The sequence below is a fragment of the Actinomadura nitritigenes genome (genome assembly GCF_017573545.1).
In the GTDB taxonomy this organism is placed as follows: domain Bacteria; phylum Actinomycetota; class Actinomycetes; order Streptosporangiales; family Streptosporangiaceae; genus Spirillospora; species Spirillospora nitritigenes.
Genome location: NZ_JAGEOK010000016.1, coordinates 1 through 57,671, shown reverse-complemented (window position 1 = coordinate 57,671; position 57,671 = coordinate 1). Strand labels below are relative to the sequence as shown.

Annotated in this window: 49 protein-coding genes and 1 pseudogene (1 of these 50 running past the window's edge); 23 read left to right on the top strand and 27 right to left on the bottom strand. The window is 74.0% G+C overall.

Annotated elements, in window-relative coordinates:
* The 10 genes from J4557_RS24990 to J4557_RS24945 all read left to right on the top strand — a co-directional run.
* Window positions 1–585: the 3' portion of a DUF3616 domain-containing protein gene (locus tag J4557_RS24990; RefSeq protein WP_208269170.1), read on the top strand. Its footprint begins 495 nt before the window's first position; the window shows 585 of its 1,080 coding nt (coding positions 496–1,080); its start codon lies off the left edge, out of view; it ends in the stop codon at window positions 583–585.
* 68 nt (window positions 586–653) lie between these two features.
* A complete protein-coding gene (locus J4557_RS24985) occupies window positions 654–1,874 on the top strand; it encodes an acyl-CoA dehydrogenase family protein (RefSeq protein ID WP_208269169.1) in 1,221 nt (406 codons plus the stop codon).
* 175 nt (window positions 1,875–2,049) lie between these two features.
* Window positions 2,050–2,589, top strand: a complete 540-nt coding sequence (locus J4557_RS24980; protein ID WP_190864413.1) for an FHA domain-containing protein — start codon at window positions 2,050–2,052, stop codon at window positions 2,587–2,589.
* A 206-nt stretch (window positions 2,590–2,795) separates the two neighbouring features.
* The gene (locus J4557_RS24975; protein WP_208269168.1) at window positions 2,796–4,034 is read left to right on the top strand and encodes an ROK family transcriptional regulator; all 1,239 of its coding nucleotides are present in this window, start codon (window positions 2,796–2,798) and stop codon (window positions 4,032–4,034) included.
* A 75-nt stretch (window positions 4,035–4,109) separates the two neighbouring features.
* A complete protein-coding gene (locus J4557_RS24970; protein WP_208269167.1) occupies window positions 4,110–5,435 on the top strand; it encodes an ABC transporter substrate-binding protein in 1,326 nt (441 codons plus the stop codon).
* A 4-nt stretch (window positions 5,436–5,439) separates the two neighbouring features.
* Window positions 5,440–6,414 carry a carbohydrate ABC transporter permease gene (locus J4557_RS24965; protein ID WP_307800188.1) on the top strand — a complete coding sequence of 325 codons (975 nt, stop codon included), beginning with the start codon at window positions 5,440–5,442 and terminating at the stop codon, window positions 6,412–6,414.
* Window positions 6,411–7,265 carry a carbohydrate ABC transporter permease gene (locus J4557_RS24960; protein ID WP_307800187.1) on the top strand — a complete coding sequence of 285 codons (855 nt, stop codon included), beginning with the start codon at window positions 6,411–6,413 and terminating at the stop codon, window positions 7,263–7,265. The genes J4557_RS24965 and J4557_RS24960 overlap by 4 nt, the downstream gene beginning before the upstream one ends.
* Entirely contained in the window at window positions 7,262–8,518 is a 1,257-nt protein-coding gene (locus tag J4557_RS24955; RefSeq protein WP_208269166.1) for a 6-phospho-beta-glucosidase, read from the top strand. Before J4557_RS24960 ends, J4557_RS24955 begins: the two co-directional genes overlap by 4 nt.
* A complete protein-coding gene (locus tag J4557_RS24950) occupies window positions 8,518–9,525 on the top strand; it encodes an N-acetylglucosamine kinase (RefSeq protein ID WP_208269318.1) in 1,008 nt (335 codons plus the stop codon). Before J4557_RS24955 ends, J4557_RS24950 begins: the two co-directional genes overlap by 1 nt.
* Before the next feature lie 78 nt (window positions 9,526–9,603).
* Complete coding sequence (locus J4557_RS24945; protein ID WP_208269165.1) at window positions 9,604–10,533, top strand: TIGR03619 family F420-dependent LLM class oxidoreductase; 930 nt, start codon at window positions 9,604–9,606, stop codon at window positions 10,531–10,533.
* A 39-nt stretch (window positions 10,534–10,572) separates the two neighbouring features.
* Here J4557_RS24945 and J4557_RS51725 read toward each other — a convergent pair whose 3' ends face one another.
* Both J4557_RS51725 and J4557_RS24935 read right to left on the bottom strand, forming a co-directional pair.
* Window positions 10,573–11,013 (bottom strand): Lrp/AsnC family transcriptional regulator, encoded by a 441-nt coding sequence (locus J4557_RS51725; protein ID WP_208269164.1) that lies wholly within the window; start codon window positions 11,011–11,013, stop codon window positions 10,573–10,575.
* A gap of 100 nt (window positions 11,014–11,113) precedes the next feature.
* Window positions 11,114–12,136, bottom strand: coding sequence for a LacI family DNA-binding transcriptional regulator (locus J4557_RS24935; protein ID WP_307800186.1), 1,023 nt, complete (start codon window positions 12,134–12,136; stop codon window positions 11,114–11,116).
* Between the two features lie 148 nt (window positions 12,137–12,284).
* On the opposite strand from J4557_RS24935, the gene J4557_RS24930 reads away from it, so the two are divergent.
* Entirely contained in the window at window positions 12,285–13,532 is a 1,248-nt protein-coding gene (locus J4557_RS24930) for an ABC transporter ATP-binding protein (protein WP_208269162.1), read from the top strand.
* 128 nt (window positions 13,533–13,660) lie between these two features.
* Here the strand turns inward: J4557_RS24930 and J4557_RS24925 are convergent, their stop codons facing one another.
* The 5 genes from J4557_RS24925 to J4557_RS24905 all read right to left on the bottom strand — a co-directional run bounded on the left by J4557_RS24925 (window position 13,661) and on the right by J4557_RS24905 (window position 19,993).
* The gene (locus J4557_RS24925; protein WP_208269161.1) at window positions 13,661–14,683 is read right to left on the bottom strand and encodes a carbohydrate ABC transporter permease; all 1,023 of its coding nucleotides are present in this window, start codon (window positions 14,681–14,683) and stop codon (window positions 13,661–13,663) included.
* Entirely contained in the window at window positions 14,680–16,065 is a 1,386-nt protein-coding gene (locus tag J4557_RS24920) for a carbohydrate ABC transporter permease (protein ID WP_208269160.1), read from the bottom strand. The genes J4557_RS24925 and J4557_RS24920 overlap by 4 nt, the downstream gene beginning before the upstream one ends.
* 18 nt (window positions 16,066–16,083) lie before the next feature.
* Entirely contained in the window at window positions 16,084–17,424 is a 1,341-nt protein-coding gene (locus J4557_RS24915; RefSeq protein WP_208269159.1) for an ABC transporter substrate-binding protein, read from the bottom strand.
* The gene (locus J4557_RS24910) at window positions 17,421–18,650 is read right to left on the bottom strand and encodes an ABC transporter ATP-binding protein (RefSeq protein ID WP_208269158.1); all 1,230 of its coding nucleotides are present in this window, start codon (window positions 18,648–18,650) and stop codon (window positions 17,421–17,423) included. Before J4557_RS24910 ends, J4557_RS24915 begins: the two co-directional genes overlap by 4 nt.
* A gap of 233 nt (window positions 18,651–18,883) precedes the next feature.
* The gene (locus J4557_RS24905; protein ID WP_307800184.1) at window positions 18,884–19,993 is read right to left on the bottom strand and encodes a M24 family metallopeptidase; all 1,110 of its coding nucleotides are present in this window, start codon (window positions 19,991–19,993) and stop codon (window positions 18,884–18,886) included.
* 217 nt (window positions 19,994–20,210) lie between these two features.
* Between J4557_RS24905 and J4557_RS24900 the strand changes: the two genes are divergently transcribed.
* The 3 genes from J4557_RS24900 (at window position 20,211) to J4557_RS24890 (ending at window position 23,848) form a co-directional block, all read left to right on the top strand.
* Window positions 20,211–21,728 (top strand): SpoIIE family protein phosphatase, encoded by a 1,518-nt coding sequence (locus tag J4557_RS24900; protein WP_208269156.1) that lies wholly within the window; start codon window positions 20,211–20,213, stop codon window positions 21,726–21,728.
* 88 nt (window positions 21,729–21,816) lie between these two features.
* Complete coding sequence (locus J4557_RS24895) at window positions 21,817–22,737, top strand: 5'-3' exonuclease (protein WP_208269155.1); 921 nt, start codon at window positions 21,817–21,819, stop codon at window positions 22,735–22,737.
* A gap of 376 nt (window positions 22,738–23,113) precedes the next feature.
* Window positions 23,114–23,848, top strand: a complete 735-nt coding sequence (locus J4557_RS24890) for a Crp/Fnr family transcriptional regulator (RefSeq protein WP_208269154.1) — start codon at window positions 23,114–23,116, stop codon at window positions 23,846–23,848.
* An 84-nt stretch (window positions 23,849–23,932) separates the two neighbouring features.
* Here the strand turns inward: J4557_RS24890 and J4557_RS24885 are convergent, their stop codons facing one another.
* From J4557_RS24885 to nirB, 7 genes are all read right to left on the bottom strand, one after another.
* A complete protein-coding gene (locus tag J4557_RS24885) occupies window positions 23,933–24,118 on the bottom strand; it encodes a hypothetical protein (protein WP_208269153.1) in 186 nt (61 codons plus the stop codon).
* A 106-nt stretch (window positions 24,119–24,224) separates the two neighbouring features.
* Complete coding sequence (locus tag J4557_RS24880; protein WP_208269152.1) at window positions 24,225–25,133, bottom strand: amidohydrolase family protein; 909 nt, start codon at window positions 25,131–25,133, stop codon at window positions 24,225–24,227.
* A gap of 16 nt (window positions 25,134–25,149) precedes the next feature.
* The gene (locus J4557_RS24875) at window positions 25,150–25,671 is read right to left on the bottom strand and encodes a gamma carbonic anhydrase family protein (protein ID WP_208269151.1); all 522 of its coding nucleotides are present in this window, start codon (window positions 25,669–25,671) and stop codon (window positions 25,150–25,152) included.
* Window positions 25,672–25,681: 10 nt separating this feature from the next.
* Entirely contained in the window at window positions 25,682–26,278 is a 597-nt protein-coding gene (locus tag J4557_RS24870; protein WP_208269150.1) for a TetR/AcrR family transcriptional regulator, read from the bottom strand.
* A gap of 19 nt (window positions 26,279–26,297) precedes the next feature.
* Window positions 26,298–27,731, bottom strand: coding sequence for an MFS transporter (locus J4557_RS24865; protein ID WP_243776305.1), 1,434 nt, complete (start codon window positions 27,729–27,731; stop codon window positions 26,298–26,300).
* An 87-nt stretch (window positions 27,732–27,818) separates the two neighbouring features.
* On the bottom strand, window positions 27,819–29,291 hold the full coding sequence (locus J4557_RS24860) for an FAD-dependent oxidoreductase (RefSeq protein WP_307800183.1): 1,473 nt from the start codon (window positions 29,289–29,291) through the stop codon (window positions 27,819–27,821).
* A complete protein-coding gene (gene nirB / locus J4557_RS24855) occupies window positions 29,288–31,792 on the bottom strand; it encodes a nitrite reductase large subunit NirB (RefSeq protein WP_279576171.1) in 2,505 nt (834 codons plus the stop codon). The genes J4557_RS24860 and nirB overlap by 4 nt, the downstream gene beginning before the upstream one ends.
* Before the next feature lie 283 nt (window positions 31,793–32,075).
* On the opposite strand from nirB, the gene pgfA reads away from it, so the two are divergent.
* The 3 genes from pgfA (at window position 32,076) to J4557_RS24840 (ending at window position 34,133) form a co-directional block, all read left to right on the top strand.
* Window positions 32,076–33,050 (top strand): cell envelope lipid trafficking protein PgfA, encoded by a 975-nt coding sequence (pgfA, locus tag J4557_RS24850; protein WP_208269149.1) that lies wholly within the window; start codon window positions 32,076–32,078, stop codon window positions 33,048–33,050.
* A gap of 77 nt (window positions 33,051–33,127) precedes the next feature.
* Window positions 33,128–33,373 (top strand): hypothetical protein, encoded by a 246-nt coding sequence (locus J4557_RS24845; RefSeq protein WP_208269148.1) that lies wholly within the window; start codon window positions 33,128–33,130, stop codon window positions 33,371–33,373.
* A gap of 133 nt (window positions 33,374–33,506) precedes the next feature.
* Window positions 33,507–34,133, top strand: a complete 627-nt coding sequence (locus J4557_RS24840) for a DUF4232 domain-containing protein (RefSeq protein ID WP_208269147.1) — start codon at window positions 33,507–33,509, stop codon at window positions 34,131–34,133.
* A 28-nt stretch (window positions 34,134–34,161) separates the two neighbouring features.
* Here the strand turns inward: J4557_RS24840 and J4557_RS24835 are convergent, their stop codons facing one another.
* The 5 genes from J4557_RS24835 to J4557_RS24815 all read right to left on the bottom strand — a co-directional run bounded on the left by J4557_RS24835 (window position 34,162) and on the right by J4557_RS24815 (window position 39,375).
* Window positions 34,162–35,424 carry a beta-ketoacyl-[acyl-carrier-protein] synthase family protein gene (locus J4557_RS24835; protein WP_208269146.1) on the bottom strand — a complete coding sequence of 421 codons (1,263 nt, stop codon included), beginning with the start codon at window positions 35,422–35,424 and terminating at the stop codon, window positions 34,162–34,164.
* Window positions 35,425–35,628: 204 nt separating this feature from the next.
* A complete protein-coding gene (gene iolB / locus J4557_RS24830; protein WP_208269145.1) occupies window positions 35,629–36,483 on the bottom strand; it encodes a 5-deoxy-glucuronate isomerase in 855 nt (284 codons plus the stop codon).
* Complete coding sequence (locus J4557_RS24825) at window positions 36,480–37,394, bottom strand: Cgl0159 family (beta/alpha)8-fold protein (protein WP_208269144.1); 915 nt, start codon at window positions 37,392–37,394, stop codon at window positions 36,480–36,482. The genes iolB and J4557_RS24825 overlap by 4 nt, the downstream gene beginning before the upstream one ends.
* A complete protein-coding gene (gene iolC, locus J4557_RS24820) occupies window positions 37,391–38,380 on the bottom strand; it encodes a 5-dehydro-2-deoxygluconokinase (protein ID WP_208269143.1) in 990 nt (329 codons plus the stop codon). Before iolC ends, J4557_RS24825 begins: the two co-directional genes overlap by 4 nt.
* Window positions 38,377–39,375, bottom strand: a complete 999-nt coding sequence (locus tag J4557_RS24815; RefSeq protein ID WP_208269142.1) for a Gfo/Idh/MocA family protein — start codon at window positions 39,373–39,375, stop codon at window positions 38,377–38,379. Before J4557_RS24815 ends, iolC begins: the two co-directional genes overlap by 4 nt.
* A 143-nt stretch (window positions 39,376–39,518) precedes the next feature.
* Between J4557_RS24815 and J4557_RS24810 the strand changes: the two genes are divergently transcribed.
* Entirely contained in the window at window positions 39,519–40,256 is a 738-nt protein-coding gene (locus J4557_RS24810; RefSeq protein WP_208269141.1) for a GntR family transcriptional regulator, read from the top strand.
* Window positions 40,257–40,342: 86 nt separating this feature from the next.
* Here the strand turns inward: J4557_RS24810 and J4557_RS24805 are convergent, their stop codons facing one another.
* The 7 genes from J4557_RS24805 to J4557_RS24775 form a co-directional block, all read right to left on the bottom strand.
* Complete coding sequence (locus J4557_RS24805; protein ID WP_208269140.1) at window positions 40,343–43,021, bottom strand: sugar-binding protein; 2,679 nt, start codon at window positions 43,019–43,021, stop codon at window positions 40,343–40,345.
* Window positions 43,022–43,070: 49 nt separating this feature from the next.
* On the bottom strand, window positions 43,071–43,865 hold the full coding sequence (locus J4557_RS24800; RefSeq protein ID WP_208269139.1) for a carbohydrate ABC transporter permease: 795 nt from the start codon (window positions 43,863–43,865) through the stop codon (window positions 43,071–43,073).
* A complete protein-coding gene (locus J4557_RS24795) occupies window positions 43,862–44,836 on the bottom strand; it encodes a carbohydrate ABC transporter permease (protein ID WP_208269138.1) in 975 nt (324 codons plus the stop codon). Before J4557_RS24795 ends, J4557_RS24800 begins: the two co-directional genes overlap by 4 nt.
* A gap of 135 nt (window positions 44,837–44,971) precedes the next feature.
* A complete protein-coding gene (locus J4557_RS24790; RefSeq protein ID WP_208269137.1) occupies window positions 44,972–46,327 on the bottom strand; it encodes an extracellular solute-binding protein in 1,356 nt (451 codons plus the stop codon).
* Between the two features lie 89 nt (window positions 46,328–46,416).
* Window positions 46,417–47,661 carry a carbohydrate kinase family protein gene (locus J4557_RS24785; RefSeq protein WP_208269136.1) on the bottom strand — a complete coding sequence of 415 codons (1,245 nt, stop codon included), beginning with the start codon at window positions 47,659–47,661 and terminating at the stop codon, window positions 46,417–46,419.
* Between the two features lie 115 nt (window positions 47,662–47,776).
* Window positions 47,777–49,153, bottom strand: coding sequence for a 6-phospho-beta-glucosidase (locus J4557_RS24780; protein ID WP_208269135.1), 1,377 nt, complete (start codon window positions 49,151–49,153; stop codon window positions 47,777–47,779).
* The gene (locus J4557_RS24775; protein WP_307800182.1) at window positions 49,150–49,911 is read right to left on the bottom strand and encodes a DeoR/GlpR family DNA-binding transcription regulator; all 762 of its coding nucleotides are present in this window, start codon (window positions 49,909–49,911) and stop codon (window positions 49,150–49,152) included. The genes J4557_RS24780 and J4557_RS24775 overlap by 4 nt, the downstream gene beginning before the upstream one ends.
* A 212-nt stretch (window positions 49,912–50,123) precedes the next feature.
* Between J4557_RS24775 and J4557_RS24770 the strand changes: the two genes are divergently transcribed.
* The gene (locus J4557_RS24770) at window positions 50,124–50,975 is read left to right on the top strand and encodes an NAD-dependent protein deacetylase (RefSeq protein ID WP_307800181.1); all 852 of its coding nucleotides are present in this window, start codon (window positions 50,124–50,126) and stop codon (window positions 50,973–50,975) included.
* A gap of 74 nt (window positions 50,976–51,049) precedes the next feature.
* On the top strand, window positions 51,050–51,727 hold the full coding sequence (locus tag J4557_RS24765; protein ID WP_208269132.1) for a hypothetical protein: 678 nt from the start codon (window positions 51,050–51,052) through the stop codon (window positions 51,725–51,727).
* A 138-nt stretch (window positions 51,728–51,865) separates the two neighbouring features.
* On the opposite strand, the gene J4557_RS24760 is transcribed toward J4557_RS24765, so the two are convergent.
* Entirely contained in the window at window positions 51,866–54,913 is a 3,048-nt protein-coding gene (locus J4557_RS24760) for an FAD-binding and (Fe-S)-binding domain-containing protein (RefSeq protein ID WP_307800180.1), read from the bottom strand.
* A gap of 190 nt (window positions 54,914–55,103) precedes the next feature.
* Between J4557_RS24760 and J4557_RS24755 the strand changes: the two genes are divergently transcribed.
* The 3 genes and pseudogenes from J4557_RS24755 to J4557_RS24745 form a co-directional block, all read left to right on the top strand.
* Window positions 55,104–56,630, top strand: a complete 1,527-nt coding sequence (locus tag J4557_RS24755) for a hypothetical protein (protein WP_208269130.1) — start codon at window positions 55,104–55,106, stop codon at window positions 56,628–56,630.
* A gap of 71 nt (window positions 56,631–56,701) precedes the next feature.
* Complete coding sequence (locus J4557_RS24750) at window positions 56,702–57,142, top strand: hypothetical protein (protein ID WP_208269129.1); 441 nt, start codon at window positions 56,702–56,704, stop codon at window positions 57,140–57,142.
* Window positions 57,139–57,671, top strand: a pseudogene (locus J4557_RS24745) (hypothetical protein); the annotation flags it as partial. The gene J4557_RS24750 and the pseudogene J4557_RS24745, both read left to right, overlap by 4 nt.

The following is a 57,671-nucleotide window of genomic DNA, read 5'->3' as shown; positions in this document are numbered from 1 at the left end:
GTCACCGACCTGCTCGCGGACGACCCGCACCTCGCGCCGTTCCTGTCGATCCCGAGCAAGGACAACGGCATCGACATCGAGGGGATCGCCGCGCACCGCGACCGGCTCTACATCGGCCTGCGCGGGCCGGTGCTGCGCGGCTGGGCCGTGCTGGTGGAGATCCGGCCGGGCACCGATCCGGACGACCCGCGCCGGCTGCGGCCGCTGCCGGTCGGCGACGGCAAGGCCCTCTACCGCACGCACTTCCTGGACCTCGGCGGGCTCGGCATCCGCGACCTGTGCCCGCAGGGCGACGACCTGCTGATCCTCACCGGCCCGAGCATGGACCTGGACGGCCCGGTGCGGGTGCACCGCTGGCCGGGGATCGCCGAGGCCGACGCGCCCGAGGTCGTCCCCGCCGAGCGGCTGCCCCGGCTCGGTGACCTGCCCTACGGCGACGGGGACGACCACCCCGAGGGCCTCGCCGTCCTGGACGGCCTGCACGGGGAGGGCACCAGGCTGATGGTCGTGTACGACAGCCCGTCGTCCAAGCGGCTCACCGCGGACGGCGGCGTGCTTGCCGACGTCATCCGCATCCCCGAATAAGCGCTCGCTTTCCCGATCTGCTTGGATGGTGCCCGCAACCTGCGGGAACCGGAAGGGCGAGGCTGAGCATGATCGAGTGGTCCGAGGAAGACCTGATGATCCGGGACGCCGTGCGCGGCTGGATCGACGCGGAGGTCCGGCCGAACCTGGACGCGCTGGACTCCGGCGAGCTGCCGCCCTACGACCTGCTCCGGAGCCTGTACAAGACGTTCGGGATGGACGAGATGGCGCGCTCGTCCTTCCAGGCCCGGATCGCCAAGGAGCGCGAGGCGGGCGGGAGCGGGGGCGCGCCGAAGAAGGACGCCGACGCCCCGGGCGGCGGCAACGCGGCGATGACGATGCTGCCGGTCATCGAGCTGTGCAAGGTCGCCCCCGGCATGGTCTCGGCGATGGGCGTCGGCCTCGGCCTCGCCGCCGGGACGATCATGAAGCGGGGCACGCCCGACCAGAAGGAGCGCTGGGCGCTGCCCCTGCTCACCATGGAGAAGGTCGGCGCCTGGGCCATCACCGAGCCGAACTCCGGCTCCGACGCGTTCGGCGGCATGCAGGCCACCGCGAAGAAGGTCGGCGACGAGTACGTCATCAACGGCAGCAAGACCTTCATCACCAACGGCCCCTACGCCGACACGATCGTCTTCTACTGCAAGCTCGACGACGGCCGCGAGCCCCGCGACCGCGAGATCCTCACGTTCGTCCTCGACCGCGGCATGGAGGGCCTGGAGCAGAGCAGGCCGCTGCGCAAGATGGGCCTGCACTCCTCCCCCACCGGCGAGCTGTTCCTCAACGACGTGCGCGCCGGCGCCGACCGGCTCCTGTCGTCCGGCTCGCAGGGCGGCAAGGAGTCGGCGAAGCAGAACTTCGTCACCGAGCGCGCCGGCGTCGCCGCGATGGCCCTCGGGGTCATCGAGGAGTGCCTGAAGCTGTCGGTCGAGTACGCCAGGACCCGCGAGCTGTGGGGGCAGCGGATCGGCGACTTCCAGCTCATCCAGCTGAAGCTCGCCAAGATGGAGGTCGCCCGCCTCAACGTGCAGAACCTGGTGTTCCGGCACATCGAGATGCAGCGCTCCGGCCGCACCCCGACGCTCGCCGAGGCGTCGGCGATGAAGCTGTACGCCGCGCAGGCCGCCAGCGAGGTCGCGCAGGAGGCGGTGCAGCTGTTCGGCGGCAACGGCTACATGAGCGAGTACCGGGTCGAGCAGCTGGCCCGCGACGCCAAGTCGTTCCAGATCTACGCCGGCACCGACGAGATCCAGGTGACCCACATCGCGCGGGACCTGCTCTCCCGCTGACCCGGCACGGCACCGGAGTTCCCGCGGCGGGCGCCGCGGGAACTCCGCGGAACGTTCCCGAACTTCCGGCGGCCTCGAGGCATCGAAAAGGTGGAGGGCGGGTGAGGGCGATCGCCCGCCCTCCACCTGACGGCCTTTCTGGACAGCCGACGACGGGGACTGGATACTCACAGCCATGGACGGTCAGCCCTCTTACCCGGTGCGAGCGTCCGACACCGAGCGGGACCGGGTGCTGCGCGTCCTCAGCGAGCGCGTGTCCGAGGGCCGGATGTCGCACGAGACGTTCGAACGCCGCGTCGACCAGGTGCTGCAGGCGCGCAGCCGCGCCGAGCTCGACGACATCGTGCACGACCTGCCGCCCACCAGCCGCGTCGTCGGCCGGCTGACCGGCCTGGTGGCGACCGTCTCGCAGGTGACCGCGCGGATCGAGGCGGCCTGGCGCGGCCCCCGGCTCCCGCGCTTCGTGCTGCCGCCCGCCGGGTCGTCCCGGATCGTGGTCGGCCGCGCCCCCGCCTGCCAGTTCGTGCTGACGGACCTGACCGTCTCCCGCTTCCACGCCGAGCTGTACCAGGCCGAGGAGGGCTGGATGGTCTCCGACCTGGGGTCGATGAACGGCACCCGGGTGAACGGCTGGCGGCTCACCGGCCCGGCCCGCGTCCGGCCCGGCGACGAGATCGGGTTCGGCAACGTCGGCTTCATCGTCGCCGCCCCCTGACGCCCCCTCGACCGCCCGCCCTGACTCCCCGGCGCCCTCCCGGCTCCCCCTCGCGGCCTCCTCGGCGGCCTCCTCCCCGGCTTCCTTCGCGGCCTCTTCCGTGACCGCCCGCCCGGAACCGGCCGCCCCAGGGTCTTGACGTGTTCGTTAAGACTCCTTACTTTCTCCTCCAAGTTAGGAAACCTTCTTAACTCCGAGGAGCCGCCGTGACCGCGCCCGTCCCCGGGACCCCGAGCCTGCTGCGCGCCATCAACGACCGCGCCGCGCTGGAGGCGCTGCTCGCCCGCGGCCCGCTCACCCGCCCGCAGATCTCCGACCTCACCGGCATCTCCAAGCCGACCGCCTCGCAGCTGCTCGCCCGGCTCGAGGAGGCCGGCCTCGTCGTGCGGGACGGCCTGCGCGAGGGGCTCCCCGGACGGACCGCCGAGCTGTACCGCGTCAACGGGGCCGCCGCCCACGTGGCCGGCGCCGACGTCACCCCCGCCCGCATCAGGGTGAGCGTCGCCGACCTGACCGGGGCGGTCGTCGGCGAGCACACCCTCCCCACGCCCGCCCGCACCGGCGTGGACGCCGTCGCCCGGATGGCGGAGGCCCTCGACGGGGCCGCCGCCGCGGCCGGGCTCGCCCGCACCGCGCTGAACCGGGCCGTCATCGGCATCCAGGGCGCGATCGACCCGTCCACCGGACGGCTCGGCTACGCCGCGCACATCCCCGGCTGGCACATCCCCGACCTCGTCGGCACCCTCGCCGGCGGCCTCGGCGTCCGGATCGCCATCGAGAACGACGTCAACCTCGCCGCGCTCGCCGAGCGCGCCGGCGGGCAGGCCGCCGGGACCCGCGACTTCGTGCTGCTGTGGGTCGCCGACGGCGTCGGCATGGCCGTCGTGCTGGACGGCGCGCCGCACCGCGGCGCGACCGGCGGCGCCGGCGAGATCGGCTACGCGCCCGCGGTCGGCGCCCCGCTGATGCGCGACGTGCGCCGCACCCACACCGGCGGCGTGCACAGCCTCACCGGTGGCGCCGCCGTGCTGAAGCTGATGCGCGAGCACGGGTTCCGCGGCCGGGACGCGGCCACCGCGCTCGGCCGCGCCGCCGCCGAGGTCGGCGCCGGCCGCGCGGGGACCCGCACCGCCGCCGACGCGGGGGCCCGCGCCGAACGCGCGCTGACCGAGCTGGCGACCCGGCTCGGCGCCACCCTCGCCACCGTCGTCGCGGTCCTCGACCCGGCCCTGGTCGTGCTCACCGGCGACGTCCTGCGCGCCGGCGGCGAGCCGCTGCGCGCCCGCGTCCAGCAGCACCTGCACAGCCTGACGATCCCGCGCCCCGAGGTCCGGCTCAGCTCCCTGCGGGGCAACCCGGTCCTCGCCGGCGCGCTGCAGCAGGCACTCCAGGAGACCCGCGACGAGGTGTTCTCCACCACCGTCCCCGACACGCCCCGTTCCTGAACCGCGCCCATCCCACCCCCGCTCCCCCACAGCGGACGGCGGCACCGGCCGTCCCTCCCCCGAAGGAGAACCGGAGTGCGCACATCGACAACGCGCCGGCTCGCCGCGGCCCTGGCCGCCGCCGGGCTCGGCCTCACGGCCTGCACGGCCGGCGGAAGCGGCGGCGGGTCCGGCGGCCCGAAGGCCGGGGAGAGGCAGACCATCGAGGTCTGGCACGGCTGGAGCGCCCCGCACGAGGTGAAGGCGTTCGAGGACGCCGCCGCAGGCTTCCACAAGCTGCACCCCAACATCACCGTCAAGCTGGTCAAGGACCAGACCGACGACCGCATCACCAACGCCATCCGGGGCGGCAACCCGCCCGACGTCGTGTCGTCGTTCACCACCGACAGCGTCGGGCAATGGTGCCAGAGCGGAGCCTGGCAGGACCTGTCCGGCGACATCGCCGGGTCCAGGCTCGACATGAACCAGTTCCCCAAGCCGGTTCAGCAGTACACCCGCTACAAGGGCCGCCGGTGCGCGATGCCGCTGCTCGCCGACGCCTACGGGCTCTACTACAACAAGGCCCTGATGAAGGGCGAGCAGCCGCCCCGCACGTTCTCCGAGCTGACCGCGCTGGCCAAGAAGCTCACCGTCCGCGATCCCGACGGGACCATCAAGGTCGCCGGGTTCATGCCGTCCGCGCAGTACTACGAGCACCAGGTGCAGCACCTCGCCACCCAGTTCGGCGCGAGGTGGCTCACCCCCGACGGGCACGCGGACTTCGCCGCCGACCCCGCCGTCAAGGCGTACCTGCAGTGGGACAAGAGCCTCATCGACTGGTACGGCTACGACAACGTCAAGAAGTTCCTGCACTCGATGGGCCAGGAGTTCGAGTCGTCCAACCCCTTCGAGAAGGGCAAGGTCGCCATGGCCGTCGACGGCGAGTGGCGCACCAAGTTCATGCAGGAGGAGGCGCCGAAGGTCGACTACGGGACCGCGCCCGCGCCCGTCCCCGACGGGCAGGACGCCCGCTACGGCAGCGGCTTCGTCACCGGCACCGTCATCGGCATCCCGCGCGGCGCGAGGCACCGCGCCGCCGCGTGGGAGTTCATCAGGTACCTGACGACCGACACCGGCGCGCTCGTCACCTTCGCCAACGCGCTCGGCAACGTCCCCACCACGATCGCCTCGCTGTCCTCGCCGGACCTGAGACTGCCGCCGCAGTTCAGGACGTTCCTCGACGTCTTCAAGAACCCGGCGAGCGCCACGACGCCGCCCACCCCGAACGGCAACGACTACGTCGTGAAGTTCCAGCAGTTCGTCCAGGACCAGTGGGAGCCCGGGAAGGCCGGTGACCTCGGCAAGGCGCTCGACGACCTCGACGGGAAGGTCGACGCGTCGCTGAAGCTGGCCGGGGGCTGACGCCGTGGCCTCCGGCTCGCTGCGCCTGCCCCTGCGGCGCGACCGGCTCGGGACGGCGTCCCGGGCCGGCCGCCGCCGGCGGCTGCGGGTGCTGGCGTTCCTGTCGCCCTGGCTGGCCGGGGTCGGCCTGTTCTTCGCCTACCCGCTCGCCGCGACCGTCTACTTCTCCTTCACGCGCTACAACCTGTTCACCCTGAAGTACGCCGGGCTGGACAACTACCGCTACCTGCTTCACGACGGCGACGCCTGGACGGCGATGCGCAACACCCTGTGGCTGGTGGCGGTGCTCGTCCCGCTGCGGGTGCTGTTCGGCCTCGGCGTCGCGCAGCTGCTCACCCGGATCAGGCGCGGAGGCAACCTGCTGCGGGCCGTGTTCTACGTCCCGTACCTCATCCCGCCGGTGTCGGCGACCGTGGCCTTCGTGTTCGTGCTGAACCCCGGCACCGGCCCGTTCCCGGTGATCGCCCGCCACCTCGGGTTCTCGCTGCCGGACTTCTTCAACGACTCCGCGTGGGCCAAGCCCGGCCTGTCGCTGCTCGGGCTGTGGGCGGTCGGCGACGTCATGATCATCCTGCTGGCGGCGCTGCTGAACGTGCCCCGGTCGCTGTACGAGGCCGCCGCCATCGACGGCGCCGGCGCCTGGGCGCGGTTCCGGCACATCACGCTGCCGACCGTCTCGCCCGTCCTGGCGTTCGCCGCCCTCACCGGCGTGATCGAGACGCTGCAGTACTTCACGCAGGCCATGGTCGCCGGGAAGGTCGCCGCCGGGCAGGCCGACCTGCCCGGCACCCAGTTCGCGCCCGGCTACCCCGGCGGGTCGACGCTGACCTTCCCGCAGTGGCTCTACGACGAGGGGTTCCGGCAGTTCAACATGGGCTACGCGTGCGTGCTCGCGCTGGTCATGTTCGTCATCGCGATGGCGTTCACGCTCCTGCTGCTGCGCCGGTTCCGCGCGTTCGCCGGAGAGGAGGCGCAGTGACCGCCCCGTCGGGAACGGCCATGGCCTACGGCGGACGGTCCCGCCGCACGCTGATGTGGATCGCCACGCACGCCGCCGTGATCGTCCTCGCGGTGATGTTCCTGGCGCCGCTGGCGTTCATGTTCCTCACGGCCGTGATGAGCGACTCGCAGGCGCTCAGCACCTCGCTCTGGCCGAAGGAGTGGCACTTCGAGAACTTCCGCCGCGCCTTCAGCGGCGACATGGTGCGGTGGACGGTCGACAGCACCGTGTACGCGGCGCTGTCGACCGCGCTGATGCTGGTGTCCAGCGTGCCGGTCGCCTACGCGCTGGCCCGCTTCCGGTTCCGCGGCCGCAACCTCGCGCTCGTCGTGGTCATCTCGGCGATGATGCTGCCGCCGCAGGTGACGATGGTGCCGCTGTACATCGTGTGGTCCCGCTTCCACCTCACCGGGACGCTCTGGCCGCTGATCATCCCGCAGGCGTTCGGCGACGCGTTCTCCATCTTCCTGCTGCGCCAGTTCCTCGTGACGATCCCGCGCGAGTACGCCGACGCGGCGCGGGTCGACGGCTGCGGAGAGCTGCGCACCATGCTGCGGGTCGTGCTGCCCATGGCCAAGCCCGCGCTGGCGGCCGTCGCGCTGTTCCAGTTCTTCTACTGCTGGAACGACTACTACGGGCCGCTGGTGTACGCCAAGCCGGAGAACTGGACCCTCGCGATAGGGGTGGCGACGTTCCGCGCCGCGCACCACGTCGAGTGGAACCTCACGATGGCGGCGACGCTGCTGACCATCATGCCGGTGCTGGTGGTGTTCTTCCTCGCCCAGCGCGTGTTCATCCAGGGTGTGACGTTGACGGGAGTGAAGGGTTGAAGCTGACGGTCATCGGGGGCGGGTCCACCTACACCCCGGAGCTGGTCGACGGGATCGCGCGGGAGCGGGCGGCGCTGCCGGTGTCGGAGCTGGTCCTCGCCGACCCCGACGCGCGGCGGCTGGAGCTCGTGGGCGGGCTCGCCGCGCGGATGCTGGCCCGCGCCGGCCACCCCGCGAAGGTCGTGGCGACCGGAGACCTCGACGAGGCCGTGGACGGGGCCGCCGTCGTGCTGGTCCAGCTGCGGGTCGGCGGGCAGGCGGCCCGGAGGGTCGACGAGACGCTGCCGCTGGAGTGCGGCTGCGTCGGGCAGGAGACCACCGGGGCGGGCGGGCTCGCCAAGGCGCTGCGCACCGTCCCGGTCGTGCTGGACATCGCCGAGCGCGTCGCCGCCCGCGCCCCGGACGCGTGGATCATCGACTTCACCAACCCGGTCGGCATCGTCACCCGCGCGCTGCTGGACGCCGGGCACCGCGCCGTCGGCCTGTGCAACGTGGCCATCGGCGTGCAGCGCCGCGCCGCCGCCCTGCTGGACGCGGCGCCCGAGCGGATCGCGCTCGGGCACGCCGGCCTCAACCACCTGACCTGGGTGCGCTCGATCGCGCTGGACGGGCGCGACGTCCTGCCGGAACTGCTGGACGGCCGCGCCGCGGACCTGGCCGCGATGTCCGGGCTGCCCGCGCCGTTCGTGCGCCGGCTCGGCGCCGTCCCGTCCTACTACCTGCGCTACTTCTACGAGCACGACCGCGTCGTGCGCGAGCAGCGCGGCGCGCCGACGCGCGCGGAGGAGGTCGCCGCGCTGGAGCGCGACCTGCTCGCCCTGTACGCCGATCCCGCCCTGGACACCAAGCCCGCGCGGCTGGAGGAGCGCGGCGGCGCCTACTACTCCGAGGCCGCCGTGCAGCTCGCCGTGTCGCTGCTCACCGGACGCGGCGACGCGCAGGTCGTCAACGTCCGCAACAACGGCACGCTCCCGTTCCTGGACGACCGGGCCGTGATCGAGGTGCCCGCGCGGATCACCGCGTCCGGGCCGGTCCCGCTGCCCGTCCCACCGCTCGAGCCGCTGTTCTCCGGGCTGGTCGCGCACGTGTCCGGCTACGAGGAGCTGGCGCTGGACGCGGCGCTGCGCGGCGGCGTCGACCGGGTCGCGGACGCGCTGCTCGCACACCCGCTGGTCGGGCAGCTCGAGTTCGCCGACCGGCTCGCCCGCGACCTGGTCGCCGCGAACCGCGCCCACCTGCCGTGGGCCGCGTGATGGCCGCGGCGCCGCCGCGCCGCCGGGACGGGGTGCTCGTCGCGGTGGACGGCGGCAACAGCAAGATCGACGCGGCCGTGGCGGGGACCGGCGGGGAGCTGCTGGCGACCGCGCGCGGCGCCGGGTTCCGGCCGCAGGCCACCGGGCTCGACGGCGCCGTGGACGCGCTCGCCGCGGTCATCGGCGCCGCGCTCGCCGAGGCCGGCGTCCCGCCCGGCGACGTCGTCCACCTCGCCGCCTCCATGGCCAACGTCGACCTGCCGGGCGAGGAGGAGCGGCTGGAAGGGCTGCTGCTGGACCGGGGGCTCGCGCCCACCGCGGTGGTCGGCAACGACACGTTCGCGCTGCTGCGCAGCGCGGTCACCGAGGGCTGGGGCGTCGCGGTCGTCTGCGGCGCCGGCATCAACTGCGCCGGCGTCGCCCCCGACGGCCGCACCGCCCGCTTCCCCTCGCTCGGCGAGCACACCGGCGACTGGGGCGGCGGGGGCGCGCTCGGCCGCGCCGCGCTGTGGCACGCCGTCCGCGGCGAGGACGGCCGCGGCCCCCGCACCGCGCTGACCGGCGCGGTCGCCGCCCACTTCGGTGTGGACCGTGCCATCGACGTCGGGCTCGGCATCCACCTCGGCGAGTTCGACGAGGGCCGCCTCACCGCCCTCGCCCCGGTGCTGATCGACACCGCCGAGGCCGGCGACGCGGTGGCGCGCGGGGTCGTGCTGCGCCTGGCCGAGGAGATCGCCGTCCTCGGCTCGGTCGCGCTGCGCCGCCTCGGCCTGCTGGACTCCCCGGCCGACGTGGTGCTCGGCGGAGGCGTGCTCGCCGCCCGCCGCCCGCCGCTGATGGACGCGGTCGCCGAGCGCTACGCCGCGCTCGCGCCGCGCGCCCGGCTGGTCGTCCCGGACGACCCGCCGCTGCTCGGCGCCGCGCTGCTCGGGCTGGACCACCTGGCCGCTCCGCCCGCCGCGCACGCGGCGCTGCGGGAGGCGTTCCGGCGCCCGCGAGTCCGGTAGATTCGGCGCTTCGGCCACACCGCACCGGGCTCCGCCCTTGACGCTGTAAGGTGCGGTCCGACGAGGAGGAGGAGCGCCGTGCAGATCGGGTTCGCAGTACCGGTGGCGGGGGCGTGGTCCACCCCGGCCAACCAGGTGCTGATCGCGCAGCGGGCCGAGGAGCTCGGCTACCACTCCCTGTGGACGCTCCAGCGCGTCGTCAACCCGGCCGGCTCGGCCGACCACACCTACCGCAACGTCCCCGACCCGCTGGTCACGCTGGCCTACCTCGCGGGCTACACCGGCCGGGTCCGGCTGGGCGTCGCCGTGGCGAACATGCCGTTCTACTCCCCCGCCATGCTCGCCAAGCAGGCGATCACCCTGGACCACGTCACCGGCGGCCGGCTCGACCTCGGGCTCGGCAACGGCTGGATGCCGGAGGAGTTCGCCGCGGTCGGCGCGTCGATGGACCGGCGCGGCGCCCGCGCCGAGGAGTTCCTCGCCGCGCTGCGCGCGATGTGGAAGGGCGAGCCCGGCGAGGTCAGCGAGTTCCACGGCGAGTTCTACGACATCCCGCCCGTCACCATGGACCCCCGGCCGCTGCAGGAGCCGGAGCCGCCGATCCTGCTCGGCGGCGCCTCGGAGGGCGCGCTGCGCCGGGCCGGGCGGCTCGCCGCCGGCTGGGTCAGCTCCAGCCGCGCCGACCTGGCCGCGATCGGCCGCTCGATCGAGATCGTCCGGGACGCCGCGGACAAGGCCGGCCGCGACTCGGCGGCGCTGCGGTTCGTCTGCCGGGGCGCGGTGCGGGTCCGCACCGAGGAGGCCGCGCCGCCCGAGGGCGACCGCCGCCCGCTCACCGGCACCTACGAGCAGATCATCGCCGACTTCGCCGCGCTGGAGGAGCAGGGCGTGACCGAGCTGTTCGTCGACCTCAACTTCGACCCGGAGCTGACCGGGCCGGACGCCGACCCGTGGGACTCGATGTACCTGGCCCGCGAGGCGCTGGAGGCGTTCGCCCCGCGTTCGTGAGCGCGCGCCGCCGCACCGGGCGGCCGCCCGCGCACGTCCTCACAGCGCCGGGCGGCGCCCCTCCCACGGGGTGCTGAGGACGACGGTGGTCCGGGTGGCGACGTTGGCCGCCGCCCGGATCTGCTGAAGCAGCTCCTCCAGCTCGTTGGGGGACGCCACCCGGACCTTCAGGATGTAGCTCTCGTCGCCCGCGACCGAGTGGCAGGCCTCGATCGCCTCCAGGTGGGTCAGCCGGTCGGGCGCGTCGTCGGGCGCCGCCGGGTCGATCGGCTTGATCGACACGAACGCGGTGAGGGGCAGCCCGATCTGCTCGTTGTCGAGCTGGGCGGTGAAGCCCCGGATGGCGCCGCGCTTCTGCAGCCGCCGCACCCGCTGGTGCACCGCCGACACCGACAGGCCCGTCCGCTTGGCCAGATCGGTGAAACTCATCCGCCCGTCGTCGGCCAGCAGCGCCATGATCTGACGATCGATCTCCTCCACGCGGGAAATCTAGCGTGCCGGGGCGGTGGACGTGACCCCGGCAGATCACAGATCAGCTCTAATCGCCCGTCCTCGACCGGACGCGGACCCCTGGCGGGGGTCAGCGCCGGGAGCCGCGCAGCGCCCCGCAGCTCCCCCGCACCACCAGTTCGGTCGGCAGCAGCAGCGGCCCGCCCCGGCCGCGCCGGGCCTGGTCGCGGAGCAGCAGCTCGCAGGCGCGGTGGCCGATGTCGCGGCCCGGCCGCGCCACCGCCGTCAGCGGCGGATCGCACAGCTCCGCCCACGCCACGTCGTCGACCATCGCGATCGACACGTCGGCGGGCACGCGCAGGTCCAGCTCCCGGGCCACCAGCACGGCGGCCTCGCCGAGCAGGTGCCCGGCCGCGAGCACCGCGGTCACGTCCGCGCGGCGCTGCAGCAGCCCGGCCGCGGCGGCGTACGCGGCGTCCCGCGCGGGCCGCGCCGCGACGACCAGGTCCTCCTCCAGCGGGACGCCGAGCCGGGCCAGCGCGTCGCGGAACGCGCGCTCCCGCACCCCGGGACGCTCTCCGGGCGCGGCGCCGCCGAGGAAGGCGATCCGCCGGTGCCCGAGCCCGGCCAGGTACTCCACCAGGGACCGGACGCCGCCGGCGTCGTCGGCGAGCACCGCGGGGATCTCCGGCAGCCCGGGCAGCACCCGGTCGGCGAACACCACGCTGGAGCACACCCGGACGGCGGCGCGCCAGTCGGCCTCGTCCCCGGCGGGCAGCGCGATGATCCCGTCCACCCGCTGCTCGACGAGCCGGTCGACGATCTCGGCCTCCTGCGCGGGGTCGCCCTCCGACGCCTCCACGATCACGTGCCCGCCGAGCGTGCGGGCGCTGGCCAGCACGCCGGCGACCAGCTCGGCGTGGAAGGGGTCGGTGACGCCGGGCAGCACGAGGCCGATGCCGCCGCTGCGGCGCAGCTTGAGGCCGCGGCCGAGGGCGCTCGGCCGGTAGTCCAGCTCGGCGGCCGCGGCCAGCACCCGCTCGCGGGTCGCCGCGCTGACCGACCCGCCGGAGAACACCCGCGACACCGTGGCGATGCCGACGCCCGCCGCCGCCGCCACGTCCTTGATCGTCGCCGATCGTCCGTCCCCCACCGCCCGCCTCGCCTCCCCATATCCGCAGATCTGCGATCTTATCCTGATCAACTCTCCCATGGAAACGATTCCATGTTGTTTACTCCAGCCATTGAGAGAAAGCCCTGCTGAGCAGGGGTGGACGGGAAACGTTTCCAAAGGGGGCGGGATGGCCGAGATCAAGCTGGACCAGGTGGACAAGATCTACTCGGGCGGCGTCAAGGCGGTGGACGGCCTGGACCTGACGATCCGGGACGGCGAGTTCATGGTGCTGGTCGGCCCCTCCGGCTGCGGCAAGTCGACCGCGCTGCGGATGATCGCCGGCCTGGAGGAGATCAGCGGCGGCAAGATCTCCATCGGCGGCCAGGTCGTCAACGACCTGGCGCCCAAGGACCGCGACATCGCGATGGTGTTCCAGAACTACGCGCTCTACCCGCACATGACGGTCGAGCAGAACCTGGCGTTCGGCCTGAAGCTGCGCGGCACGCCGAAGTCGGAGATCAAGCAGAAGGTGCACGAGGCGGCGAAGATGCTCGGCCTCGAGCAGTTCCTGTCCCGCAAGCCCGCCGCCCTGTCCGGCGGCCAGCGCCAGCGCGTCGCGATGGGCCGCGCGATCGTCCGCGAGCCGCAGGCGTTCCTGATGGACGAGCCGCTGTCCAACCTCGACGCCAAGCTCCGCGTGTCCATGCGGGCCTCGCTCAGCCAGCTGCACGAGCGGCTCGGCGTCACCACCGTGTACGTCACCCACGACCAGATCGAGGCGATGACCCTCGGCTCGCGGGTGTGCGTGCTGCGCGAGGGCAAGCTCCAGCAGGTCGACACCCCGCAGCGGCTGTTCGACAACCCGGTCAACATGTTCGTCGCCGGCTTCATCGGCTCGCCCGCGATGAACTTCGTCACGGCCCGGCTCGACAGCGGCGACGGCGGCGCGCAGATCTCCTTCGCCGGGTTCTCGCTGCCGGTGCCGGACGCGCTCCTCAACGACCGTCCCGCGCTGCGCGACTACATCGGCCGCGAGGTGATCCTCGGCGTCCGCCCGTCCGACTTCGAGGACGCCGCGCACGCCAATTCCGACTGGGCGCCGATGTCGGTGAAGAGCAGCGTCACCGAGGAGCTCGGCAGCGAGATCAACGTCATCTTCACCATCGACGCCCCGCCGGTCGAGCACAAGGACACCGCCGACCTCGCCGAGGACGCCGCCGAGGGCGACGCCGACATGGCGATCCCGCTGGTGGACAACAAGGCGCTGTGGACGGCCCGCGTCAACTCCCGCTCGCACGTGCGGCCCGGGCAGGACATCGACCTGGCCGTGGACACCAAGCGGCTGCACTTCTTCGACCCGGCCAGCGGCCTCGCGATCGGCCACCCGGGCGCCGCGACCGCCGCCGCGCCGAACCTGACGAAGGCCGTCGACTGATCCCGGCGGCCCCGGCCTCGGGCCGGGGCCGCCCGCGGTGACGCGAAGGCCCGTGCGGGGCGATCCCCCGCACGGGCCTTCTCGTCTTCGCGCTCCGCCCGGCGCCCGCGCCGGGCGGAGCGCGTCCGCTACTTGACCGAACCGGCGAGGACGCCCTGGACGAAGTAGCGCTGGAAGGCGAAGAACACGGCCAGCGGCACCAGCAGCGACAGGAACGCGCCGGGCGCGAGGATGTCGATGTTGCCAGTGAACTGCCGCATCTGCGACTGCAGCCACTTGGTCATCGGCTGCGCTCCGGTGTTGGCGAACACCAGCGCGACCAGCAGGTCGTTCCACACCCACAGGAACTGGAAGATGCCGAGCGACGCGATCGCCGGGCCGCCCAGCGGGAAGATCACCCGCCGGAAGATCGTCCACTCCGAGCCGCCGTCCATCCGGGCCGCCTCCAGCAGGTCCCGGGGGATCGCGGCGAAGAAGTTGCGCAGCAGGAAGATCGCGAACGGCAGGCCGAACGCGACGTGGAACAGCACCACGCCGGTGATCGAGCCGTACATCTTGAACCCGCCGACGTCGATGTTCCCGTACAGCTTCGCGACCGGCAGCAGCGCGACCTGGACCGGCACCACCAGCAGCGCGACGACGATCAGGAACAGCCAGTCGCGGCCGGGGAACTCCAGCCATGCGAACGCGTACGCCGCGAGCGAGGCGATCGCGACGACCAGCACCGTCGCGGGCACCGTGATGAGCACGGTGTTCCAGAACGAGTCGACGAAGTCGGGCTTGTCCAGCAGCGAGCTGTAGGCGCTCGTCGTGATCTGGGACGGGTGGGAGAAGATCTTCCACCAGCCGCCGGCGTTGTTGTCCTCGGTGGAGCGCAGCGACTCCACGAACAGCCCGAACGTCGGCACCAGCCAGAACAGCGCGACCAGCACCAGCATCGCCTGCACGACGGTGCCGCCGGCGCGGCCCACCAGGCGGGACGCGACGCTCCGGCGCGGCGCGCCCGCCGCCCCGTTCGCGGCGGCGCCGTTCGCGGCGCGGTCCTTCTCCGGCGCGGCGCCGGCGCCGGTGCCGCCGGTGACGGTCTCGGTGCCGCCGTCGCCGTCCGGCGCGCCGTCGGGGGTGACGTCAGTGCCGTCCGCGGTGCTCATTTCCGCTCCTGCCGCAGTCGCCGGATGTTGAACAGCATGGCGGGCATCACCAGCAGGAACAGCAGCACCGCGATCGCGCTGCCGGAGCCGGGGTCGTTGCCGCCGCCGAACGACTTGGTCCACATCTCCAGCGCCAGCACGTTGGCGTTCGGATCGCCGCCGCCGATGATGAACACCAGGTCGAAGACCTTCAGCACGTTGATGACGAGCGTGACGAGCACGACCATCAGCACCGGCGCCAGCAGCGGGATCGTCACCCGCCGGAACACCTGCCACTCGGTCGCGCCGTCCACCCGGGCCGCCTCCAGCGCGTCGCGCGGGATCGCGGCCAGGCCCGCGGCGATCAGCACCATCGCGAACCCGGACCACACCCACAGGTACGACCCGATGATCGCCGGCGTGATCAGCGTGCTGCCGAGCCATTCGGCGCCGCCGTAGGAGGCGGTGAAGTTGCTCTTCGGCAGCCGCAGCGTGACCGCGCCCGACGGCACCTTCTTCAGCGTGAACGCGCCGTCCTTGCCGGTGGTCGCCGTGGCGACGACCTTCCCGCCGCGGACCGCCTCCACCTTGATGCCGGGCAGCCCGGACTCGCCGGCGTTCGGCTTGTTCAGCTCGCCGCCGCCGCCCTTGGTGAAGTCGAACCAGACGGTCCCGGTCACCTGCCCGGCCTTCGCCGCCGGCGGCTGCGCGGCCGGCTTCGCGTCCTTCGGCAGGTACTCGGGCTTGACCCTCACCAGGGGCAGCAGCGCGGTCTGCCCCGCCGCCACCGGCGTGGACCCGACCACCGCGCCGCCCTGCTCGTGGACGAGCTGGTCGCCGCCGGTGCGCGGGCCCGCGCCCGGATAGGCGGTGCCAGACTTGAAGGTGTCGTGGATCGCGACGAGCGCCGCGTTCGCCACCCCCTGGTCGGGGTCCTGCTGGTACACCAGCCGGAAGATGACGCCGGAGGCGAGGAACGAGATCGCCATCGGCATGAACACGACGAGCTTGAACGCCGTCGCCCACCGGATCCGCTCGGTGAGGACGGCGAAGAACAGCCCGACGATCGTGACGAGCGTGGGCGCGACCACCACCCACACCACGGTGTTGCGCACCGCGACGAGGTCGTCGTGCCCCTGGAACACCCCGGTGTAGTTGTCGAAGCCGACGAACGAGCCGCCCGAGGCGTCGAAGAAGCTGCGGATCACCGAGTAGACGATCGGGTACACGACAAGGAAGCCGAGCAGCAGCAGCGCGGGCAGCAGGAACAGCAGCGCCAGCCACGACGGCGGCGTCAGCCGCTCGCGCGCGCCGCGCCCGCGTCCCGGTGCGGCCGGGCCGGTGACGGCGGCGGCGCCGCCGGCCGTTGCGGCCGGCGGCACCCCCTCATTCGAAGGCTTCATCCGGGGTCGTCCGCTCCCCTACTTGAACGCCTTGGCGGCCGCGGCCTCCAGCTTGGCCTGCGTCCCCTTGACGTCGGTCGGCTTGCTCACGAACTGGCGCAGCGCCTCCCACTCGCCGGCGCCCGGCGTCGCGCCGAACGCGGCGGGCGCGAGGTCGGACATGTCGTAACGGGCGGCGTCGCCGGCCTGCTGCATCTGCTGGATCAGCTGCTTGGCGATCGGGTCGGAGTACGCGTCCGGCGGGACGGACTTGTTCGGCGTCAGGTAGCCGCCGAGCCCGGCCCAGACCTTGCCGGCGTCCGGGGAGGCGAGGAACTTCATCAGCGCCTGCGCGCCCTTGCCGTCCTTCATCGCGACCGCGACGTCACCGCCGATGACCGCCGGGGCGGTGTCGCCGGCCTTCGGGAACGCGAACACCTTCGCGTCGGTGCCGACCTTGGCCTTGGTGGTGCCGATGTTGGCCGCGGCGAAGTCGCCGCCGTAGGCCATCGCGGCCTTGTTCTGGCCGAAGACCTGCGTGATCGACTCGTCGAACTTGGTCTTGGTCGCGGTGGCGACGCCGCCGTTGAGGAACTGCGGCTTGCCCCAGATCTCGGCGAGCGTCTGCAGCGCCTTGGCGACCGTCGGGTCGGTCCACTTGATCTCGTGCTTGGCCAGCTTGTCGTAGTTGTCCGGGCCGGCCTGCGAGAGGTAGACGTTCTCGAACCAGTCGGTCAGCGTCCAGGAGTCCTGCGGGCCGGCGGCCAGCGTGAACGGGGTGGTGCCCGAGTCCTGCAGCGTGCCGGCGTCCTTCACCAGGTCGGCCCAGGCCGCCGGGGGCTGGACGCCCGCGTCGGAGAACGCCTGCGGCCGGTACCAGATGATCGACTTGTAGGCCGCCTTGGCGATCACGCCGTAGGTCTTGCCCTGGTAGGAGCCGAGGTCCTTCCAGTACGGCGAGAAGTTCTGCGACACCTCCGACACCACGTCGTCGGCCAGCGGCTTCAGCTGGCCCTTGGCGGCGTACTGCTGCATCAGGCCCGGCTGCGGCAGGATCGCCACGTCCGGCGGGTTGTGCGCCGCCAGTTTCGGCCCGAGGTAGGCGTCGGTGTTCTCGCCGGTCGAGGCGTACTGGACGGTCGCGCCCGTCTGCTTCTCGAACGCCTGCAGGACCTTGCGGAAGTTGGTCTCCTCCGTCCCGGTCCACTTGGCGGCCACCGAGACGGTGACGCCCTTCAGCTCCGTCCCCCCGGCCGAGGTCTTCGAGCCGCTCCCCTTGTCGTCGTCGCCACCGCCGCACGCGGCCGCGGCCGACAGCAGCAGTCCCGCCGCGACGGCGGCGCCCACCGTCCGTCGGCCCATCCCTCTGCTGACCCTCATCCCTCATCCTTCCTGAGCGAACCGGCCGCGTCCGATCCCCAGATCGACGCGCCGGACTCGATATCGAAGAAGTGCAGGCGCCCGGTGTCGACGCGGATCGTCACCGGGTCGCCGACCTTCACGCGGGTGCGGGGGCTGAACCGCGCGACCAGGTCCGTGCGGGGCCTCTCCATGTGCCCCAGCACGTCGGTCCCCGCGTCGCGGGCGAGCTCCTTGGTGTCCTCGGTGACGACCTGGGCGGCCTCGACCGCGAAATGGACCAGCACGTCCGAGCCCATCGCCTCCACGAGGTCGGCGGTGGAGGTCAGCCCGGACCCCTCGGGCGCCTCCACGAGCTCGGAGTCCTCCATGTCCTCGGGACGGATGCCGACGACGACGTCGCGCCCGAGGTAGGACGCGAGGGCGGGGCGCTCGTGCAGCACCCCGGCCGGCAGCGTCAGGGTCTGGCCGCCGATCTCCAGGCGCGGGTTCGCCGCGTCCCCGGACAGCGCGCCGTGCAGCAGGTTCATGGCGGGTGAGCCGATGAAGCCGGCGACGAACAGGTTCGCCGGCCGGTCGTACAGCTCCTGCGGCGGTGCCACCTGCTGGAGCTGGCCCTTCTTCATCACCGCGACCCGGTCGCCGAGCGTCATCGCCTCGGTCTGGTCGTGCGTGACGTAGATCGTGGTGACGCCGAGGTCGCGCTGGATGCGGGCGATCTCCGCGCGCATCTGGACGCGCAGCTTGGCGTCGAGGTTGGACAGCGGCTCGTCCATCAGGAACGCCTGCGGCTCGCGGACGATCGCGCGGCCCATCGCCACCCGCTGGCGCTGGCCGCCCGACAGGTTCCGCGGCTTGCGGTCCAGGTGGTCGGTCAGGCCGAGGATCTCCGCGGCGCGGTCGACCTTCTCGCGGATCTCGGCCTTGGGCAGCTTGCGCAGCGACAGCCCGAACCCGATGTTGTCGCGCACCGACAGGTGCGGGTAGAGCGCGTAGCTCTGGAAGACCATGGCGACGTCGCGGTCCCGGGCGGGGACCCGGTTGACGACGCGGCCGCCGATCGTGACGGTGCCCTCGGAGATGTCCTCCAGGCCAGCGACCATGCGCAGGGCGGTGGTCTTGCCGCAGCCTGACGGTCCGACCAGCACCAGGAACTCCCCGTCGGCGATGCTGAGGTTCAGGTCGGTCACGGCCCGCGTCCCGTCGGGATAGACCTTCCCGACGCTGGTCAGGTCGACCTCTGCCACGGCGTCTCCTCTGCTTGACAAGCGCTACCCCGGCGTAACTCGAAACAAGGTGGTACAGGGCGGGACGGCCGGACCGCAATACGCGCGGCACCGGCTGGCGCATTTAGTACAGAGATCGTTACCGACCCGTTTCCGGGTCATTTTCCGCCAACCGAAAACAAGCAGAAGGCGCGGGCGAAAACCACCCGCGCCTTCGCGCCCTCACGCCCCGGAGGCCCCGGGGCACCGGAGGTTCAGCCGACGACCACCAGACCCCGCTCCGTCACGTTCATCGGCTCGTGACCGTTCTCGGTGCACACGACGATGTCCTCGATGCGCGCGCCGTGCGGGCCCGGGTAGATGCCCGGCTCGATCGAGAACGCCATTCCCGGCTCCAGCGGCTCGCGATTGCCCGCGACGATGTAGGGGTCCTCGTGCGACTCCAGCCCGATGCCGTGCCCGGTGCGGTGGAAGAAGTGCTCGCCGTGCCCCGCCGCCGCGATGACGTCGCGGGCCGCCGCGTCCACCGCCTCCGGCGTCACGCCCGGCCGGACCGCCTCGCGGGACAGCCGCTGCGCCTCCTCCAGCACCGCGAAGTAGGCGGCGTAGTCGGCGGGCGGCTCGCCCACGCAGTAGTTCCGGGTGGAGTCCGAGCAGTAGCCGCTCGGCATCGTCCCGCCGATGTCGACGACCACCGGCTCGCCCGCCCGGATCACCCGGTCCGACAGCTCCGCGTGCGGGTTCGCGCCGTTCGGGCCCGACCCGACGATGACGAAGTCGACGGCCTCGTGTCCCTCCGCGATGATCGCGTCGGCGATGTCGCGGCCGACCTCCCGCTCCGTCCGTCCGGCGCGCAGGAACTCCGGCACGCGCCGGTGCACCCGGTCGATCGCCGCGCCGGCCTCCCGCAGCGCGGCGACCTCGGCCGCGCTCTTGCGCATCCGCAGCTCCCGCAGTACGCCCCCCGCCGCGACCTGCTCGGCGCCCGGGATCGCGGCGCGGAACCGCAGCGCCATCACCGCCCACATCCGGTCGGCCACGCCCACCGAGGCGAGGCCGCCGGGCAGGCGGCGGGCGACCAGCGCGTACGGGTCGTCGGTCTCGTCCCACGGGACCAGTTCCACGCCGAGCGAGCCGGCGGGCGACTCCTGCGCCGCCGGCAGCTCCAGCCGCGGCACGACCAGGAACGCCTCGCCGTCCGCCGGGACCACCAGGCAGGTGAGCCGCTCGAGCTGCTTGGCGTCGTAGCCGGTGACGTAGCGCAGGTCCGGGCCGGGCGTCAGCAGGACCGCGCCGAGGCCCGCCTTCGCGGTCGCCTCGCGCACCCGCCCCAGCCGCTCGCGCGGATACAACTCCGTTGTCACATCCGTCTCCATACCGGTCGCGGTGCCGGGCCGCCCCGCCGCCGGGCGTGGGCCGCGCCGCGGATCACCGCTTCCTCCTTCCCTGTGACCTGCTCCTGTTACATTCTGTCCGTGCTCCGACACAGTTCGCACCGCCTCGGATACCGCACCAGGATCCCAACAGCGCCGCCGGGCCGCCGCCCCGGCCCGCCCGCTCCGTCGCGCCGCGGCTGAGCCGATGCGGCGCACCCGAGACACCGCAGGCCGCGAGGATACGTCGGCGCCCCGCGTCACCGCCGCCGTCGAGCGGGCCATCGTCCCGCAGGCCGCCGTCGAGCAGGCGAAGGGCGTGCTGGCGGAGCGGTTCGGCTGCGACGTGGAGACCGCCTACGACCGGCTGCTGGAGCTCGCCGCCGGCGCCGGGGTCGAGCCGGAGACGGCCGCCGCGCTGCTGCTCGGCCTGGCGCCGGACGCACCGGCCCGAGCCCGGCTCCGGGCCGCGCCGGCGTCCGGCCGGACCCCGGACCACGGCGACGTGCCGCTCCCGCGCGCCGCGCCGCGCGGCGATCCCGCCGGCCCGGAGGACGACGCCGATCCCGCCGGGGGGCTCGCGCTCGTCGAGCGGCTCGGCGGCCTCGGCTGGGGCCGCTGGGACCTGGCCACCGGCGAGGCCCGCTGGTCCGCCGGGCTGTACGAGCTGTTCGGACGGGACCCCGCCGCCGGGCCGGTGGCCCTGGACCGGCTCGCCGAGCACGTCGTCACCGCCGACCTGCGGCACGCCGAGCACTTCGCGCGCGCCCTGCTCCGCCGCCGCGAGCCCGCCGACGTGGAGTTCCGCGTCCGCGCCGGGGGCGCCGTCCGGCACCTGCGCGCGACCGCCGAACCGGTCCTGGACGCCCGCGGCGAACCGGTCGCGCTGCGGGCCGTCTTCCAGGACGCCTCGCACGGCCGGTGCGACGACCTGCCGGCGGTCACCCGGCTCCAGCTGATGCGGCAGCGCCGCCGCGCCGCCGAGGAGCGGCGCACCGCCGTCGAACTGCAGCGCGCGCTGCTGCCCCTCCCCCGCGGCCCCCGCGACCTGCCGGGGCTGCGCGCCGCCGTCCGCTACCTGCCCGCCTGCGCCGCGACGCGGGTCGGCGGCGACTGGTACGAGGCGACCCCGCTGTCCGGCGGCGAGGTCTTCCTCGCGATCGGCGACGTGGCCGGGCACGGGCCGCCCGCCGCGGCCGGGATGGCGCGCGCCCGCAACGCGCTCAGCGGCCTGGCCTGCACCGGTGCGCCACCCGACCGGCTGCTGGCGGCTCTGAACCGGATGCTGCTGAACCGGACGCCGCTCGACGATCCCGCGCGCGGGCGGGACCGGCCGCTGACCGCGAGCGCCGTCGCCGCCCGCTACGAGCCCGGGTCCCGCGTCCTAACCTGGGCGCGGGCCGGCCACCCGCCGCCGCTGCTGGTCCGCGACGGCGCCGCCGCGCTGCTGGAGGCCCCCGAGGGCGTGCTGCTCGGCGCGCACGAGGCCCCGGACCTGGAGCCGGTCATCACCCGGCTGCACCGCGGCGACCTGCTGCTGTTCTACACCGACGGGCTCGTCGAGCGCCGCGACCGGGACCTCGCCGACGGGTTCCGGATGCTGCTCGCCGCCGCGGCGGAGCGGCCGGGCGCCGGGCCCGACGCCGTCATCGACCACGTGCTGCGCTCGCTCGGCGCCGCCAACCCCGACGACGACACGTGCGTGCTCGCCGTCCAGGTCGCCTGAGCCGCGCCGCCCGGCCGGCCGGGCGGCGCGGCCGGGCGGCCTGCCGTGGCGCCGCCGGGATGTCGGGGGCGCGTGGGAGCATGAGGCCATGAGCGGGCTGATGCTGCTGGACACGCCGTCGTTGTACTTCCGCGCCTTCTACGGGGTGCCCGAGTCGGTGACGGCGCCGGACGGCACGCCGGTGAACGCCGTGCGCGGACTGATCGACATGATCGCCCGGCTCGTCCAGGACCGCTCCCCCGACCGCCTCGTCTGCTGCATGGACGCCGACTGGCGGCCGGCGTTCCGGGTCGAGGCGCTGCCGTCCTACAAGGCGCACCGGGTCGCCGAGGACGGCGGCGACCAGACCCCCGACGCGCTCGAGGCGCAGCTCCCCGTCATCGACGCGGTGCTGGACGCGTTCGGGCTGGCCCGCGCCGGCGTCCCCGGCTACGAGGCCGACGACGTCATCGGCACCCTCGCCGTGCGCGGCGCGGCGGACGGCCCGGTCGACATCGTCACCGGCGACCGCGACCTGTTCCAGCTCGTCGACGACACCGGCCCGGTGTCGGTGCTGTACACCGCGCGCGGCATCCGGAACCTGCAGGTGATGGGCGAGGCGGAGGTCGCGGCCAAGTACGGCATCCCCGGCCGCGGCTACGGCGACTACGCGACGCTGCGCGGCGACCCGAGCGACGGCCTGCCGGGCGTGCCGGGCGTCGGCGACAAGACCGCCGCCGCGCTGGTCACCCGGTTCGGGTCGGTCGACGGCATCCTGGCGGCGCTGGACGCGGGGATCACCGACGGGTTCCCGGCGGGCGCCCGCAAGCGGATGGAGGCGGCGCGGGAGTACCTGGCGTCCGCCGAGACCGTGGTCCGGGTCGTCACCGACATCGACGCGCCGGAGCTGGCGAAGCTGGACGACCGGCTGCCCGCCGAGCCGCGGGACGCCGAGGCCCTGGTGGGGCTCGCCGACGCCTGGAACCTCTCCGGCCCCGTGAACCGCCTGCTGAACGCCCTCTCCCGCTAGCCCGCCGCTCCCGCAGGGACGCGGAGGCCGCACCGATCCCGCGGCGCGGGGAATCGCCGGGCTGCAATTTTCCGCGAAAGTGTCAGATGACGCAGACGCGGTGCGCCCGCGCGCGCAGCATGTGGATCAATGAGGGGTTCTCCTAGGGACATGCGGAGAGCACGCACGCCGCCGCGGGACGGGCGATGACGGCCGTCGACCGGGCACCGGGTCCGGCCGCGGCGGCCGCACGAGCGGACCGGTATCCGCGGCACTGGGCCTCACCGCCCCACTCCCCCCATCTGCCGCGGGTACCGGTTCACCAGGCGGCGCGCACCGGCGCGCGCCCGTCCGTCCCGACCCGTGAGCCCCGCGGGGCTCGGAAAGCCGGCACCCCGTGAACACCAGGACACCGCCCCTCGGCGGCCTCGCCGCTCCCGCCGCGCCCGGCGGCGACGGCTTCTGGACCGAGCTCGACCGCGCCCAGCGCGCCGCGCTGGAGGCGGCGGCCCGGCCGCGCAACTACCCGGCGCGGGCGCCCCTCTGCTACCAGGGCGAGGACTCCGACCACATCATCGTCATCCGGTCGGGCTGGGCGAAGGTGACGTCCACGACGCCGGACGGCCACGAGGTGGTGCTGGCCGTGCGCGGCCCGGGCGACCTGGTCTGCGAGAGCGCGGTGCTCGGCAGCCGGCACCGTTCGGCGACCGTCACCGCGCTCACCCCCGTCCGCGGGCTGGTCGTCCCCGCCGGCCGCTTCACCGCCTTCCTGGACGCGCATCCGGGCGTCTGGCGGCTGGTGAGCGGCACGTTCGTGCGGCGGCTGGACGACGCGGACCGGCGGGTGCGGGCGAACGTGTCGGCGCAGGGCGCGCGGCGGCTGGCGATGCTGCTGGCGCATCTGGCGGAGCTGTCGGCGGCGTACGCGCCGCCGTCGGCGGACGGTTCGGTGGACATCGGCCCGCCGCTGTCGCAGGAGGAGCTGGGCAGCTGGATGGACGCCTCGCGCGAGACCGTCGCCCGCGCGCTCGCGGTGCTGCGCCGCGCGGGCCTGGTCCGGACGGGCCGCCGGCGGATCACCGTGGTGGCGCCGGGGGCGCTTCGCGCGTTCGCACGCGACCCCGCCGGCTGACCGGCCCGGTGCCTTTACATTGTAGATCACGAATGCGGCGGTGGCCGCGGCGCGGACCTGCGGCGGTGCGGGGGCGGGTCGCGGTCAGCGGCGCCGGCGGCGCGTGTAGCGGCGCCAGTCCCGGCCGGCGCCGACGCCCGCGAAGTGCAGCGACAGGAGCAGCAGCCCGAGGACGGTCAGCGTCCCGTTGTTGATGGCGTCCGACGACACGTCGGCGAGGTCGAAGAGCAGGGCGAGAGCGAAGACGATCGCGGCGACGATCGCGAGCATGGCGTCCTCCGATGGGGGGTTCGGGACGCGCCGGGCGCCCCGCGGGTACCGTCCCGATCACCGTTCGCGCGCCCGCGAAACGGCGCCCCGGTTCCGGACGCCCGAATCAGCCGCCGGTGCCCTGTCCGGAGCCCGTGCCCCGCGCCGGGGAGCCGGGGTCGTCCGCGATGCCGGGATAGACCCGCATCGCGTTGCCGCCGAGGACGAGCGAGACGGTCTCCTCGTCCAGCCCGAGGCCGGCGACGGCCCGGGCGTTGCGGGCGATGCCCGGGACGCCCGGCCAGTCCGTCCCGAACACGAACTTGCGGGCCAGCCGCTTCAGGTCGTGCCGGGCGTAGTACTCGGGGAGGCGGCGCGGAGGCAGCCCCGACAGCTCGATCCACACCTCCTCGCGGGACAGCGCGAGGAACGCCGCCGCGTCGTACCACCAGCCCCGCCCGCCGTGCGCCAGCACGAACGTCAGCCCGGGGAAGAGCCGGAGCACGTCGTCGATCGGGGTCGGGTCGGCGTACCGGTTGGCCGAGCCGGGGAAGGAGCTGGTGCCGCAGTGCACGACGACCGGGACGCCCGCGTCCCGGCACAGCGCGTACGCCGGGTACAGCTCGGGGTCGGCGACGGAGAACCCGCCGTGGACCGGGTGCAGCTTGAGCGCGACGGCACCGAAGCCGAGCTGGCGCTCCAGTTCGGCGTCGACCGGGTAGTGCAGGTGCGGGTTGACGTTGGCGACCGGCTTGAAGCGGCGCGGGTTGTGCTTGACGAGCGGCACCAGGTCCTCGATGGGCTGGTAACCGGTCGTCCTGGGGCTGTACTCGCACAGCAGAAGCGCGACGTCCACGCCCTCGGACGCGAAGTAGGCGTCGACGCGGTCGGGGACGAGGGTGCCGGAGTCGTCGTAGAGGTCCTGCCAGGGGTGCGCGGAGCCGAACTCCTCGGCCCACTGCCGCCATGCCGGGGGCAGGGTCGGCAGCCGCGCGGTGTGGACGTGGGCGTCGACAAGGGGACGTCCGTCGAGCATGTGCGCCTCCCCCGCGTCAGTCCTGGATCCGCTTGAGCTCGGCGGCGTAGCGGCGCCCGTTGGCGACGTACATCCCGACCGCCTCGGCGTGCCACTTCTCGTCGATGCCGCCGGGCCTGGGCTTGGCGGGGACGCCGAGCGCGGTGTGCCCGGACGGGACGACGGCGCCCTCGGTGACGACGGCCCCCGCGCCCACGACGGCGCGGGTCTCCACGCGGGCGCGGTTGAGCACGACGGAACCGGACCCGACGAGGCAGCGGTCCTCGATGACGCAGCCTTCGAGGTGGGCGTTGTGGCCGACGACGCAGTCGGAGCCGATGACGGTCGGCCATTCCTCGGTGGTGTGCACGACGGTGCCGTCCTGGACGGACGTGCGGGCGCCGACGGTGATCGCGCCGTAGTCGCCGCGCAGCACCGCGCCGGGCCAGACGGTGGCGCCCTCGCCGAGGGTCACCGACCCGATGACGGTCGCGCCCGGATGGACGTACGCGGTCGGATGGATGTCGGGGACCTGGTCTCCCAGCGCGTAGACGGCCATGCGGCGGAGCCTACCGGCCGCTCCCGGCCGGGCCGCCCCCGAGGGCGCCCAGGATCGTCGAGACCAGCGTCTCCGCGGCGTCCGCGGCGTCCAGCCGACCCTCGTCCACCTCCTGCGCGGCCGCGTGCATCAGCGTGTAGACGGCGGTGACCTGCCATCCGGGCGGCGCGGCGGCCGTGAAGACGCCCTCGTCGCGGCCGCGCCGCAGGAGCCGCTCGAGGCGGGCGAGGACGGGTGCGTGCCGGTCGCGGACCCGCTCGGGGCCGAGCACCCGCAGCGCGACCGTCAGCACGGTGCGCTGGCGGTCCAGGACGCGCCAGGACGAGCGGACGAGGCCCGCGAGGGCCTCGTCCGCGCGCCCGGCGTCGACGTCGACGGCGCCGAGGACGGCCTCCGCGTCGGCCAGCGACCGGTCGAACAGGGTGTCCACGAGCGCCTCGCGGGACGGGAAGTGCCCGTAGAGGGTGACCCGCCCGACCCCCGCGGCCTTGGCGATCTCGGTCATGCTGGCCGAGGGGTCGCGGCCGAGGCGGGCGAGGGCGGCGTCGAGGATGGCCTCGATGTTGCGCTCGGCGTCGGCGCGGCGGCGGGTGGTCGCGGAGGTCATGGGATCAGCGTACGGGCCGTCAGTGCGCGAACACCGGGCCGTCGCCGAGGTCGGGGCGGCCCGGCGGCACGAGGACGAGCGCGAGCAGCGCGACGGCGGCGGCCGCCGCCCCGAAGGTCGTGAACGCGGTGTGGAAGCCGCCGGCGGTGCGCCCGCCGATGCTCGCGCCCGCCATGGCGGTCGCCAGGGCGATGCCGAGGGCCCCGCCGATCTCGTGGCCGGTGTTGACGACGCCGGACGCGAGCCCGGCCTCCTCGTGCCCGATCCCGCTCATCGCGGTCATGGTGGCGCTGACGAAGCCGGCGCCGGCGCCGGCGGCCAGCAGCACGAATCCGGGGAGGACGTCGGGCAGGAGGTGGCCCCCCGCGGGCGCGCGCGCCAGCAGGAGCACCCCGGCGGCCGCGACGAGGAAGCCGGCCGCCGCGACGGGCCGGGTGCCGGTCCTGCCCGCCAGGTGCGAGGCGAGGTGGGCGCCGGCGATGGTCGCGACGGCGGCCGGGAGGAACGCCAGGCCGGTCTCCACCGCGGAGAACCCCAGCAGGTTCTGCAGGTACTGCGAGCAGAGGAAGAACCCCGACAGCAGAAGCGCGGACGCGGCCACCATCAGCACGTTGCCGGACGCGATCGTCCGGCGCCGCAGCAGGGCGGGCGGGACGAGCGGCGTGCGGACGGCCCGCTCGATCAGCAGGAAGGCGGCGGCGAGGACGGCGGCGGCGCCGACCGGGACCAGCGTCCGGGCCGCGCCCCATCCGTGCTCCCCCGCCTGGACCAGGCCGTAGATGAGGGCGGCGGCGGCGAGCGTGGCGGTGACGGCGCCGCCGGGGTCGAGCGGGCGGCGCACCGGCGGGACGTGCGCCACGGCCGACGGCAGCAGCGCCAGCACGGCCAGCCCGACCGGGACGTTGACGAAGAACACCCACTCCCAGCCGGGGCCGCTGGTGAGCAGCCCGCCGGCCAGCACGCCCACGGCGGCGCCGGTGCCGCCGATGGCCGCCCACACGCCGAGGGCCCGGTTGCGCTCGGGGCCGTGGAAGGTCGTGGTGACGATCGACAGGGCGGCCGGGGACAGCAGCGCGGCGCCGACGCCCTGGGCCGCGCGCCCGGCGATGAGCATCCCGCCCGTGCCGGCGAGGCCGGAGACCAGGGACGCGGCGGTGAACAGCGCGAGCCCGAGCAGGAAGGCGCGCCTGCGGCCGATCGTGTCGGCGAGCCGGCCGCCGAGCAGCAGCAGGCCGCCGAAGCACAGCGAGTAGGCGGTGACGACCCAGGTCTGGCCGCCGCGGCCGAGGTGCAGGTCGGCGGCCACGGACGGCAGGGCGACGTTCACCACGGTGATGTCGATGATCAGCATGAACTGGGCGACGCACAGCAGGACGAGGGCCCGCCACCGGCGGGGGCCGGCGGTCGGCGCGTCCGGGTGCGCATGGGGCGGCGCGGTCGCGTGGTCGTGCAAGGGGGATCTCCTAACTCGAACACCATTGTTCGAGTTAGCGTAGCCCGAAAAGCCGAGAACTTGAACAGCTTTGTTCGACTTGTCTCCCTAGGCGTCCACCGACTCCTGCTCGTCGAGCCAGGACACGATCCCCTCCAGCGCGTCGCGGCAGCTCCCGCAGCCGGTCCCCGCGCGGGTCCGCCGGGAGACCTCGTCGGCGGTGCGGGCGCCGTCCTGCCAGCACGCGCGGATCTGCCCCTTGCTGACGTTGTTGCAGTTGCAGACCGTCGCCGCGTCCGGCATCCGCACCGGCGAGGCGGCCTCGGGCGCGCCGCCGAGCCCCGGGAACAGCAGGTCGAGGCGCTCGGACGGCAGCGGCGAGGCCCGGTCGTAGAGCTGGGTGAGCGTCCCGGCGGCGGACGTCTCGCCGAGCAGGATCGCGCCGATCAGCCGGCCGTCCTTGATCACCGCCTTCTTGTAGGTGCCGCGCGCCGCGTCGGTGAACCGGACGACCTCCACGCCGTCGTCGTCGTCGCCGAAGTGCGTCTCCCCCATCGACGCCAGCTCGATGCCCGCCGCCTTCAGCCGGGTGATCTGCCGCGCGCCGGTGAACCGCGCGGCCGGATCGGTGCCCGCGAGCAGACCGGCCAGCACGGTCGCCTGCTCCCACGCGGGCGCGACCAGCCCGTAGACCTCGTCACGGTGCTCCGAGCACTCCCCGATCGCGCGGACGGACGGGTCGCTGACCGAGCGCAGCTCGTCGTCCACGACCACCGCCCGGCCGATCGCCAGGCCGGCGTCGCGGGCCAGCGACACCTCGGGCCGGACCCCGCACGACAGGATGACCAGGTCGGTGTCCAGGGTCTCCCGCCCGCCGTCCGGCAGCGCCAGCTCGACGCCGGTGACCGTGCGGCCGCCGCCGGCGCCGGTGGTGCGCAGCCCGGCGACGTTCGCCTGGACGCGGGTGCCGATGCCCAGGCGCGCGAGCGTCCGCGCCAGCACCTTGCCCGCGGCGGGGTCGAGCTGGCGTTCCATCAGGTGGCCGGCCAGGTGCAGGACCGTCACCTCCAGCCCCCGGCCCATCAGCCCGCGCGCCGCCTCGATGCCGAGCAGGCCGCCGCCGACCACCACCGCCCGCTTCGCCGACTCGGCCAGCTCGGAGATCCGGCGGCAGTCGTCGAGCGTGCGGAACACCAGCGCGCCGCCGGGCAGCCCGTCCTCCAGCCCGGGCATCGGCGGGACGAACGCGGTGCTGCCGGTCGCCAGCACGAGCGTGCCGTACCGGGTGACGGTGCCGTCGGAGGCGTGCACGGCGCGCGCCTCGCGGTCGACGCGGACGACCTCCACGCCGAGCCTGGCGTCCACGCCGTGCGAGGCGTACCAGGCCGCGTCGACCAGGCTGATGTGGTCCGGCCTGGTCATCCCGGCGAGGACGTTCGACAGCAGCACCCGGTTGTAGGGCCGCTGCGTCTCCGCGCCGAACACCGTGACGGGCACGCCGGGGTCGCGTGAGCGCAGCTCGCTGACGAACCGGGCCCCGGCCATCCCGTTCCCGACGACGACGATCCGTTCGCGGTTCACTTGACCTCCAGCGGCAGGAGCACGGGCTTGATCTGCTCGCGCTCGACCTCGAACTCGATGCTCGGGTCGGGGGTCTGCGGCGCGTTGACGAACGAGACGAACCGGCGGAGCCGGTCGGGGTCGGCGAGGGTGTCGCGCCACTCGTCGGAGTACGCGGCCACGTGCCGCTCCATGGCGGCGTCCAGCTCGGCGCAGATGCCGAGCCGGTCGTCCACGATCACCTCGCGGAGGTAGCCGACGCCGCCGTCGAGGGCCTCCAGCCAGCTCGCGGTGCGCTGCAGCCGGTCGGCGGTGCGGATGTAGAACATCAGGAACCGGTCGATGGTGCGGATCAGCTCCTCGTCGGACAGGTCGGAGGCGAACAGGTCGGCGTGCCGGGGCCGCATGCCGCCGTTGCCCGCGAGGTAGAGGTTCCAGCCGTTCTCGGTGGCGATGACGCCGAAGTCCTTGCTCTGCGCCTCCGCGCACTCCCGGGCGCAGCCGGACACCGCCGACTTCAGCTTGTGCGGGGCCCGCAGTCCCCGGTACCGCAGCTCCAGGCGGATCGCCATCGCGGCCGAGTCCTGCACGCCGTACCGGCACCAGGTGGAGCCGACGCACGACTTCACCGTCCGCAGCGCCTTGCCGTAGGCGTGCCCGGACTCGAACCCGGCGTCGACGAGCCGCCTCCAGATCTCCGGGAGCTGCTCGACGCGGGCGCCGAACAGGTCGATCCGCTGACCGCCGGTGATCTTGGTGTAGAGGCCGAAGTCGCGGGCCACCTCCCCGATCACGATCAGCTTCTCCGGCGTGATCTCGCCGCCGGGGACCCGCGGGACCACCGAGTACGTGCCGTTCCTCTGCAGGTTGGCCAGGAAGTGGTCGTTGGTGTCCTGCAGCGCGGCCTGCTCGCCCTCCAGGATGTGCCCGTTGCCGAGGCTGGCCAGGATGGACGCGACGGCGGGCTTGCAGATGTCGCAGCCCCGGCCGCGGCCGTGCTCCTGGACGAGCTGGGTGAAGCTCGCGACCCGGCCGCCGCGGACGATGTCGAACAGCTCGGCGCGGCTGTAGTCGAAGTGCTCACAGATCGCCTTGCTGACCTCGATGCCGGCGGCGGTCAGCTCGGCGTCCAGGATCCGCTTCACCAGCGGGACGCAGCTGCCGCAGCTCGTCCCGGCCCTCGTGCAGCCCTTCACCGCGCCGACGTCGGTGAGGGACTCCGCCGCGATCGCGCCGCGGATCGTCTCGGCGGTCACGTTGTTGCAGGAGCAGATGACGGTCGCGCCGGGCAGGTCGCCGCCCGCCGCCTCCGTCCCCCCGAACAGCATCTGCTCGGGGGCGCCGGGCAGGTTCCCGCCGACGTAGGCGCGCAGCGTCCCGTAGGACTCGGCGTCGCCGACCAGCACGCCGCCGAGCAGGGTCTTCGCGTCGTCGCTGACCACGAGCTTCTTGTAGACGCCGGCGACCGGATCGGTGTAGGTGACGCCGAGTGCGCCCTGGTCCGGGCCAGCGAACGGGTCGCCGAAGCTGGCGACGTCGACGCCCATCAGCTTCAGCTTCGTCGACATGTCGGCGCCCTCGAACACCGCCGTGCTCTCCGGGTCGAGCAGCCGGTCGGCGACGACCTCCGCCATCGAGAAGCACGGCCCCACCAGCCCGTACACCGTCCCGCCGACCAGCGCGCACTCGCCGATCGCCCAGATCGCCGGGTCCTCGGTGCGGCAGGCGGCGTCGACGACGATCCCGCCGCGCTCCCCCACCGGCAGCCCGCAGCCGCGGGCCAGCTCGTCGCGCGGCCGGATGCCCGCGGAGAACACCACCACCTCGGCGTCGATCCGCCCCCCGCCGGCGAGGGCGATGCCCGCGACGGCGCCGTCCCCGCCCGCCTCCAGCCGCTCCATCGGCGCCCCGGCGTGCACCGCCATGCCGAGGGCCTCGATGTGGCGGCGCAGCATCGCGCCGCCGCCCTCGTCCAGCTGGCGCGGCATCAGCCACGGCGCGACCTCGACGACGCCGCTGCGCAGCCCGAGTCCCTGGATCGCGCGGGCCGCCTCCAGGCCGAGCAGGCCGCCGCCGACCACGGCGCCGGTCGCCCGGTCCCGCGCGTAGTCGCGGATGGCGTCCAGGTCGTCGATGGTGCGGTACACGAACACGCCGGGCAGGTCCCGGCCCTCCACCGGCGGCACGAACGGCGCCGACCCGGTGGCCAGCACCAGGGCGTCGTAGCCGACGGCGCGTCCGGCCGAGGTCGTGACCGTGCGGGCGGCGCGGTCGATCGCGGTGACCCGCTCGCCGGTGACGACGGAGACCTCGGCGCCGTGCGCGGGGTAGGCGAGGTCGGCGCCCTCCAGATGGGTGGTCAGCGCCACCCGGTCGTAGGCGGTGCGCGGCTCCTCGCCGATGACGGTGACCGTCCACGTCCCGGCGGCGTCGCGCTCGCGCAGGGCCTCCACGAGGCGGTGCGAGGCCGGTCCGTGGCCGACCACGACCAGGTGCATGTCCGGTTCGTTGCGGGCTTCCATGGCTTGATCCTCGGTAAGCCGTATTTCCCGTATGGGTCCCGAACGTCACCCGCGCGTTAACTGGCGCTCACAGCGGCGGGCCCGGCCGGGCGGGCGGATCCGGTCCGACGGGCCGGGCCCGCCGCGGGCACAGGCACGGGCGGGCGACGCTGGGCGCCCGCACAAATTTGCGGTTTCCCCGGCATAAGCATTCATTTCGGCGCCTCCATGGCGGACGATGTGCGGACCGGGCACGGCGCCCGGCCGTCGGGGCGGGGGAGCAGCGAAGGACGAGGAGGCGGCATTGCGCAACGTCATCGGCATGGTGCTCACAGGACTGGGAGCGTTCCTCCTGATCACCGCCGTGCTGGTCCGCTTCTACGTCGCCCCCCGGCTGATCGCCGCGCCGACCGACGTCTACCAGGTCACGCGGCTGCGCGCCGAGAACGCCACCTACTTCGACGCGAAGTCCGTCAAGCAGGTGACCGGCGCGACGGTCGTCGCCACCAACACCGTCCGCGGCGACGTGACGTCCTCGCACGGCGACGTCGCCGTCTGGGACTCGGCGACGATGGTCCAGGACGTCGCGCGCGGCACGACCATCGAGATCCAGAACCAGCGGGTCGCGTTCGACCGCCGCACGGGGCTGCTCACCCGATGCTGCGGCGCCTCGGTGGACGGCGACGTGTCCGCCCGCCAGTCGGGGCTCGGGCTGTTCTGGCCCGTGGACGCCACCAAGAAGCCCAAGCAGGTCTACGACCCGGCGACGCGCCGTCCCTGGCCCGCCGTCTACGCCGGCCAGGAGCGCGTGCACGGCATCCTCGCCTGGCGGTTCGTCCAGCACATCCCCAGCACCAAGCTCGAGGGCCAGGACCTGCCGGCCGTGCCCGGCGAGCTGCTCGGGCGCGCCAAGGGCGGCCCCGCGGTGCCGGTCGACCGCTACTACCAGGCGGACGGCACCTACTGGGTGGACCCGCGCACGGGCAACCCGATCGACCAGGAGCAGAAGGTGCTGTCCACCCTGCAGCCGAGGAGCGGCCCGGGCCGCCTCGTCGTGGGGCAGATGGACCTGCGCATGACGCCGGAGTCGCAGAAGTCGCTGCAGGACACCTCGGCCGACGGCGCGTCGAAGATCAACCTGCTCCGGATCGCCGTCCCGGTGGGCTCGGCTGCGGTCGGCGCCGTGCTGCTGGCCGCCGGGGCCGTCGTCGGCCGGGCCGGGCGCCGGCGCCCGTCGCACAGCCGGCAGCCGGGCGAACCCCTCGCCACCACGCGCTGACCTGACCGTTAGGTCTGTGATGTGGGGGTACGTCCCGTAAGGGACCCGGCCAGAGCCTGGTCACCACGGACCACGACGTGATCCGCCAGTGGGCCGACGAGCGCGGCGCCGAGCCGTGCAGCGTGCCCGACAGCGACTACGGGGGCAGGCCCGGCCGGCTGCTGTTCGACTTCCCCGGCTACGGCGGGGGGAACCTGGAGCACATCTCCTGGGACGACTGGTTCCGCACGTTCGACGAGCGCGAACTCGACTTCATCTACCAGGAGCACAAGAAGGACGGGGCGCAGAGCAACTTCTTCCAGCTGGAGAACCCGGGCCGCTGACCGGTCGCACCCGCGCGAGGCGCGCCCGTGCGGGTGGGCCCCGCGCGGGTGCGCCCCGCCGCGTCCGCCCCGTGTCGATCACGAATCGCGAAATCAGTGGATCTTGAGGGCGCTTCCCGGCGTCCGAATAGCCGTGACTACAGAGAACAAGAGCCGTGCGGCCGTCCTGGTCCTGACGGGCCTCGCGCTGGGCGCGGCCCTCACGGGATGCAAGGTGGGCGACACGGGCACCGATCCCGGCGGCACCAGGACGAACGCCGGGACCGGCACCGCGCCCGCGGCCGGCGGCACCGCCGAAGGGGCGGGCGGGAACGCGGGATCGGGAACGGGCTCGCTCGCCCGCTGCCACACGCGCGACCTCGCGGCGCGGGTCGGCCGCCTCGACGGGGCCGCCGGATCGCGATCGACCAAGATCGTCCTGACCAACGCCTCCGGCCGCGCGTGCCGGGTCTACGGGTGGCCGGGCGTCGGCATCGCCGTCGCGGACGGGTCGGCGCTGCCGAGCAGCGACCAGCGGGTGGGCGGCCCGCCTCCGCACCTGGTGCTCCAGCCGAACGGGCACGCCTACACCGAGATCGACTGGGCGGCGCCGGGCGCCGCCGACCCGCAGTCCCGGTCGGAGGCCGCGGTGCCGGGCCTGCTGACGGTCATCCCGCCGGACGAGACGCTGGCGCTGCGCGTCCCGTGGTCCTTCGGCCCGGTGGCGGAGCAGGGCAACTTCCGGGTGACCCCGCTCAAGCCGGGCAGCGGGCCGGCCTGACCCGCCCGCGCCTCACTCCGGCCCGTGCTCAGGCCGGAGTGAGGACGAGCGCGGCGTCGTGGCCGCCGAACCCGAACGAGTTGGACAGCACCGGCGCCGACGCGGGGATCGCGCGCGCCTCGCCGTGGACGACGTCGATCAGCCCGGTCTCCGCGTCCGGCCCGGCGAAGTTCGCGGTCGGCGGGACGAGCCCGGCGGCGCCGCAGCGCAGCGCGACGATCGCCTCCACCGCGCCGCCCGCGCCCAGGATGTGGCCGGTCACGCCCTTGGTCGCGGTGACGGGCGGGGCGTCGCCGCCGAAGCAGCGGTCGATCGCGAGGGCCTCGGCGCCGTCGTTGCCGCGGGTCCCGGTGGCGTGCGCCGAGACGTGCCCGATGTCGCGCGGGGCGAGGCGCGCGTCGGCGAGGGCCGCGGCCATGCAGCGGGCGGCCACCCGGCCGTCCTTGCGCGGCGCGACGATGTGCGCGGCGTCGCTCGCGGCGGCGTACCCGGCGATCTCGCCGTGCACGCGGGCGCCGCGGGCGGCGGCGCGGTCGGCGCGCTCCAGCACGAGGAACGCGGCGGCCTCCCCGACGACGAACCCGTCCCGGTCCGCGTCGAACGGGCGGCTCGCGGTGTGCGGCGCGTCGTCGCGGCGGGCGAGCGTGCCGATGCGCGCGAACGCCGCCATCACGAACGGGGTCAGGATCGCGTCGACGCCGCCCGCCACGGCGGCGTCGATCCGGCCGGCGCGGATCGCGAGGGCGGCCTCCCCGATCGCGGTGGCGCCGCTGGCGCAGCCCGTCGAGTACGTCGGGCACGGCCCCTCGCACCCGTGCCGGATGGAGATGTTCGCGGCGGTCGCGTTCGGCATGATCATCGGGACGGCGGGGACCGGGACGCGGTGCAGCGTGCCCGCGTGCTCGTGCCCGCCGAGCGCGACCACCGACGCGAGGTTCGCGGCGGCCGTCCCGACGTACACCCCGCGCCGGCCGGGCACCGGGGCGTCCGGCCCGTGCAGTCCCGCGTCGGCGAGCGCGTCCTCGGCGGCGGCGACGCCGAGGCGCGTCATGCGGTCGAGCCGCCGCAGCTCGGGACGGGTGAAGTAGCGCTCCTCCTCGAACGGCTGCGCCGGGCACCCGTAGGAGACGGCCGTCCCCGCCTCCAGCAGGTCCTGGACGTGGACGGCCTGCGACTTCCCGGAGAAGACGGTGGCGACGACCTCGTCCGGGGTGCCGCCCGCCGGGCTCTTCACGCCGAACCCTGTGACCACCACCCGGGGGGTTCCGTCGGCCCGGCGCGCAGCAGTCATCCGTCACCTCGCGGTCGTCTGGAAAACGCAAGGATTGGAAGCTAGCGGCCCTCCGCGCGCCGCCACTTGGCCCTGCGGGCACATTTCTCGCGGGTGTTTTTGTCACCGCCATGCGAGAACTCCGGAAACACCTTCACGGCGGTACGGATCAGAAGGACGCCGGCGCTCTCCGTTTCCGGGGAACGGGGCCTCGGCGCGGTTCCGTCAGCGTTCGCGGCCCGCGGCCGACGTCATGGGCAGCCGCTGATCGACCTTCTCGCCCGCCCAGGCGCCGCGGACCCAGGCGTGGGCCGGGTCGTCGCAGATCCGCCAGGCCCGCTCCTCCCCCGGCCCCGCCATCACGTTGAGGTAGTACAGGTCGTAGCCGGGCACCGCCATCGACGGGCCGTGCCAGCCGTGCGGGATCAGCACGACGTCGCCGGTGCGGACCTCCTCCAGCACGTCGATCGGGCGCTCCTCGCCGCCGTACACCCGCTGGTAGCCCATGCCGGGACGGCCGCCGGGACCGTCCGCGACCTCGAAGTAGTAGATCTCCTCCAGCACCGATTCGGTCGCCGTGTGCTCGTCGTGCTTGTGCGGCGGGTAGGACGACCAGTTCCCGCCGGGCGTCAGCACCTCGCAGGCGATCAGCCGGTCGGCCTCGAACGCCTCCGGGGTGCAGAAGTTGTTCACCTGCCGGCTCGCCGCACCGGCGCCGCGCACCTCGACGGGCACCCCTTCGGCGGGTCCGTAGCGCGGCGGCAGCCGGCGCTCGCAGCGGGCGGACGGCAGCGCGAACCGGCCGCCGTCCCGCGACGAGACGACCACCGTGGCGTCGCGCGGCGCGTAGGCGAAGTCGGTGACGCGGGAGAAGACGTCGGCGCGCCCCCGCAGGTCGAACGGCACGGCCTCCTCGCCGGGGACGGTGACGGCGGCGCGGCACGACCCGGCGAGCGGCAGCACGAGGGTCTCGGCGTCCCCCGTCTCGACGGTCGCCTCCTCGCCGGGGCCGAGCGTCACGACGCGCAGGCCCGAATAGGTCCATCCGGCGTCCGCCGGCGCGATGTCCACCTCGGTCATTCCGTCCTCCTCGCGGGGGTTCCCAGCGCCGCCACCGCGGCGTCGACCGCCGCCGCGACGTCGCCGCCGGGCGGGTACAGCAGGCTGCGGCCGATGACCAGGCCGCGGACGGTCGGCAGCTTCAGCGCCTCCCGCCAGCCGGCGAGCGCGGCGTCCGGGTCGGCGGACACCTCGCCGCCGAGCAGCAGCGCGGGCAGCGTCGAGGCCGCCATGACCCGCTCCATCTCCGGCACGACGGGCACCTTGAGCCAGGTGCGCGCGGACGTGGCGCCGAGCCCGGAGGCGATCGCGACCGCGCGGATCATCGCCTCCGCGGTGAGCTCGTTGCGGACGCGCCCGTCCTCGCCCCGCCCCGACATGAACGGTTCGACCATCGCCATCAGGCCGTGCGCGGCCAGGTCGGTCACCGCGCGCCCGCACGCCTCCAGCGTCCGGGCGGTGGCGGGGTCGGCGGGGTCGACGCGCAGCAGCATCTTGCCGCCGTCCAGCCCGGCCGCCGCGATCGCGGGCGCGCTGTAGGCGGTGAACCGGTCGTCGATCTCGAACGACGCGCCGGCGAGGCCGCCCCGGTTCATGGAGCCGACGGCGAGCTTGCCGTCCAGCGCGCCGAGCAGCAGCAGGTCCTCCAGCACGTCGGGGGTGCCGAGCACGCCGTTCACGCCGGGCCGCGCCAGCGCCGCGCACATCCGCTCCAGCAGGTCGCGGCGGTCGGCCATGGCCAGCGGGTCGGACCCGGCGCGCAGCGCGCCGCGCGCCGGATGGTCCGCCGCGATGATCATCAGCGGGCCGGACGCGCCCGGCGGGCCGGACGGCCGCACCCGCCGGGCGGCGGCGCGCGCCACCGCCTCGGGATGCGCCGCCCGGACCTCGGCGAGGGCGGCGTAGCGTTCGGCGAACGTTCCCGCGCTCACGCGGTGACCTCCTTGCCGGGGCCCGGCGTCCGCCGGGCGGCGAGCAGCCGCTCGACCTCGTCGGCCGAGGGCATGGCGTCGGCGCAGGCCAGCCGGGACGCGACGATCGCTCCGGCGGCGCCGGCGAACCGCACGATCCGTTCCAGGTCCCAGCCGCTGAGCAGGCCGTGGCAGAGGGCTCCGCCGAACGCGTCCCCGGCGCCGAGCCCGTTGACCACCTCCACCGGCGTCGGCGGGACCTCGACGGTGCCGTCCGCGGACGCGGCGAGGACGCCGCGCGGGCCCTGCTTGACGACGGCGACCGACACGCCCTGGTCCAGCAGCGCGCGGGCGGCGGCGCGCGGTTCGCGCTCGCCGACGGCGACCTCGCACTCGTCCAGGTTGCCGACCGCGACGGTCGCGTGCCGCAGCGCTTCGCGCACACGCGCGCGGGCCGCGTCCGGCGACTCCCAGAACATCGGCCGGTAGTCCAGGTCGAGGACGGTGGTGCCGGGGTGCGCGGCGAGCGCGGCGAGCGTCGCCTCGCGGCTCGGCTCCTGCGACAGCCCGGTGACCGTCGCCCAGAAGATCCGGGCGGCGGCGATCGCGTCCAGGTCCAGCTCGTCCGCGCGGATCTCCATGTCCGGCGCCTTCGGGTACCGGTAGAAGTACAACGGGAAGTCGTCCGGCGGGAAGATCTCGCAGAACGCCAGGGGCGTCGGCAGGCCGGGCACCTCGGTGACGAACCGGTCGTCCACGCCGTAGCCCTTCAGCGCCTTATGGACGAACCGCCCGAACGGGTCGGCGCCGGTGCGGGTGATGACCGCGCTGCGGCGGCCGTGGCGGGCCGTGGCGACCGCCACGTTGGTGGGGCTGCCGCCCAGGTACTTGCCGAACGTCTCGACGTCCTCGAGCGGCACCCCGATCTGCCGCGGGTAGACGTCGACGCTCACCCGGCCCATTGTGACGAGATCGTGGGGCGCTCCGCCCTCCGGCGCGGACGTCATCGGCGCACCTCCTCGATCGTGACGGTGCGCCGCTCGCGGCGGGAGATCCCGCACGCCTCCGCCACGTAGAGCGCCTCCAGGCTCTCCTCGGGCGGGCACGGGCTGGCGGTGCCGTCCGCCACCATCAGGGCGAACGCCGCCAGTTCGGCCGCGTACGCGTCGGCGAACCTCTCCAGGAACCCGGTGTGCGCGGGCCCGGCCGGGCGGATGCCCGCGGCCGCCGGGGACAGCGGCGTCCCGTCGTCCAGCCCGGCGACGACGCCGCCCTGCGAGCCGAGGACCTCCAGCCGCACGTCGTAGCCGGCCGCGTTGTAGCGGGTCGCGGACACGAGCGCGAGCGTCCCGTCGTCGAGGGTCAGCACGGCCGCGCCGGTGTCGACGTCGCCGGCCTCGGCGAACGCCGCCGATCCGCGGTTCGCGCCGGTCGCGGTCACCTCGGTCACCTGCCGTCCGGTGACGAACCGGACGGCGTCGAAGTCGTGCACCGAGCAGTCGCGGAACAGCCCGCCGGAGCCCGGGATGTAGTCGTCCGGCGGCGGCACCGGGTCCAGCGTGCAGGAGCGGACGGTGTGCACCCAGCCGAGCCGGCCCGAGCGCACCGCGTCCCGCGCCGCGACGTGGCCGGGGTCGAAGCGGCGCTGGAAGCCCACCTGCACGGGCACGCCCGCGCCGCGGACCGCCTCCAGCACCTCGATCGTCCCGGGCAGGTCGGGGGCCACCGGCTTCTCCACGAACACCGGCATCCCGGCCTCGACGGCGCGCACCACCAGGCCGGCGTGCGCGTCCGTCGGGGCGGCGACGACCAGCGCGTCCAGCCCCGCGGCGAACAGCGCGCCGACGTCCTCGGCGGCGCGGACGCCGAGCCTGCCGGCCGCCTCCCGCGCCCGGCGCGGGTCGGCGTCGGCGACGACGACCTCCGCGACCCCGGGCAGCGCGCGCAGCGTCTCCGCGTGCGCGCTCCCGATCCGTCCCGCTCCAGCGAGCCCGATCCTCATCGCACCCCTTCCGGCCGTGAATCGCGACCGAGTCTCATGGAACGATCCAACATCTGTCAACACTATGTCCTGACATAAGGACTTAAATATATCCGGACGGCGGTGGACTAAGCTGCGTCACACCCCCGAGAGAGGAGACCCGCGTGCACGGACCGACGGTCACGCTGGACCGCGGCAGCCCGGTGCCGCTGTACTTCCAGGTCGCCCAGCAGCTCGAGGCGGCCATCCGGTCCGGCGAGCTGCCGCCCGGCGCCCGGCTGGACAACGAGCTCGACCTCGCCGCCCGGTACCGGCTGTCCCGGCCGACCGTCCGGCAGGCGATCCAGCACCTGGTCGACAAGGGGCTCCTCGTCCGCAAGCGCGGCGTCGGCACCCAGGTCGTCCAGTCGCAGGTCCGCCGCCCCATCGAGCTGACCAGCCTGCACGACGACCTCGCCGCGGCCGGCGCCGAACCGCGCACCCGGGTGCTGGAGTTCGGTCCCGCCCCGGCGGGCGACGAGGCCGCCGAACGGCTCGGCGTCCCGGCCGGGACCGAGGTGCTGCGGCTGCGCCGGCTGCGGCTCACCGGCGGCGAGCCGCTGGCGCTGCTCACCAACGTGCTGCCCGCCGGGCTGATCGACGTCACCGCCGAGCACCTCGCCGAGCACGGCCTGTACGAGACGCTGCGCTCCGCCGGGGTGAACCTGCGGATCGCGCACCAGACGATCGGGGCGCGGGGCGCGACCGCCGCGGAGGCGCGGCTGCTGGACGAGCGGAGCGGCACGCCGCTGCTCACCATGACCCGCACCGCCTTCGACGACAACGGCACCGCCGTCGAGTACGGCGACCACGTCTACCGGGCCGACCGGTACTCCTTCTCCCACACGCTCGTCGGCCGCTGACCGGGCCGGACGCGCCCCCGGCGCGCCGGCCCGGCCATCGGGCGGATGCCGCCGCGCCGGGCGCGAACCCGGCGCGGCGGCGCCGTTCACCGGCTCAGCCGGGCGATGCTGCTGGCCGTGCCCCCCTTCTTCGCCTCGAACGCGACGGCGAGCAGGCCGCTCGCGCCCGTCACCGTCACGGACTGGGAGCCGGCGCCCTTCACCTCGACGGTCTTGGTGCCGAGGACCTTGCCGTCCCAGGCCGTCACGTGGGCCGTGCCGGGACCGGTGGCCTGCAGCAGGAAGGTCGCCGACCCGCCGGACACCTTCGGCTCACCGGCGATCCGCGCGCTGTCGGACCGCGGCGCCGCCGGGCCGCCCGCGAGCGGGATCCCGGTGCGGACGGCCTGCTCGATCGACTCGGGCGAGTTGACCGAGGCCGCCGCGTCGGTCGGCATCACCGGCGCGGGCGGGGTGGTCGGCAGGCTCGGGTCCGGGGTGTAGCCGGGCAGGGTCGTCTGGCCCCACCGGTACGGGTCGCCCTGCACGCCGCCCCAGGTCGACCAGCCGATCCGGGTCTGGCCGGTCTTGTCCTGGGTGTCGGAGTCGTAGACGAAGACGTTCAGGCCCATCCGCGCCGGGTCCACGGCTGTCGGCAGGTCCTTGAACGGGATCTTCGCCTCGATGGTGTAGCCGTCGTAGGGCTGGTTCACCGTCGCGGCCACCTGCATGCCGGGCGCCGCGTCCGCACCGCCCTGGTGGGCGTCGGCGTCGCGCTCGAAGCAGGGCTTGCCGTCCGACATCTGCGGGAAGATGCCGGTCTTGAAGGTGGTCGAGGTGTTCTCCGAGTCACCGCGCGGGTCGATCCCGATCTCGACCGAGTCGGTGCGCCAGTGCCGCTTGCAGTCGTCCGCGCCGAGCACCGTGCCCTGCTTGTCGTCGCGGACCTTGACCAGCACGTTCAGCGCGTCGTCGGTCCAGGTCACCTTGCCGGTGGCCGAGCAGTCGGCGGCCGACTGGCAGGCGTCGCCCTCCCACACCCGCGACAGGTTCAGCTCGGCGCCGGCGTACTCGCCGGGCTCCTCCTTGCCGTCGATCTTCGGGGCGGCGGACGCCTTGGGGATCTCGGCGACCGGGACCAGTTCCAGCGCCGCCTGCTCCACGTCGGCCGGGCCGGACGACGGGGTGGTGGTGATGGTGTAGTCGTAGTCGCCGCCGGAGCCGCCCTCGTTGGACGTGGGCAGCGAGGCGTCGGTGTTGGTCACCTTGAAGGTGGCCGTGCCCTTCGCGCCGGCCGCGAGCGTGTACGGCTTGGACGCGGCGTCGGCCGAGAAGCCCTTCGGCAGGTCCAGCTTCACCGTGCCCGACTGCGCGGACGAGGTCGTGTTCACCAGGTCCACCCGGACGTCGCGCGACCTGCCCGACGCGACCGTCAGCACGCGCTTCATCTGGCCGATGAGCGCGGGCACGCCGGTCCTGGTGGCCCAGGTGTCGAAGTCGTCGACGCGGGGCAGCGGCTGCTGCCGGCCCGTGACGGGCGGCTGGACGCTCACCATCGTCGCGGTCTGGCCGGTGGCGCGGCCGGACGTGAGCGTCGCGGAGATCTGGGCGCGGCCCACCGTGGCGCCGGCGGGCGGCGTCACCGTGAACGTCGCCGTCCGCTCGCCCGATCCGACCTTGCCCAGGTCACCGTTCCCTGTCACGTTCCAACCGGACGGCACCGAGAGTGCGGCCCGCGCGTTCTTCAGCTGCTGCGGCGCGCTCGCGTGCGCAGTCACCGTGAACGCCGCGCCGGGCGTCACCCCGTACGACTGCGCGGTCAGGAAGAACTGCGTCCCGAGCGGCAGGCCGCCCTTGCCCGGCGTGACCGCGCCCTCCAGCGGAGCCGACGGGTCGGCGTTGCCGAGCGTGAACGGCACCCGGCTCGCGATCTGGGTGAAGAAGTCGCAGCCGATCTTGGACGGGTCCGACGGCGCGTCCGGGAACCCGGCCCAGCCCTGGCTCACGTACAGCCGCTGCGCCTCCCGCTCCACCTGCGCCCACGTCTTGCCGCCGTTGCGGGGCGACGTGCGGCCGCCCCACACCCCGTACGCCACCGACGCCGGCGTGCTGGGGGTGACCTTGGCCGCGCAGTCCTGCCCGGTCGGGCCGGACGCGCCGCCGCCCTGGAACAGCCGCCCCGGCGCCCAGGTCTTCAGCCCCTCCTTGCCGAGCTGGGTCGGGAAGGCCTTGGGGTCGGCGGCGGCGTAGTACGCCTCGGTCGCCAGCCGCGCGGCCTCCTGGTGGTTGCCGTGCTGGCCGGGCAGCGGCGCCGGGTTCATCGTCACGATCACCTTGGGCCGGGTCTCGCGGACGATCCGCACGACCTTCGCGAGCGTGTCGTCGTGGCCCCAGGTGTCCTCGGTGAGCGGCGCGCTCACCGTGTAGTAGAAGTCGACCTTGTCGAGGTTGTGGACGTCGGTGACGCCCGCCTTGCCGACCGCGCGGCGCTCCTCGTTCTCGCGCAGCAGGCCGAGCGCCGGGCCCTCCTCGGTCCCCGCGGCGTTGCCGCCGCCCTCGCCGCGGGTGACGGTCAGCACGCCCGTCCTGGCCTTGTCGAACTCGTTCCACTGGCCGAGCGTCGACAGGGTGCCGGACTCGTCGTCGGGGTGCGCCCCGACGAAAAGCACGTCCAGCCGGCCCTGGTCGGACGGTGCCGTCCGCGCCTGCGCGGGCGGGCCGGCCAGCGCGATGGCCGAGCCCGCCAGCGCGGCGGACAGGACGGCGGGTAGGGCGAGTCTTCGCATGAACTCTCCTGTTCCGTTGCGGGGCCGCTGGGGGGCGGCCCCGGACTCCCTACTCCTTGATGGCCCCCGAGAGCATCCCTGCAATGAACCGCCGTTGCAGGAAGACATAGACGATCACGATGGGCGCGGCGATGATCAGCGCGCCCGCCATGAGCAGCGAATAGTCGGTCTTGTGCGCGCCCTGGAAGAACGAGAGCCCCAGAGGCGCGGTGCGCAGTCCCTCGTCGGAATTGACGATCACCAGCGGCAGCAGGAACTCGTTCCAGGTCCACATGGTGATCAGCACGACCATGGTGAGGATGGCGGGCCGGCCGACCGGCACCAGCACCCGCCACAGGGTCGTCCAGCTCGACGCGCCGTCCATCCGGGCCGCCTCCATCAGCGAGGGCGGGACGCTGCGGAAGTAGGCGCGCATCCAGAACGTGCCGAACGCGACCGACATGGCGACCTGCGGCAGGATCAGCCCGGCGTAGGTGTTGTCCAGCCCGGCCGAGCGCAGGTCGAAGTAGAGCGGCACGACGACGGCCTCGGTCGGGATGGTCAGGCCCGCCAGGAACAGCAGGAACACCGCCCCCGCGCCGCGGAACCGCATGACGCCGAGCGCGTACCCGGACATGATCGAGAAGACGCTGGCCAGCACCACCGTGATGGCGGTGACGATGACGCTGTTGCGCAGGTAGGCGGCGAAGTGGCCCTCGCTCCAGGCCACCCGGAAGGTGTCGAAGGACAGGTCCCCGGGCAGCCGCAGCGCCTGCGCGACGATGCCGATCATCGGGAACAGGGCGATCACCGCGAACAGCGCCAGCACGGCGTGGTTCAGGATCCGCTCGTAGCGCCTGCTCATTCGCCCCTCCCCTCGACGAGGCGGCCGATGCCCGCGGTGACCGCGAACGCCAGCACGGCCAGGGTGACGCCGATCGCGCAGCCGAGGCCGACCTCGCCGGTGTTGAACGTCCGGTTGTAGACCTCGTAGGCGGGCACCTTCGTGGAGTCGCCCGGCCCGCCGGCGGTGGCCATGTAGATGAGGTCGAAGTTGCGCACCGCCATGATCGTGGTGAGCGTCAGCGCCACCGACAGCTCGCGGCGCAGCCCCGGCAGGGTGACGGTGAAGAACTCCCGGACCGCCCCGGCGCCGTCGATCCGCGCCGCCTCGTACAGCTCCCGCGGGATCTTCTGCACGCCGGCCAGGAACAGCACCAGCGCCAGGCCGATCTCCACCCAGGTGCCGACGAGCCCGATGGCGGGCAGCGCGAAGGTGAAGTCGCCGAGCCAGCCGTGCCGCCAGTCGGGGAGCCCGAGGTCGTGCAGCCAGCCGAGGACGGTGTTGACCGGCCCGTGCGTGGAGTACACCCACTGCCACGCCACCGCGACCGCGACCATCGCGATGACCTGCGGCATGAACAGCACGGTGCGGAAGAACGTCAGGCCGCGGATCTTCGTCCGGGACATGATGGCCACCAGCACGAACGCGATGCAGCACGGCAGGATCGCGTAGAACACGATCAGTAGCAGCAGGTGCCCGAACGCGCCGCGCAGCGTCGGGTCGGTCCAGGTGGCGGTGTAGTTGGACAGCCCCGCCCAGGTCGCCTGGCCGATGCCGTCCCAGTGGTAGAGGGAGAACTGCACTCCCCGCACCAGCGGCCACAGCAGGAACGCCCCGTACACCGCCAGGGCCGGCAGCACGTACAGCCAGCCGACGGAGCGGGGCTCGCCCGGCGGCCGGGACCTGGCCCGGCGGCCTGCGGGCCGCGCGTTGCTCGAGCCGGACGCCTCGGGCCCCGGCTCGGGGGTCTTCTGCCGCGCGACGGTCGTCATCTGCGCGCTCCTCGCTGTCACCTCGTCGGCGCGGGCCGCCCTCGCGTTCCGCGCGGGGGTCGGCCGGTGCCCCGCCGCCGCGCCGGGGGTGCCGGGGCGGCGGCGGGGCCGGCGGTCACGCCGGGCCGGTCGTCACTACTTCTTCTTCTGGAAGGCGGTGTAGTCGTCCTGGGCCGCCTTCATGGCCTCCTGGGCGGACTTCTTGCCGGCCACGAGGCCCTGCAGCGGACCGCCGAACGCGTCGGTGAACGTCGGGGTCGTGTAGTCGATGTAGGGGGTGGTGCCGTCGTTCTTGCTGAGCTCGGCCCAGGCCGTCGACACCTCCTTCATCAGCGGCTTGTCCGGCTGCGTGGAGGCGGGCAGCACCGGAAGGCTGCCGGTCTGCACCGCCACGTTCATCGCCTCCGGGGAGGTGATGAAGTTGATGTAGGCGGCGGCGACGTCGGCGTGCTTGGACTTGGAGGTGATCGACCACGGCAGGCTCTCGCCGCCCATGGTCGCCACGGGCGCGCCCGCCTGCGGCGCGGGCGGCAGCGCGAAGCCGACCTTGTCCTTCATCCGGTCGTTGAGGTCCGGCGCCCACCAGGTGCCGCCGAACATGAACACGCCCTCGCCCTTGGCGAAGTTCACCGGGGTGTCGTCCCACTTCACCGAGTTGGAGTCCTTGGTGAGGTAGCCCTTCTTCGCCCAGTCCGCGAGCTTCTGCGCGGCCTGCACGTTGGAGGCGTCCGTCCAGGAGCCGCCGCTGCCGAACACCAGCTTGCGGACGGCCTCCTTGCCGGTCGCGGCGTCCTGCAGGATGCCGTACAGCTGCATCGCGGGCAGCTTCTCCAGGTTGCCGAACGCGATCGGCACCTCGCCCTTGCCCTTGGCGGTGGCGAGCGCCTGCTCGAACTCGTCCCAGGTCTTCGGCGGCTGGATGCCGAGCTTGGCGAGCTTCTCCTTGTTGTAGTAGAGCCCGACGATCTCGCCGTTCAGTGAGACGCCGTACAGGTCGCCCGACCCGATGAGCTTGCCGTCCTTGGTGACGCTGTTGAGGTCCAGCAGGCCCTTCGGGTACCGCTTGGACCACCCGTACGCCTGGTCGTAGGCGCCGAGCGGCAGCAGCATGCCGTCCTTGACGTACTGGGCCATGGACGCGTAGCCCTGGTTGGCCTCGACGACGTCGGGCGGGTTGCTGCCCGACAGCGCGAGCCGCAGCGTCTTCTGCAGGTCGCTGAAGGAGCGCGACACCCGCTTGATCTTGACGTTCGGGTACTTGGCCTCGAACTGGGCGTTGAGCTTCTCGATCTGCTCCTTCAGCCCGCCCTGGACCTCCTGGTCCCAGACGGTGAGGGTCACGTTCCCGGCCTTGGCGACGTCGGTGCTGACCGCCGCGGGCGCCTTGCTCGCCGGCTTGTCGTCCGACGAGCCCGGCGCGCAGGCGGCGGCGAGCGCGGTCACCAGGGCCGCCGCCGCGGCGACCGTGCTCCGTCTCATGAGCGTCGGCATTCCTGCGGCTCCTTTCTGTGCTGCTGTCCCGTGCCGGCCCGGGGGCCGGTACGGGTCCTGGGGTGGGGCGGGGGGGCTGGGACGATCGGTCAGGACGAGTGCTGCAGGTCGTCGCGGAGCGTCGGCTCGGCGCGCACGACGGTGTCGGTCGCCGAGTCGGGAATGTAGTCGACGACGAACGCGTACGGTTCGAGGACCTCCTCGGGGACTTCGCCGGACTCGCCGAACGCGGCGATCTCCCCCCAGCAGGGGGCGCCGAGCGAGCCGCTGCGGTGCCGGACCGACAGGCCCGCGCACAGGTTGGCGAACTTCAGCCGCTCGTCCAGGGGGAGCCCGGCGAGGGTGCCGAACAGGAACCCGGCGCCGAACACGTCGCCCGCTCCGGTGGCGTCCAGCGCCCGGACCGGGAGCGCGTCGGTCTCGGCGACCTCGCCGCTGCGGGCGTCGATGGCGATCGCGCCGGCGCCGCCGCGCTTGACCACGACCACCGGGACGCGCTCCGACAGGGCGCGGGCTGCGGCCTCGGGCGAGGCGGTGCGGGTGTAGGCCATCGCCTCGACCGCGTTGGGCAGGAACACGTCCACGTGCTCGAGGCGGTCCAGCACCTCGCTGGACCAGGTCTCGGTGGCGTCCCAGCCCAGGTCGGCGAAGACCGTGGTCCCGGTGGCGCGCATGTCCCGCGCCCACGCGGGCACCGGCCGCTCGATGTCGATGAAGCAGGCCCGCGCCGACGGGGGCGCCGACCCGAGCACCTCCTCGTAGGGGCCGTCGGCGGAGCCGATGTCCGGGACGGGCTTGGCGTAGGTGACCATGCTGCGGTCGGAGTCGTAGGCCAGCGACACCGTGACCGGCGTGGGCCAGGCGGGGACGCGGCGGGAGTGGCCGAGGTCCACGCCCTCCTGCTCGGCGAGGGTCCGCCACAGGTAGGCGCCGAACAGGTCGTCGCCGAACGGGGCGGCGAGCCCGACGCGCAGGCCGAGCCGGCTCATCGCCACCGCGATGTTGGCGATGCCGCCGGGCGCCGAGCCGAGGCCGTCGGTGAACAGCTCGGTGCCGGGCGGCGGCAGGCCGGGCAGCCCGGTGAAGATCATGTCCATGAAGACCTGGCCGGACAGGAACACGTCGAGGTCGGGCGCCGGCCCCTGGCCGCCGTCCGCGCGCTCCGCCAGCAGCCGCTCGGTCACCGCGCCGCGCTCGGCGCACGGGTCGGCCAGCGAGGGCTCGGGCGGGCGGCCGCGGGCCCCGGTCTCGCCGCCGGACGGGGCGGCGGGCGGGGCGGCGGCGGTGCCGTCCTCGCCGGCGGCCGGAGCCCCGCGCAGGGTTCCTGCTGTCATTGCGCCTCCTCACGAGGGCCGTCAGAGATGAGACCAGGATGACCGGTTGTCAGGACAAAACAGGGTGGGGTACGGGCCGGGAGGGGCGGTGGTGCCGCGGCCGGCCTGCCGCCCGTCACGTCCCGCCCGCGAACACGGCCGCGACCTCCGGGATGCGGGCGGCGTAGCCGTCCAGCAGCCGCCGCCCCACCGACACCGAGTCGACCAGCGGGTGCAGCCCGAACGCCTTGGCCGCCTCGGCCCGGGAGCCGGTCCGCGCGGCGCTGATCGTCAGCCGCTCCACGGCCTTGACCTGCTGCATCAGGCCGGCCTGGTGCAGGTCGGGCTGCGCGAGCGTCAGCGGGTGCACGCCGCCGGCGTCCACCAGCACCGGCACCTCCACCACGGCGTCCTCGGGCAGCGCGCGCACCGTCGTCCCGTTGCGGACGTTCAGGATCATCGTGGCGGGCTCGTTGCGGCTGATCGCGGCCATCACGCTCAGCGCGACGCCGGCGTAGCCCTCGTCGACCGGGTCGACGCCGGCGTGCCCCGCCAGCTCGCTCCCGGTGTCGGCGCCCTTCATCTCCGCCATGTAGCTCGCGCTGCGGGACGCGACCGTCTCCCGCCACAGTTCCATCGCCGCGCCGCCGGACGCCGCCGCGATCCGCTCGTAGAACGCGGCCTGCTGGTTGGCCAGGAACTCGCCGCGCGTCTGGGGCGCGTCGAGGGTGGCGCGGACCGCCTCGCGGTTGAAGTAGTAGTAGTACAGGTACTCGTTCGGGATCACCCCGAGGTCGCGGAGCCAGTCGCGGCCGAACACCACGCCCTCCTCCAGCGAGCCGAGCAGCTCGTCGTCGGCGAGCAGCCGCGGCAGCACGTCCACGCCGTCGTGCAGGATGCGGCGCATCCAGCCGAGGTGGTTGAGGCCGACGTAGTCCAGCTGCACGCGGGACGGGTCGAGGCCGAGCGCCGCGGCGACGCGGGTGCCGAGCCCCGACGGGGTGTCGCAGATCCCGAGGACCCGGTCGCCGAGCACCGACTGCATCGCCTCGGTGATCATGCCCGCGGGGTTGGTGAAGTTGATGACGTAGGCGTCCGGCGCGAGGGCCTTCACCCGGCGCGCGATGTCGAGCATCACCGGGATCGTGCGCAGCCCGTAGGCCAGGCCGCCGGGGCCGGTGGTCTCCTGCCCGAGCACGTCAAGGTCGAGCGCCACCCGCTCGTCGCACACCCGGCCGGCGAGCCCGCCGACGCGGATCGCGGCGAAGACGAAGTCGGCGCCCTCGAGGGCCTTGTCCAGCTCGGTGGAGGTGAACACCTTCGGCGCCGCGCCGGCGCCGCCCGCGTCCTCGTCCGCGAGCGCGGCCAGCACCGCCGCCATGCCCTCGAGGCGGCCGGCGTCGGAGTCCTGCAGCCAGACCTCCTCGATGCGCGGGGTGCCGTGGTCGCGCAGCAGGGCCTGGTACACGTAGGGCACCCGGAACCCGCCGCCGCCGAGAATGGCCAGCTTCATGCGATGAACACCTTCCCGCCCGCCTGCCGGCAGAGCTCGAGAGTCTTCGGATCGGCCCCGGCCGTGGTGACGAGGGCGTCGACCTGCGCGAGGGAGCACACGCGCAGCGAGCCGGTGCCGGGGAACTTGGCCTCGGAGGCGACGAGCACGACCCGGTCGGCGGACTCGATCATCGCCTGCTTGATCGGGGTCTCGACCTCCATGTCGTCCACCACGAGCCCGTTCGGCCGGACCCCGGTGCAGCTGAGGAACACCAGGTCGGCGCGCACCTGGCGGAGCGCGGTCTCGGTCAGCGACCCGACCAGCGTCAGGTAGTTGCGCCGGACCACGCCGCCGAGCAGGCACAGCCGGACGGCCTCGTCGTCGCGCAGCTCGTCCAGCACGGCCAGGTTCGCGGTGATCACGGTGACCGGGCGGCCGCGCAGGTGCCGGGCGAGCAGCCGGGTGCTGGTGCCGATGTCGAGCACGACGACCATGTCGTCCTCGACCAGGGCGGCGGCCCGCGCCGCCACGGCCTCCTTCTCGGCGCTGTCGTGCTCGGCCGACACCGCGAAGGAGACCTCCGGCACCGCCGCCCGCGGGGTCAGCGCCGCACCGCCGTAGGTGCGGACGAGCTCACCGTTGCGGTCCAGCAGGTCCAGGTCCCGGCGGATCGTCGACTCGCTCACCTGAAGGCTCTCGGCCAGCTCCTTGACGGACGCCGCCCCCTTCGTGCGCAGCGAGGACACGATCTGCGCGCGTCGCTTGCTCGAGGTCACGCAGGGGAACGTAGCACTCATGACCGACTTCGGTCATCACCTGGTGGAAAGTTGCTCGAACTCCGTCATTCACGCACCTGACCTGCACATATCCCCGTCAGTACATGGCAGGAGTCAGTCAACACGGTCAAGATCGGCCCGGTTCACCACGGGCGGACGGTCACCGCCTGTCAGAACGGACGGTCAACCGCGCCGTCGTGCACCATGGAGAGGTGACGCAGGTTGTAGAAGAACGGTCGGAAACGGTCCCCGGGCTGGCGCTGCTGGCGGACCTGGTGGCCGACGGCGACGTGGTGGTGCTGAGCGGCGCGGGACTCTCCACCGAGTCGGGCATTCCGGACTATCGGGGCGAGACCGGCCGGCGGCGGCGCGCCGAGCCGATGACCTACCAGCGCTTCACCGGGGACGCTGCGGCGCGGCGCCGGTACTGGGCGCGCAGCCATCTCGGCTGGCGGCACATCGCCGGGGCCCGCCCGAACGCGGGCCACCGCGCGGTCGCCGAGCTGCAGCGGCGCGGCCTGCTGGCGGGGATCATCACCCAGAACGTCGACGGGCTGCACCAGGCGGCGGGCGCGGACGGCGTCGTCGAGTTGCACGGCGGCCTCGACCGGGTGGTGTGCCTGGACTGCGGCGAGCGCACCCCGCGCACGCGGCTGGAGGAGCGGCTGCGCGCCGCGAACCCCGGCTGGGACGCCCGGCCCGACATGATCAACCCGGACGGCGACGCGGTGCTGTCGGACGCCGACGTCGCGTCCTTCCGGACGGTGGACTGCGCGCGCTGCGGCGGGCTGCTGAAGCCCGATGTGATCTTCTTCGGCGAGAACGTGCCGCCCGCGCGGGTCCGCGACTGCTACGCGCTGACCGAGTCCGCCGGGACCCTGCTGGTGCTCGGGTCGTCGCTGACGGTGCTGTCGGGGTACCGGTTCGTGCGGCACGCGGCGCGGCACTCCGTGCCCGTGGCGATCGTCAACCGGGGCGCGACGCGCGGCGACCCGCACGCGCTGGTGACCCTGGACGCGCCGCTCGGCGCGACCCTGGAGGAGCTCGTCGCCCTGGCGTCCTGACCGGCCGCGCCGCCTCCGGCGCGGTTCGGGGAAACGGCGGGTACCTCCACCTCCGCCCCGCTACGGTGATCATCATGGACATGGGGGCGGAGGACATCGCCGCACTGCTCGCCGGGCTTCTGGCGGAGGGGCACGCGCTGCCCGCGTCGGCGGACGGCGCGGAGGTCGACGTGGCGGGAACGGGCGTGCGGATCGCGATCGCCGCGCCGCAGCCGCAGGACAACGGGCTCGTCCAGTTGCCGATCGGGGTGTCGCATCCGAGCTTCGGCGGGATGTTCGCCTGGGACCAGGCGGTGGGCGTGCCGGGCGGCGACCGGCATCCGGCCACCGACGCGCTCGACGGCTGGACGCACACGGTGTTCCCGGTGTTCGCCGCCGCCCTGCTGCCCGCCTGCGACCTCGCCGCGCACGCGACGGCGGTGCCGATCGAGGGCGGCGACCGGAAGGCGGAGGTGTTCTACGGCCCGGTCGCGATGCGCGACTTCGGCGGCCTGACCGACGCCGACCGGTCCGCCATGGCGGACCGCCCGCCGACCCGGGTCGTGATCGAGGAGCTGTTCACCGGGTACGCGCTGCCGGACCGCCCGGTCTGGGCGTTCACGTTCTGCGCGCGGCTGCCGTCCGGGCCGGTCACGGAGGTGACGCTGCTGAACGGCGAGGCGGGCTCGTCGTTCGGGCACATCGCCGACCACCTGCCCTGGCACGGCCACGGCTCGGTCAAGTCGTGGGCGCTGGTCGTGCCGCGCGGCTGAGCGGCGTCCGGTCGACCGTCCGCAGCGCGGTGGACGGGTCGACCTCCAGCAGCCCGGCGGGCGTGACGAGCTTCGCCGGCCCCCGCGTGGACGGCACGACCAGCGGCCGGCGGGCCCTCAGGGCCGGCCGGCGGGCCCTCAGGGCCGGCCGGCGTCGTCCGGCAGCAGGTCGGCGAGCAGTTCGGCGAGGTGGCGGGGCCGGGCGTCGGTGCCCGCCTCGATCTGCGTCCGGCAGGAGAACCCGTCGGCCAGCACGGTGGTGCCGGGCCCGGCGTCCTCGACGGCGGGCCACACGCCCTGCTCGGCGATCTTGGTCGAGACCTCGTAGTGGCCGTTCTCGAAGCCGAAGTTGCCGGCCAGGCCGCAGCACCCGACGTCGAGCGTCTCGACCTCGACGCCGGCGCGGGCGAGGACGCGCTCGTCGGTGCCGAACCCCATGACGGCGTGCTGGTGGCAGTGCGGCTGGGCGATCGCGCGGACCTTCGGCCGGTCCAGCCCGGCGACCACGTCGTGGGACGCGCCGGGCGAGGGGCCGCCGGACTCCTCCTGGTGCTCGTCGAGCAGCTCGGCGAGGGTGCGGGTCTGGTCCCGCAGCCGTTTCACGTCGTCCTCGACGCGGTCGCCCTCCATCAGCTCCGGCGCGTCGGCGCGGAAGACGGCGGTGCAGCTGGGCTCCAGGCCGACGACGGGGATCCCCTCGCGCAGCCGCGGCGCCAGCGCGCCGACGGTGCGGCGCAGCACGCGCGCCGCGACGCCGAGCTGGCCGGTGGAGATCCAGGTCAGGCCGCAGCACATCGGGACCGGCGGCACCTCCACCTGGTACCCGGACGCCTCCAGCACGCGGACGGCTGCCTTGGCGATGTGCGGGTGGAAGTTGTTGGTGAACGTGTCGGGCCAGAGCACGACCCGGCGGCCGCCGGTGCGCGCCGGGCGGCGCTTGAACCAGTCGGTGAACCGCTCGGCGGCGAACCGCGGCATCTCGCGCTGCGGGGCGATACCGCCGAGCCGCTTGATCACCCGGTCGAGGCCGGGGACGTTCAGCGCGGTGTTGGCCGCGCCGGGCGCCACCGAGGCCATCTTCGCCCAGAGCGGCAGCCAGCCCATCGTGTAGTGCGCGGGCGGGCGGATCCGCCCGGCGTAGTGGTGGGACAGGAACTCGGCCTTGTAGGTCGCCATGTCGACGTTGACGGGGCAGTCGCTGCGGCAGCCCTTGCAGGCCAGGCACAGGTCGAGGGCGTCGCGGACGTCATCGGACCGCCACCCGTCGGTAATAACGGCGGCGCCGCCGGGCCCGGGGACCGACGGGTCGGGCGTGCCGTCCTGCGGCATGCCGCGCATCATCTCCATCAGGATGCGGGCGCGGCCGCGGGTGGAGTGCTCCTCCTCCCCCGTCGCCCGGTAGCTCGGGCACATGACGCCGCCCGACGAGGCGCGGCACTTGCCGATGCCGACGCAGCGGGCCGCCGCGTGGGTGAAGCGGTGCTTGTCGTCGGGGTAGGAGAAGTGCGTCCTCGGCTCGGCGGGGTCGTAGCCGAGGTGGTCGAGGTTGTCGTCGAGGCGGTAGGGGTGGACGACCTTGCCGGGGTTCATCTTCCCCCGCGGGTCGAAGATCGCCTTGAACCTCCCGAACAGCCGGACGACCTCGTCCCCGAACATCAGCGGCAGCAGCTCGCCGCGGGACTGGCCGTCGCCGTGCTCGCCCGACAGCGACCCGCCGTAGTCGACGACGAGGCGGGCGGCGCGCTCGATGAACCTGCGGTAGTTGCCGGTCCCCTTCTCGTCCTCCAGGTCGAACGGGATGCGGGTGTGCACGCAGCCCTGCCCGAAGTGGCCGTAGAGGGCGACGGGGCCGTAGCCGAACTCGTCGATGAGCCTCTGGAAGTCGCGCAGGTAGTCGCCGAGCCGCTCGGGCGGGACGGCCGAGTCCTCCCAGCCCTCGTGGGTGTCGGGGTGCCCGGGCGGGTAGGCGGTGGCGCCGAGCCCGGCCTCGCGGACCTTCCAGAGCCGCTCCTCGAGCGCGGGGTCGTGCACGAAGGTGCAGTGCGGCGGGTCCGGCTCGTTCTCCAGCCGCTCGATGAGGTCGTGGGCGCGCCGGTCGGCCTCCTCCTTGGTGTCGCCGCCGAACCGGACCATGAGCCACCCGGACCCCTCGGGCATGTCCTTCAGGACGGCGGGCCCGGCGAGCTTGTCCTGCCTGGCGAGGTCGAGGAGCGTGTCGTCCATGCCCTCGAGCGCGAGCGGCTCGGAGGGCAGGACGCGCTTCACGGCGTCGCCGGCCGCGAAGATGTCGTCGTAGCCGAGCACCGCCAGCGACTCGAACGGCGGGACCGGCACCAGGCAGATCTCCGCGCGCAGCACGGTGACCAGCGTCGACTCCGACCCGACCAGGGCGCGCCCGACGTCGAAGCCCTTCTCGGGCAGCAGCGAGTCGAGGTTGTAGCCGGACACGCGGCGCGGGATGTCGGGGTAGCGGGTGCGGATCAGCTCCATGCCGTCGTCGCGGAGCGCGCGCAGCGCCCGGTAGATCTCGGCGGGGCGGCCGCCCTCGGCCTGGATCCGCTCGTACTCCTCGTCGGAGGTCGGCCCGACCCACATCCGCACGCCGTCGTAGGTCAGCACCTCCAGCCGGACCACCGAGTCGACCATCTTCCCGTACGCCTGCGCCGACGCGCCGCACGAGTTGTTGCCGATCATCCCGCCGATCGTGCAGGTGTCGTGGGTGGACGGCTTCGGCCCGACCATCAGCCGGTGCTCCGACAGCGCCTCGTTGAGGTCGTCGAGGCACGCGCCGGGCTCGACGATCGCCGTCCGCCGCTCCGGGTCGACGGAGACCAGGTCGCGGCAGTACTTCGACCAGTCGATGACGACGGCGGTGTTGCAGCACTGCCCGGCCAGGCTCGTCCCGCCCCCGCGCGACAGCACCGGGACGTCGTGCTCGGCGCAGACGGCGACCGCCTCGGCGCCGGCCTCGACGGTGCGGGGCACCACCACGCCGATCGGCGGCTGCTGGTAGTTCGAGGAGTCGTGCGCGTAGGCGGCCCGCGATCCGGGATCGAAGCGGACCTCGCCGTCCACCCGGTCGGCCAGGTCGCGGCGCAGCGCCGCGGTCCCCCGCTCCCCGTCGCCGCCGGGGCCCTGCCCGGTCCCGCCCCGCCTCGCGCGCTCGCCGTGTCCCAGCTTGCCCACCTGACGCAGTCGCTCCGCCGATACAGACATGTCGGTGCGCATACCCGTGTCGCGCCGTTCAATCCGGGAGCGCCGACGGCGCGCCCGCCCGTGGCGGCGCCGCTTCCGGCCCCGGCGATCGCGCCTGCCGAGCGCCCGCTTTGGGATAGGGTGTCGGCCGATTCATTTGATCTTGTCGCGGGGGACGTCGTTGCAGGGTGCCCGACCAGCTGGTGACCTCACACCCGAGCTGCTCCGATCGCCGGTCTGGCACGACCGGCAGGTCCAGTCCGCGGGCATCCCGCTCTACGACGTGCCGCTGGTCACGGTCGGCGGCGGGCTCGGCTCGTTCACGCTGGTGGACGTCCTGCGGATCCAGGGGGTCGCGGCGGGCGCCCTCCGGGTGCTGTCCAGCCGGGACGCGCCCTGGCAGTCGTGGGAGTACCTGACCCGGGTGTCGCAGCTGCCGGCGGGCGAGCGGATCCGCTCCGACGCCGGCGCCCGGCCCGACAACATCTGGGGCTTCCCGTCCTACGCGCTGCACGAGGCGTGGCAGGACAAGTCGGTCAAGCTGCTGTGGCAGGTGCTGACCGAGCCGATCCTCAGCGACTTCTTCAGCCCGCGCGCCGCCACCGTGTTCGAGACCGTCCGCCGCGAGGCCGACCGGATCTCCTACTGGCAGATGCTCTCCAAGGGGCAGGTGCGGATGGTGCGGCGCCGCGCGGGCGGCGGCTACTTCACCGTCCTGACGCCGCCGCCCGGCACGTCCGCGACCAAGCGGGTCGTGATGCGGTCGCAGTACGTGCACCTGGCGGTCGGCTACCCCGGCCTGAAGTTCCTGGCCGACCTGCAGCAGTTCCGCGAGACCCACAACGACTACCACCGCGTCGTCAACGCCTACGAGCCGCACGAGCACGTCTACGAGACGCTGAAGTCGCGTCCGGGCGTGGTCGTGGTGCGCGGCGCCGGGATCGTCGCGTCCCGCGTGCTGCAGCGGCTGATGGACGACCGGGAGCGGTACGGGCTGCAGACGCAGATCGTCCACATGTTCCGCACCTTCGTCACCGGCGTGCACGGCTCGGGGCCGTGGATGCGGCGCAAGGGCGGCGACGGCTGGGCCTACCAGGCGTTCACGCTGCCGAAGTCGGCGTTCGGCGGGCAGTTGAAGGCGCAGTTCCGGCGCGCCGGGCCCGAGCGGCGCGCCGCGCTGTCCAAGGCCGTCGGCGGGACGACCACGCCGCGGCTGCGCCGCTGGCAGGAGCAGATGCGGCGGGGCCGCGCCGGCGGCTGGTACCACCCGTTCCAGGCCGTGGTGGACCGGGTCGAGCCGACCCCGGACGGGCGGCTGGTGTCGCTCACCCGCAGCGACGACGGGCGCCTCGGCCGGTACACCTCGGACTTCATCATCGACTGCACCGGGCTTGAGGCCGACATGCCCGAGCACCGGGTGCTGGCCGACCTGCTGGAGTACGGCGGCGCGCGGCGCAACGGCGCGGGCCGCCTCGCGGTCGGCGAGCACTTCGAGGTGCTCGGCGCCGAGAGCGAGGGCGGGATGCTGTACGCCTCCGGCGCCGCCGCCGCGGGCAACCACTTCCCCGCCGTCGACAGCTTCCTCGGCATGCAGACCGCGGCGCTGGACATCGCCGCGGACCTGGCCCGGCGCGGGTTCTGCTCGCGGCTCGGCCCGGTGCGGTCGGCCGGCCAGTGGATCAGGTGGATGAGGGGCCGTCCCCTCTGATCCGCCGCCCGCCCCGCTCCCCTCCCCGCCCCCGCCTCCCTCCACGCCTTCCCCACGCAGGAGCTCCCACCGTGATCCCCACCCTCGCCGGACGCCTGCAGACGCGGATCTTCGTGCTGTCCACGGTCGGCGCGCTGCTGACCGCGCTGGTCGTCCCGGTGCTGCCGGGCAGGCCGGGCTCGCTCGGCGCGGCGTACCGGACGGCGTTCCTGATGCTCCTCGCCGTGATGGTGGTGGGGCTGGCGTGGGAGCTGCTGTACCACCTGCTGATGCAGTTCCGCTGGGACAAGGACTGGCCGACGCTCTTCGGGCTGGTCACCATGGTCCCGGAGGGCGCCGCCATGTGGCTGCTGCTGAACACCGGGCTCGTCCCCGGCGTCGGAGACCATGTGTCGGCATCGATGTTCCTGACGATGTTCGTGTTCGTGTGGCTCGGCCAGTGGCTGTTCCTCAACGGGCCCATGCGCGTGTTCTTCGTGCGGTGGAGGCTGCGCGGCGGACGGCTGCTGTGAGCGGCGGGTCGCGGGCGTTCGCGCGGCCGCTGCCCGGCGACGGGCTCGTCGCGCAGGAGGGCGAGCTGTCGCTGGTGTGCGCGGCGCCCGACGCGGTGACGGCGCCGCTGGTGGACACGCTGCTGACCGCGCTGCAGGAGGTCTCGGAGGCGGGCGGCGACGGGGCGGAGCTCGTGCGCCGCGCCGCGCGGGCGCTGGCCGGCCGCGCCGGGAACCGGCCGCCGGCGTGCGCGGTCGCCGGGCCGTCCGGACGGTCGGGGCTCGCGGTGCTGGCCAGCGGCGAGGCCGTGGCGCGGGTGATGCTCGCGGACGGCGACGAGGTCCGGGTCGGCGGCGGCCCGCACGGGCCGTCCGAGCGGACCGTCGAGGGGCCGGTGGCGAGCCTGGAGCTGACGCTGGGCGGCGCCGGCCGGGCCGAGCCGCGGCTGCGGCTGGCCTCGGGCGTGGTCCGCGGCGGCGGCCTGCGCCGCGCGGGGCGGCGCCCCGCCCGGTCGGGAGAGCCTCGTGTTGGGGCGGGGGGTGTAGGCTT

Coding starts and splice junctions, on each gene's coding strand:
- J4557_RS24870 (WP_208269150.1), bottom strand. CDS start 26,278: ATGACCTCCGCGACCACCCGCCGCCGCGCCGACGCCGAGCGCAACATC.
- J4557_RS24900 (WP_208269156.1), top strand. CDS start 20,211: ATGCGGCGCACCCGAGACACCGCAGGCCGCGAGGATACGTCGGCGCCC.
- J4557_RS24815 (WP_208269142.1), bottom strand. CDS start 39,375: ATGAGGATCGGGCTCGCTGGAGCGGGACGGATCGGGAGCGCGCACGCG.
- J4557_RS24800 (WP_208269139.1), bottom strand. CDS start 43,865: ATGAGCAGGCGCTACGAGCGGATCCTGAACCACGCCGTGCTGGCGCTG.
- J4557_RS24780 (WP_208269135.1), bottom strand. CDS start 49,153: ATGAAGCTGGCCATTCTCGGCGGCGGCGGGTTCCGGGTGCCCTACGTG.
- J4557_RS24985 (WP_208269169.1), top strand. CDS start 654: ATGATCGAGTGGTCCGAGGAAGACCTGATGATCCGGGACGCCGTGCGC.
- nirB (WP_279576171.1), bottom strand. CDS start 31,792: ATGGAAGCCCGCAACGAACCGGACATGCACCTGGTCGTGGTCGGCCAC.
- J4557_RS24795 (WP_208269138.1), bottom strand. CDS start 44,836: ATGACGACCGTCGCGCGGCAGAAGACCCCCGAGCCGGGGCCCGAGGCG.
- iolB (WP_208269145.1), bottom strand. CDS start 36,483: ATGACCGAGGTGGACATCGCGCCGGCGGACGCCGGATGGACCTATTCG.
- J4557_RS24790 (WP_208269137.1), bottom strand. CDS start 46,327: ATGCCGACGCTCATGAGACGGAGCACGGTCGCCGCGGCGGCGGCCCTG.
- J4557_RS24895 (WP_208269155.1), top strand. CDS start 21,817: ATGAGCGGGCTGATGCTGCTGGACACGCCGTCGTTGTACTTCCGCGCC.
- J4557_RS24785 (WP_208269136.1), bottom strand. CDS start 47,661: ATGACAGCAGGAACCCTGCGCGGGGCTCCGGCCGCCGGCGAGGACGGC.
- J4557_RS24875 (WP_208269151.1), bottom strand. CDS start 25,671: ATGGCCGTCTACGCGCTGGGAGACCAGGTCCCCGACATCCATCCGACC.
- J4557_RS24950 (WP_208269318.1), top strand. CDS start 8,518: ATGGCCGCGGCGCCGCCGCGCCGCCGGGACGGGGTGCTCGTCGCGGTG.
- J4557_RS24885 (WP_208269153.1), bottom strand. CDS start 24,118: ATGCTCGCGATCGTCGCCGCGATCGTCTTCGCTCTCGCCCTGCTCTTC.
- J4557_RS24805 (WP_208269140.1), bottom strand. CDS start 43,021: ATGCGAAGACTCGCCCTACCCGCCGTCCTGTCCGCCGCGCTGGCGGGC.
- J4557_RS24880 (WP_208269152.1), bottom strand. CDS start 25,133: ATGCTCGACGGACGTCCCCTTGTCGACGCCCACGTCCACACCGCGCGG.
- J4557_RS24765 (WP_208269132.1), top strand. CDS start 51,050: ATGGACATGGGGGCGGAGGACATCGCCGCACTGCTCGCCGGGCTTCTG.
- iolC (WP_208269143.1), bottom strand. CDS start 38,380: ATGACGTCCGCGCCGGAGGGCGGAGCGCCCCACGATCTCGTCACAATG.
- J4557_RS24930 (WP_208269162.1), top strand. CDS start 12,285: ATGGCCGAGATCAAGCTGGACCAGGTGGACAAGATCTACTCGGGCGGC.
- J4557_RS24980 (WP_190864413.1), top strand. CDS start 2,050: ATGGACGGTCAGCCCTCTTACCCGGTGCGAGCGTCCGACACCGAGCGG.
- J4557_RS24925 (WP_208269161.1), bottom strand. CDS start 14,683: ATGAGCACCGCGGACGGCACTGACGTCACCCCCGACGGCGCGCCGGAC.
- J4557_RS24835 (WP_208269146.1), bottom strand. CDS start 35,424: ATGACTGCTGCGCGCCGGGCCGACGGAACCCCCCGGGTGGTGGTCACA.
- J4557_RS24920 (WP_208269160.1), bottom strand. CDS start 16,065: ATGAAGCCTTCGAATGAGGGGGTGCCGCCGGCCGCAACGGCCGGCGGC.
- J4557_RS24915 (WP_208269159.1), bottom strand. CDS start 17,424: ATGAGGGTCAGCAGAGGGATGGGCCGACGGACGGTGGGCGCCGCCGTC.